This window comes from Mycobacterium sp. 23, assembly GCF_048287075.1.
Classification (GTDB): domain Bacteria; phylum Actinomycetota; class Actinomycetes; order Mycobacteriales; family Mycobacteriaceae; genus Mycobacterium; species Mycobacterium gordonae_B.
The window spans coordinates 622,593-679,681 of the sequence record NZ_JBLVUX010000005.1 but is presented as its reverse complement, the minus strand read 5'-3'; the positions used below and the strand labels follow the sequence as shown (position 1 = coordinate 679,681).

Here is a 57,089-nt window from a genome sequence, read left to right as displayed (position 1 = left end):
GCATTGACCTTCTGCGGGAGCGTCGCCAACTCATCTTCTACGGACCACCGGGGACTGGAAAGACCTACATCGCAAGGGAACTCGCCGGGCATCTGACCAACAAGTCGAACGTGAAGCTGGTCCAGTTCCACCCGGCCTACTCCTACGAAGACTTCTTCGAGGGTTTCCGGCCACAAGGCGAGGCTGGTGGACAGATCGGGTTCACATTGAAGGCCGGCCCGCTGCGGTCACTGGTCGACAAGGCCGCCGACAACCCGTCTGCCGCATACGTTCTGATCATCGACGAGATCAACCGCGGCAACCTGGCCAAAATTTTCGGAGAGCTCTACTTCCTGCTGGAGTACCGAGACCAGGCGATCGACCTGATGTATTCGTCGGACAGTTCCGAGCCTTTCTCACTTCCGAAGAACATCTTCGTGATCGGGACCATGAATACCGCTGACCGTTCCATTGCCCTCGTGGATGGCGCACTGCGGCGCCGATTCGCGTTTCTGCCACTGCACCCGTCCGAGGAACCCACTCGCGGGATTCTGCGGAGTTGGCTGGCCTCCAAAGGTCACCCGAGCACACTGGCCGATCTGCATGAGGAACTGAACTCGCGGATTGCCGACGCTGACTTCAAGATCGGGCCGTCGTACTTCATGCGAGAGCGGATCGCCCACGACCCCACGGGTAAAGCGCTGGAGCTCATGTGGCGCACCGACATACTGCCGCTGCTTGAGGAGCATCATTTCGGCGATCGCAACGTCCACGTCCGCGCCCGATACGGGCTGGACGTGCTCATGAAGAGCATCTCTGCGAATACCGCTGCGGTACTTGAGGTCAATGCCGAATCGAGTGACGATGCCGGAACCGTTGGTTCTGATTGAGGGTGGAGAGGCCCAGACGGTGAGGCTGTCAGTCGCGGAGTTCCGAGCGCTGACGGACCTGGGGATTGCGGTGGTCACCCGGACGTTCGACGACGGTCTGTTCGACGTGGCCGCCGGACGGAAGGTCGGTGCCGTCACCATTGGCGGGCGCCAACTTGTGATTCGGCCGAAGATCACCGACTTGAACCGTCTGTTGTTCTTGCTCGGATACGCACAGAACCCGCAGATTTGGCGCGACGACCCGGTCGCGTTGGAGGCCGCCGACGACCTACTACCCGCTGTCGCTGAGCCCTTCGCGCGTTTTGCCGTCCGTGCCGTCGAGCAAGGACTGCTGCAGGGATACCGGACGATCACCGACACGCTGCCGGTGCTGCGCGGGCGCATCCTGGCTGGCGAGCAGATGAACCGACTGTATGGGCTGCCGGTTCCGGTCGCGGTCGAGTACGACGACTTCACGGTGGACATCGCCGAGAACCAACTCCTGGCGTTAGCCACACTGCGGCTGCTGACCGTCCCGCGCATCAGCGAGCGCGCGCGCAGGCAGTTGCAGCGCCTTCGTCGTGCACTGGCTGATGTCTCGATACCCGCCCGCGGCACCCAAGTTCCGCGATGGCAGCCGAGTCGGCTCAATGCCCGCTATGAGCCGGCCCTGCGTCTGGCTGAGATCGTCGTGGCCGCAGAGTCTTTCGAGCACCACCTCGGCGACGTCACTGTGAGCGGCTACATGTTCGACATGTGGCGCGTCTTCGAGGACTTCGTCACTATTGCCCTGCGCGAATCGCTCACGGCGCGTGGCTGGCACTGCGACATACAAGCCGCACTCCATCTAGACAATGAAGGCCAGGTGGACATGCGGCCTGACCTGCTTTGCCACCGACACGGATCACCGGCGGCCGTGGTCGATGCCAAGTACAAAGCAGAACGCCCGGAAGGCTTTCCGAATGCCGATCTGTATCAGATGCTGGCGTACTGCACGGTTCTCGGACTCGCGGAGGGGCATCTTGTTTACGCGAGGGGCAACGAGCCGGTGAGCATTCATACCGTCCAGAAGGTCGGGGTCACAATCCACTGTCATGCACTGGATTTGACTCTGGAGCCAGACGATCTGCTCCGGCAGATCGACGGCCTTACGCGCACAATGACCCCTGTCAACCTTCTCGAGCTCAACTGATATAGGAGGCACCATTGGCAGAAGGAACTGGCGCTCGACTCGACACCGTCGACATCGCGGATGGCTCGGGGTGGCAGGTCAATTCAATGCGAGAACTAGATGTTTTCACCAAGGGCGCCGTCACCATCGAAGTCCGCTATTCCGGGAGCGATGACGTCGAAAGCGCTGTCAAGCGCAGCGCGAGCGGTGACCTCGACATTGTTGGGGAGCACACGGCCGGGAAGGTCGACCAGCTGCGATCATGGCTGACCGGTCGGAACGACTATCGAGAGCACGCCGCGGCGGTCATCACTCCTGGTCCGGCTATCGAACGATCCCAGCTCTACTCGGAATTCTGGCGACAGTTTCGTAACCGCGTGGCCACCGAACACCCCGACTGGAGGGCGCGTGCAGGCACGTCGAGAACCGCGCCGAATGCCACCCTGCCCGAAGGTACGCCCCGGACCTTTTACTGCTCGGCTTTCAAGCCTGGGCCCTTGCGTTTAGAGCTGGCATTCGGACATCCCGACCCGGCGGTCAACCTCGCCCGCTTTAAAGCCTTGCAGGCAAAGAAGGACCAGTTCGAAAGCGCAGTGGGCGAGCGCGTGGTGTGGGACGAGATGCCTGGCAAGAATGACACTCGCCTGTACGTCGTGTCACCGTTCCACAGCGTCGAGGATCGCGATCAATGGCCAGCGATGATGGATTGGCTCATGGAATGGCACGTACGCTTCAAACGAGCAGTTCAAGCGGTCGGCGGTCTCGATGCCGGGTAAACGACGCGCAGGTCTTGACGATTCCTTCATGCCGGGCCGACGAGTACCCATCAACAGGACAGGAGGGCACACTGTCCGCGGCACTAGCCGCATAGCCCACTATCACGATGGATGACACGAGGACGTCGTATACCGCCTCCGGGGAGGTGACCAGTCCCGGCCCGGACACAACCGACGTATTCGGGCTCGACGAAGACAGGAAGTACCCATTGGCAGAGAAAACGGGCGCTCGACTCGACACCGTCGACATCGCGGATGACTCCGGATGGCAGGTCGATTCAACGCACGAAGCTGACGTGTTCACCAAGGGCGCCGTCACGATCGAAGTCCGCTACTCGGCGGACGACGACATCGAGAACGCCGTGAAGCGCAGTGCGAGCGAGGACTTCGACACAATCGGTGAGCACACGGCCGCCAAGTTCGACCAGTTGCGTTCATGGCTGACCGGCCGCCCGTACATGGGGGCACCGCCACTCCAACCGGCTGACGGATCGCAGGCGGATTTTGCAGCGGCGGCCGGTGGGTGGGCCCGCGAAGAGTTCATCGCGGCGGTGGAGGATCCGGTCGGCTACGCATTTCTCATGAGGCTCCTAGAACTGATCGACATCAACAGCCGATTGCCATCAGACGGCAAACACGCGCGCTTGTACTTCGGGAAGCGACCGGGCGGTGCCGTGTTCTTCTTTCCGTATGGCAGGCATTTCCCGCCTTTCAAACTCGCCGTCAGGGCCGGCGAGCTCTTGATCTCTGGCTGTTGGAAGGGAAATTTTGCGGTCACCGGCCACCCCGGGTTCGCTGCTCTGGCAACGTTGTTGGGCCAGGATGAACGTGGTCCGGCGAGCGCGGTTCCGGTCGCCGGCCTTGATCCGGATGAGTTGTGGGGGGTAGCTGAAGATGTTTCTCGCGCGATCAATTGACTCTGTTCGATACCTGCGCCGGTGACCTAGGGCCGTGAGGCACGATGGATTCGAAGAGATCTGATGTGGTGGCGGTTCATTGCGACGGCCGCATAGTCGACACTTTGTCCGCACGGCCCGTCAGGGTGATGCCAAACGGGCGAGCCGGTGTCGTTTACAACGGTGTGGTTTACCCGTTGTACGAGGGGAATGTAGTCCGACTCGAGGACGAACCGGTAGCCAAGGGCGAGTGCAATCGATTCGTGCCGGCAGATGCGCAGATCCCCTACGCGTCTAATGTTGATCGGGGCAGCGTGGCCGTTGTCGATCACCTCGGTATCGAGGCGTGGTATGTGGAAACGAATCGGCTGGGCCACTACCTTGCCGTCAAATGTTCGCGCACTGCGATTGAGAAGCTTGTCGATGCGGTCAATGAGATCGGCCTTGGTGTTCGGGGTTGGGGCGAGAGCAGACGACGCGCCGATGACGGCGTGTTCTACGACTGGTACATACGGCTGGAATTCACGGGTAGCCGCGAGAAGTGCCTGCAACGGGTTGAGGAACTCCTGGTCGCGGAGGACGACGATATCGACGAGACATTCGAGGACGAGGAGCCTGGCGATCGGGAGGTTCGACGGGGGGAATTGACGGATCTTCTTATGGCACTGGCGAGCACGCCACTCGATGCCGAAGATGTCGCAGTACGCATCGCGACCTTCGGGGAGGATGCCGAGCTTGGTTGTGGCTATCTGGCGTGGCGCTACCGCGAAGTCTGTACGCGGCCCGGCCACGTGGTCGAGGATTCCGCGGAGAGCGAACTCGCGGCGATGGCGACACTGGTGCGTGATGAGAAGGCGCTGTTAGCCCGTCTCTCGTCGCTGGACGGGCCGTTCCTCGCGGGCGGCCCATATCTTGCCGAACGGGCCTTAACCGCCGAGCTTGACCGGGTCGACACTGACGACAGCTGGTGGTCACCCGACGATGCACTTCGCCGTTGTCGAACCAGCCTGCACTATCTGCATACCGCGACGGTTCTGTCTTTCGGAACCGACAATGGCTTCAACCTTCTAAGTCCGACGCTGGAGCAACTGAGGCCGCCAGATGCGGTCCGTCTCGGCAACGTTCCGAGCAGTGTCGCTGCAGCGGCCTCAAACCTCACCAGGTTGATCGAGCTGGTCAACGAACTCATCGGCGTCGACGACCCCGCCGCACTGCGCCGAAGGGGACGGGCAGAACTGTCGGCCCTGCAAGACGGAGAGTTTGACTGTCTCGCCGATCTACCCGAGATGTCTCAGCCACATGATCAACCGCTGCTGGGGGACCTTCCGTTCGAAGTCTTGCCGCCGGGGGAGTTGCTGAGCTCATTCGTCGACGAACTGCGCAGGTCGGGAACGTATCTCGACAGAGAAGTCGACCAGCGCCGCTTGGAGGTCTTGACAAAGTTGCGCAGCGTTTTCCATCCAGGACGTCGATGATGCACCGCGGTGCGTTCAATTCGAGCGGCAGGGACAACGGCTATGTTGTGCTTCGACTGGCCCTGCCCGGCGGCCAGGGTGAAGACGCCGTCGCCATCAGCCCGTGGAAGGGAGAGCACGCGACATTCGTTGTCCGGCATGGGTGCGGCGAGCAGCGCCCGTGGCCGGACGTTCTCTCCAAGACGAAGAGGGAGGCCAAGGAACTCGGTGCCCATCGACTCGTGTTCCGCGTTGGCCTGGACTACCCCATCGAGGTGTATGACGCGATGGTCAGCAGGATTGTGGCGTTGCTGAGATGCACACCTGAGGAGTTCGACAAGGGCGAGCTCTACTTCGACTACGGACTGGGTTACTACCGAGTACGGATTCCCGATGACTATGACGACGGTGGTCAGGTCGCAGGGGCCGCAACTCGACACGAAGCGGACAGTGGAAACAATAACTCGCTCAACCTGATTCAGAGAATCCTGAACTGGTTCTAGACAGCGATAGGTGGCTGGTGCATGGATTGCGCTCGCGACCTAGTCGGCGCCATTCATCGATAGGGCAGCCGACATCACCGAGTCATCCCGCACGAGGAGGTAATCATTGGCAGAGAGAATTGCGCTCGACTCGACACGGTTGATATTGCGGATGGATCCGGATGGCAGGTGTCAATGTAAAGGCTCAGGACATGTTGGACGACAGGAGTTCTGGACATCCTTGACGGGTTCAGCAAATGATTGACGGTCTGGTTTGATGCTGATCTTGAGCGATGAGACGGTTAGGGGTCCGGCCGATTGGGTGACTGAGTACAGGTATCGGGCGGATCTTCAGGTGCTCGACGGGGTCCCAAAGCGGAGGTCGCACGGGAGAGTGGCGCTTCTCGCCAGTCGGTGCATTCGTGGGTCATCCGCTACGAGGCCTTCAGCTTGCCGGGCTTGGCCGATCGATCGCGGCGGCCGTTGACGTCGCCGAATGAGTTGGCGCCGGCGATGGTCGCGATGGTCGGCGAAATGCGAACCTACCTGCGCTAGGGAGCGCAACGCATCGCCCACGAGTTGGCCCTGCGGGAAGTAGCGTCGCCGCCCTCGCGATCGAGTGTGTACCGGATCTTGGTGCGCCACGGGTTGGTGTCCTCCCAGCAGCAGAACCACAAACGCAAGTACCGGCGCTGGCAGCGCGACGCGCCGATGCAGCTGTGGCAGATCGACATCATGGGTGGGGTGTTCTTGGCCGATGGTCGTGAGTGCAAATTGGTCACTGGTATCAGACCCGGTCGCGCGCCGGAAATCCGATCGATGAAGACGCTTAACGACTCGACCTCGTGGGCAACAACATACAGTCGGGAATGTTATCGGAGGGCAGAACGCAGCGGGCCCGCCCGCGGTACGCGGAGGCGCGGCAATGAAACGGTCGGTTTAGGTAGGAGGAGCAGAGCATGAGGAAGCAGATGGCAGCTTTGGCAGCGGCTGTTTTCCTGCTGTTGTTGTCGGTAGGTATCGCTCATGCCGACGGCAACGATGACGCTTTCATTCAGCAGGCGCACAACTTCGGCGTTACGGGGCCTGCCGCTGATCTCATCAATAACGCGCGCCAGGTCTGCAAGGGCCTTGCTTCCGGAAGCAATCCCGATGACCTCGCGGATGCTTTCGTCTCTCAGCTGGGCTTCAGTTCGGGTAACGCGGCTAAATTCGTTGCCGTGTCCGTCACCCACTATTGTCCGCAGTACGGCAACCTGCCGTTCAAAAGGCCCCACTGAGAGCGATTGGCGAAACTCGCCGTGGCCGGCTGGGATGTGGCAGCTGCAGGTAGCGTATCCGCGCTAAAAGGAGCGGGGGGGCGTAACAGCTCCTCAATTCTGGTCGTACCACGCAGTTTCTGCATTCAGATGAATCCATTTGCTGGCACCGTCACATCGTGTTGGCACTTGCTGGAGCGGTTAGTGTCGCGTCATGCCGTGCGCGATGTGCCGGCCGATAGGGCGAGCGCGGTGAACAGTGATAGCGCCTTAACGCTGAAGCGCCTGTTGTGATGGCCGAAGACTCGAGCACGCCGACAGGCGGCGGACGGCATCGCCGGACTGGCTCTCGGCACGGGTCGCTGATTCGCCAAGCTGGTTGTCTGACCCTCACCATCGGGGTGGTGGTCGCTATTAGTGTCGCGGCTGCGCGGACAGACTTGGGGGGCGGACTTCGGGTACTGCCCACGGAAGCCTCGACGAGGCCGACGACGGGGGAGTCCGTCGGGCCGCAGGCTCCAGCGATGCCGCAACGACCGCCCAGTGTTGCGACGGAGAGTCTCAAGGCCGATTTTGCGCGGTTGCGCCAGCGGGTGAGTGGCACAGTCGGAGTGGTCCTCAATGCCGTTGGCACGCATCAGATTCCAGTGATTCTGGGCAGCGCGCCGGCTGGGCCGGCATGGTCGACGATCAAAGTTCCATTAGCAATCGCGGCGCTGCGACACGCAGGAACGGCAACCGTCACACCGAATATCACCGCTGCAATCACAGAGTCCGATAACGATGCCGCAGAAGCACTGTGGGCGAGTCTCGGCGATCCCGCCGTCGCCGCCAGGAAAGTCGAAGATGTCCTGCGCGAAGCGGGTGATCGCACGGTGGTGGAGTCTGAACGGGTGCGTCCTCCGTTCACCGCATTCGGTCAGACCATGTGGGACGTGTCCGAACAGGTCAAATTCCTCTCGTCCGCCGTGTGCGATCAGCGCAACAAACCGGTCTTCGATCTCATGGGACAGATCATCGACGGCCAAAGCTGGGGGTTGGGCCGCATCGCTGACACGCGCTTCAAAGGCGGTTGGGGGCCCTCACCGGCGGGCAACTACCTTGTCCGTCAGATCGGCGTCATCGCGAGTGCGGGCGGAATGACCGCGGTTGCGGTGGCACTCGAACCATCATCAGGAGCTTTCGCTGATGGCGTCGGCGACATCGACGAAGTCACCCGGTGGCTCGCCGAACACATTAGCGCTCTCCCGAAGGGGGTCTGCGGGAGCTGACCCAGCAGCTGCTTCACGACGGGGGAGATAACTGGGTCATTGTTCGCCGCGGAGTCAGTACCCCGGTCGCGGGGCCTGTGCGCGTCGGTAACTCAGGCAGGCAAAGATGCCCAGTGCCGATAGGCCGAATGACAACCCGCAGCCTGCCACCAAACCGAATCCAGGTGCGAAGTGACTGGCGGACAAGCCCGGCGGATCGCCGAAGGTGCCGCTGAGATCGAGCATGTAGCTGATGCACACGATTCCTGCGATGCCGCCAAGACCCGCCAGTACGACGCCGGTGATCACCCGTTGATGGAGCCACAGGAATGTCGTCGCGCCGATTATGGCAATGACGCCCAACAGCAGCGTGATCCATCCAGGGTTGTCCGTATGCAGTGCTCGCAGAGCGGGGGAGTCGACGTCGCCGTTCAACGATGTGCCTCCATCGGACATCTTTATTCTGAAACTGGGGTCGCCGAGGCCGGGGAACGAGATGCTCACCGAACCAAAGACGCCGGTCTCGACCTCACCTGTCGCGGTAATTCGACCCCAGGTCAAGAAAGACACGATGATCAAGGCGAGGCCGATGCCTGCCGCGAGGAAGCCCACAAATCGCTCAGCGCCGGAGTTCATCCTGGCGGTCAACCGCGACACCAGCTGCTGCGGAACGGGGTCCGCGGGAGGGCCATAGGGACCGGCAACTCGGCGGTCCGGAAAGGCTGCGTAGGGATCTGGTTGTGCGTGACTGGCGCCAGCTGCATACGGGTCGGCGGGGGCGTTAGGAGGCGGGCTCCAGGGAAGGCTGCTGGGGGCCGCCGGATACGAAATTGTTGGTGGCACGGGGTTCCAGCTAGCCGGCGAAGCATACGGGTCGGTTTGCGCGCGGCGAGGTGAGGGTGCAGGTTTACGCTTGCGTTGCGGTGTCCAACTTTGTCCGTCGAAGTAGCGCAACGCATTTGGTTCGTCGGGGTCGTCGTGCCAGCCGGGGGAATCAGGTGTCGCCATGGCATTGCCCTCCCAATCCGATTCCGCCTCCCGCTTCAAGGAGAATATCGCGGGGGTCGGTCAAACAGTTAGGGCATGGGCAAGGTCGGCACCTGACCCTGTCACGCCACTTTGTGAAGTAGCCGTCAAACCGGCCAGCTTTGCCGGCAGATCGGCGAATCAAGCGCGACCGTGGTGTCGAGTGTTTGCCAATCCAATAACGGCCACGTTGATTAGGGTGAGTACGGGCCGGTCTGATGTTGAGCCATTCGGCCCCAGCGTGTACGCCGCTGGTGCTAGCCTGACGAAAAGTTGCAGCAGCTGACAGCGAGCCGCCAGCTAAGTCTACGCGCGCGGATCGCGCGCTCGGTCAACAAGCAACAAGGGGGCGAGACGGTTTGGAACCCAAAGGATCGATTCTGCTGGTCTACTTTGTTGCCGACGAGTCGGGCTCGATGGCACGCAACATCGGCGAACTAAACGACGGTCTCATCACATTGCAAGATGAGCTGCAGAAGCAGCCTTTTGCCGCCGCACGAGTCAGGTTTTCGGTGATCGGATTTTCCGACACGGCCTTCACACATCTTGAGGCCGCCGACTTGCGCTCGACGCAGTGGTTGCCGACCCTGACAGCCCAGGGTTTGACGTCCTATGCTGCGGCTTTCGACCAATTGGGCTATCGAATCTCGGTCGACATCCCGCACTTGAAGCATCAGGGATTCTCGGTATTACGTCCTGCGGTGTTCTTTTTGACTGACGGCCTGCCGAGCGCCAATGACAATTGGCGCCCCGCTCGGGCGCACCTGCTGGCTCAGCCGACGAGGCCGAACATCTTGACATTCGGCATCGGCGACGCCGACGCGCAGGTAGTGGCCGAGCTGGCGACCAACGAGCGGTATGCGTTTAAGTCCGCGCGCGGCGTCGACACCGGAGCGGCGTTGTCAGAGTTTCTCACTTCGTTGACGCAGTCGGTCATCAGTTCGGGCCAGGCGGTGGCTAACGGCAATGCTGAACTGCAGTTCGATAAGCCAGAGGGATTCACGCTGGCAGTCGACCTCGTCTAGCACGAATCGATGCCGTCTTTCAAACGAGGTCGACACCGTGGCGCCCCTGCTGCCACGGACGTGCCTAGCCGGGAGGCCTGGGTGTCGGGCGGCCAGTCTGCCACCAGACACGAGCCTGGACCGTCGCTGTCCCCGCCCCCGCGGCGTCGGGCTCAGCGAGGCAGTCGGGATTCTGTCGAGTGGCAAGATAGTGCATCACCGGCCCGGGGGCCCCACACCGTGGCTGATGTCGTTGGGCCGCTGCATATTCCGCAGATCACTGTTGGGCCACCGTCACATGCGGCCGAGCCGGCACCGATCGGCGACGATCACCGCGATTACCCGTTTCGTCCGGATCTGGTCGCCGACGGTTGGTCCACCAAGGCGTTGACGGTCCGCGGCGTTTCACAGCGCGGGCACCTGCACAGGTACAACGGCGCTCCCCGCCAGGACGACTTCGCCGTGCACCACATATCTGGGGGGCGTCTGCTGGTCGCGGTGGCCGACGGCGTGTCGGCGGCCCCGCAGTCCCACCTGGGCGCCAGCGCGGCCGTCAAGCAAGCCATCATGTGGTTGAGGGACAACCTCGATCCTGAGATCGGTCAGACCGACTGGCTGGGCATGATGAAGAATGTTGCGTGGTCCCTTGCCGAGTACACCCAGCAGCTCTTCCGCTTGGCTGAACCAGACCCGGTGCGCGCGGAGATCGAGTTGGCCACCACACTGGTGTGCGGAGTTATCGAACCATTGGCACCAGGAGCACTGCGCGCTCATCTGGTCGGTATCGGCGATTCGGGTGCGTGGTTGATGACCTCGGGGGCATTCACGCAACTTCTCGGTGGAAAGACGTCGTCCGACGGCGGGATCGCATCGTCTGCGGTTACGGGTCTTCCTCGGGTACCAAAAGGCTTGGTACCGGTGGTGGCCGATGTGGGTCCCGGTGATGTGCTGCTGATCGCAACGGACGGTATCGGCGATCCGCTGGGAAACGGCCAGGGTGGAGTCGGAAACCTGTTTCGGGAGGTGCTGTCGACCTCGTCACCGCCGTCTCTGATCGAGTTCGCCCACGCGGTGGACTTCAGCCGCGAGATGTTTGACGACGACCGGACCCTGGTCGCCGTGTGGCCGCGGCCATTCCGTACCTGGTCGAGTTATCAAGGTTCGCCGGAGTAGGTGAGAAATGACGCGAGAACCGATCAGCCGCGGCAACTTGGGCCCCTTAACTAAAATCGGCCAGGGCGGCCAGGGCGTGGTGTACCGGGCGCCGAAGGTCAAAACCAAGTTCGCCAACGCGCTGGTCTACAAGGAATACAAGGCAGCGGTGCGCGGCGACATCGACTTCGACGCCCTGTCTTCGATGCCGGAACTTGTGGAGAATTCGTTGTCGTACGCCGACGGCGAACGCCTGATTTCCGTAGCTGCGTGGCCGTGCGCGATCGTCGAAGACCAAGGCCAGTCAACGGGGTTCGTCATGCCTGAGATTCCCGAACGATTCTTCATATCGCTCACGACATTAAAGGGAGTGTCCAGTAACGCAGCCGAGTTCCAGCACCTGCTCAATCCCGAAACGGTTCTGCACGCTCGCGGCATCGCGATCGATGAGGTGAGGCGTTACGCGCTACTGCTAGAGATCGCGTCGACATTGGCGTTCCTGCACTCACACGGGGTGTGCGTCGGCGACATCTCCCCGAAAAATCTGCTGTTTGCTACGGAGCCGCGCGCGGCAGTCTACTTCATTGACTGCGATGGAATGCGCATCGGCAACGTGTCGGCGCTCCCGCAGGTCGAAACCCCCGGCTGGGAGGTGCCGCCGGGCGAAGAACTCGCGACCGTCTACTCCGACAGTTACAAACTCGGCCTGCTTGCGCTGCGACTGCTCGCAGGGGACCAAGACGTCAAAACGGGGGGAGTATTCCCTCAAACGTCCCGAACCTGATGCGCAGCTTGATCACTGACTCGTTGAGACCCGAACCGCAGAAACGTCCGCTGCCTGCAACGTGGATCTATTTGCTGGGGCAAGCCCTCGAAGAAGCTCAGCATCGCCAGAAAACCGAAGCAGCCCAGAAAAAAGCTGCGACGCCAGCCGCGAAAATCACTCAGGCAGCAACCGTGCCCCCACCTCCGACGACGCCTCGCCGATCGCCGGTGCCCGCGCCAGTACCAGCATCCGCGCCGCCGCCCGTCGCAACAGCTGCGTCGGGGCGCGCCGGTTGGATCGCATTGGCTGGCGTAGTTGTCGCCCTGTTTGTCGTAGGTGCATTGCTAATTGGCGGATTCAGCCAGTCTGATACATCGTCTACCGGTGCAACCACCCGCCAAACCACGTCGGAGATTTCGACGTCTGCGTCCGGCACTTCTTCGGCACCGACCTCGGGCAACGCCTGGAAATCCCCGACCGGGTCGGCTCTGCCGCCGCTAGTGACCGCACCCGATTCCAACAACGCGAGCTGCCCGGACGGATACCATTTTTCAAACCAGTCCGGTTGGGCCACTCACGCCGGGCGAGGATCGACAAAGACGTCTTGTACGTTGGCGTACAACGTGCTGATGGAGTATTGGGGTTACGGGAGCGCTGATCACGGTACCCGCACGATCAGCGTCCGTGGAAGTGTCGACTGCCCTAGTGTTCGCAGCAGATTGAGTTCGGTTGCGTGCAACGGCGACGCGTTCTTAATGACCTGCTCTAGTGTCGCAGGTGAGTCGTGGATCACCTGCACGGGCGGGGACGATGCCCGCGTCTACCTGTACTAACAGACGTAATCCTTCAGGTACGGCCAATGGCGCTGCTGTGGCCGGGCGCTGGTGGCACTGCGGGCCATGTGGCTCCGGCAGCACCCTCCTATCGGTAACAATGCTGACTGCGGTGCTGGCGGCCACGGCGGCGCCGGTGTACCGATCTGATCACAACCGGATTCACCCGTCCTGTCCGGCCAAGCCGTCAGCACCCGTATCACCAGGAGTAGCAGACCCTCCCGGCGATGACCCAGTCCCGGCCGTGCCGGCGCCTCCGCCGCTGACCCCGCTGCCTCCGCCGCCTCCGGTTCCGCCGGGTCCGGCGCTGCCGGCGATGCCGGCCTGGCCGAACCAGCCACCGGCACCGCCAAGGCCCCCGGTGCCGCTGCCGCCGCCGTTGCCGCCGTTGCCGCCGGCTCCACCGGTGCCACCATCGCCGGCGTCACCGCCTTGGGTGAACGTGCTCGGGGCGAAGGAGGCGGCGTCACCGCCATTGCCGCCGCGACCGCCCAGGCCGCCGTCGCCGCCCAGGCCGCCGTGTCCGCCGATGCCGGCGTTGCCCCCGGTGCCGCCGTGCCCGAACAGCAGCCCACCGGCGCCACCGTTGCCACCCGGTCCGCCGGCACCGCCGGCGCCGCCCTGGCCTCCGGAGCCGCCGGCGCCCCCGTGGCCACCCTGACCGCCTTGAGCAACGAGCGCTCCTGTCGCCCCGCCGGCCAAGTTTGACTTGCCGCCGGCGCCACCTGCGCCACCATCGGCTCCAATTCCGCCAGCGCCGCCGGTGCCGCCGATGCCGCCGGCTCCGCCGGTGCCCGCCAGTAGCCCGCCATGACCACCGTTGCCGCCTGCGCCTCCTACGCCACCGGCGCCGCCGGCAATTCCTGTGGCGCCGCCGCCGCCATTACCGCCGAACCCCGAAAAGCCTTGCGACCCAACGTTGTCGGCCAGGGCCCCGCCGCCGCTTCCCCCGTCGCCGCCCGCGCCACCGGGGGCCGATGCGTTAGTCCCGTTACCGCCGTTGCCTCCGAAGGCCAGACCGCTGCCTTGTGCAACGGCACCGCCGCCCGCACCGCCGGCGCCCCCGTTGCCGCCGGAGCCACCGGTGCCTCCGTTTCCGCCGTGTGCGGTACCGCTCAACGGGGCGTACTCCGTGGCACCCGCGCCGCCGGTGCCGCCCGTGGCACCGAGACCACCGTCCGCGCCGTCGCCACCGGTAAAGCCGAAGGCATCGCCGGTACTCGGGTTGAAGGTGCTGCCGCCCGAACTGCCCGTAGCGGCTGTGCCGCTGACCACCGGGTTAACGCCATCGGCGCCGGCCAGACCGGTTCCGCCCTGACCGCCGGTGCCGCCGGCGCCGAAAAGCATCGCGCTGCCGCCATCACCGCCGCGCCCCGGCAGGCCGCCGTTGATGCCCGCCGTGGCGGCGCCGCCGTGGCCCCCCGCGCCGCCATTGCCGCTCAGCCATCCACCGGAACCGCCCCCGCCGCCGAGCGCGCCGGCCCCGCCCGCCCCGCCGAACCCGCCGTTGCCGATTAATCCCGCGCTGCCGCCCTTGCCACCGGCCTGGCCTGGCGCGCCCGACCCGCCGCTGCCGCCGTTGCCCCACAGCAGCCCGCCGTCGCCGCCGTTTGCGCCGCTGCCGGGGGCGCCAGTGGCGCCGTCGCCGATCAGCGGGCGCCCGAGCAACGCCTGGGTCGGCGCATTGATGACATCCAGCAACAATTGCCCGACGTTGGTCGACTCCGCGGCTCCGTAGGCGCCCGCGCCGGCGTTGAGGGCCTGGAAGAACTGGGTATGAAAAGCCTCGGCCTGCGTCCTGACCGCTTGATAGGTCTGCGCGCGAGTACCGAATAACGCTGCGACGGCCGCCGACACCTCGTCAAAGCCGGCAGGCAACACCTCCGTGGTGGCGGCTGCGGCCGCCGTATTGGCCGCCGTCAACGAAGAGCCGATGCCGGCCAGAGTCGTGGCTGTCGCCGACATCGCCTCCGGCGCCGCGAGAAGAAATGACATTTCCGCCGTCCTCCACTGATCAGAGCGAATCGACTCGCACCCGACCACGGGGCGAACCAAGTCAACCCGATATTTCATTTCGCCAGCGGCCGCGGTCGAGGGGGATTTCTACCCATTCCGACGGGCGAGCACGGGGGTGCGCCCAGTCCGGGTCGAGCCTTCTCATGACACTCCCGTGACCAATCCGTGATGGTTCCGTGACCATACTGAAAAGTATGTTACGGTGCCTGGGCGGCAGCCGTTGTGGCCGGGATCACAGAGTCGTGAGGACGGCCGGCAGCCTGCGGTATCGGTGATCGGTCGTGCGATCAGGGAGCTATCTGATGGCGTTTGTACACGTGGGACCGCAGCAGGTGGGGGTTGCGGCAGCGGATTTGGTCAGGTTGGAGACGGTGATCAGCGCGGCCAATGCGACGGCGCGGGCGTCGACGACGCAGCTGCTGGCGGCAGCCGAGGACGAGGTATCGGCGGCGATCGCGTCGTTGTGGGGCGCGCACGGGCTGGCCTATCAGGCAATCAGTGCCCAGGCCGCGAAGTTCCACCAACAGTTTGTTCAGGCAATAAGCGCGGCGGCTGGCGCTTACACAGCCGCGGAGGCGACGAACGCCTCCCTGGTGAAAACCGCTTTGGACGTGATCAACGCACCCACTAACGCGTTGTTGGGCCGGCCGTTGATCGGTGACGGCGCCAACGGGGCAGCGGGGACCGGCCAGGACGGCGGGCCGGGCGGCCTGCTGTGGGGTAACGGCGGTGCCGGCGGATCCGGTGCACCCGGAAAAACCGGCGGCGCCGGTGGGCCGGCGGGGTTGTTCGGTAACGGCGGAACTGGCGGGGCCGGCGGCGCCGGCGTGACCGGCCTGACCGGGGCCGCCGGGCAGCGCGGCGGTATCGGCGGCCCTGGCGGGGCGGGCGGGGTTGGCGGCCATGGCGGGCTGCTGTGGGGCAACGGAGGTGCTGGCGGAAACGGTGGAGTTGGCGGCACGGGTGGATCGGGGGGTCCGGCCAATGCCGCGGGTGTGGTCGGTGGCGGTGGTCCGGGCGGCACCGGTGGCCTCGGGGGCGCGGGTGGTGCAGCCGGACTGTTCGGCAATGCCGGCCCCGCCGGTCTCGACGGCAACCTGGGCGCCACCGGCGCGACCGGCACCGGCGGGGGTGGCGGCGGAGGCATCGTCGTGCCCGGCGGTTTCGCCGAATACTTCGTCAACAACACCGGTTTGAGCGCCGACCAGATCTACGTGACCGAAATCGGCCAGACGTCGCCCGGCCACTGGTCGTGGATCGACCAGAACGGCGTCGCGCACGCAATCGACCACAACGCCGCCAATGCCCCCGGTCACCTCACGAAGAACGGCGTGAATTACGCCAACATGTCATTCACGCTCGCTCAGGCGAACAACCTCGCCTTAATGCCGTCCGAGTTTCAGGGCGGCCGCATCTTTCTGTCGATGAAGCAGCCGCTCTACATCGGCATCAGCCCCGACAACTCGGGCTGGGCGGGCCCCAACCCGACAAATCCTGCCGATCCCAACTACTCCACGGTCTACGACTGGTACGAGATGACCTTCAAGAACGGATCAGTTCCGTTCGGCGGCAACACAACTCAGGTAGACCAGTTCGGATTCCCGTTCTCCTTCAACGTGACCCAGAACTCCACCGGTTTTTCGGCCACCGCCGGCATGACTCTGTCGCGGGATCAGGTCTTCCAACAATTCGCGACCTCGGTCCCAGCCGAATTCCAGGGATTGGTTCTGCACGATGCCACCGGCAATCCGCTGCGCATCGTCGCCCCGCGGACCATGCAGCCTGGAGCGCTGTCCACCTGGCTCGATCCATCGATCAACGACTTCTGGACGACCTACCAGACCAACCAATTCAACTACCAGGGCGCCGGTTACACCGTGCATGGCAGCGTCGATGCCAGCAATCATTTCGTGTACAGCGTGACCACCAGTGCGGGCAACACCACGACGTACTCGATGGCGAAGCCCACCACGGCGCAAACCTTCGCGGCCAATGGCCCGTTTGTCGGCAGTGGCCAACAGGGAGCTTTCCTTGCCGAACTTGATGCGGCGTTCAACCGCGGTGTGGCGACCTCGCCGAGCCAATGGGCCAACGTTGCCGCCTACTACCCGACGGGTGGGCGCTGGAACAACTTCGCGCAGTTCTTCCACGCCAACAGCATCAACCACCTCGCCTACGGCTTTCCCTACGACGACGTGAACAGCCAGAGTTCGGTAGTCATCCTCGGCAATTCGCGGCCACCGACTCAATTGTCGTTCGACCTCAGAAATTGACGTGTTCCGAAACCCGTAGCGCACGAAATAAGGGAGCTGTCTGATGGCGCATGTAGTGGTGGGACCGCAGCGGGTGGGGATAGCGGCAGGGGATCTGGTCAGGTTGGGGTCGGTGATCGGCGCGGCCAATGCGACGGCGCGGGCGTCGACGACGCAGTTGCTGGCGGCCGCCGAGGATGAAGTGTCGGCGGCGGTTGCGGCGTTGTTCGGCGAGCATGGGCAGGCCTACCAGGCGATCAGTACGCAGGCCGCGCGGTTCCACCAGCAGTTTGTGCAGGCGATCAGCGCGGGGGCGGGCGCATATGCGGCCGCGGAAGCAACGAACGCCTCGCTGGCGCAAACCGCTCTGGACGTGATCAATGCCCCCAGCAACGCGTTGCTGGGTCGTCCGCTGATCGGCAATGGCACCAACGGCGCCGCGGGGACCGGCGAAGCCGGCGGCCCGGGCGGGCTGTTGTGGGGTAACGGCGGTGACGGCGGATCCGGGGCGCCGGGGCAGCCCGGTGGCGCCGGTGGAGCGGCCGGACTATTCGGTACCGGGGGAGTCGGGGGCGCCGGGGGAGGCGGGGTGACCGGCAAGACGGGGGCGCCGGGTCAGATCGGCGGTGTCGGCGGCACGGGTGGCTCCGGCGGGGTGGGCGGGCACGGCGGGCTGTTGTGGGGCAATGGGGGCGCCGGAGGTGTCGGCGGTGCCGGGGGCACCGGTGGAACCGGCGGCCCGACGAATCCCGCCGGCATCGTGGGTGCCGGCGGGCCCGGCGGCGCGGGTGGCCTCGGCGGCGCGGGCGGGCCGGCCGGATTGTTCGGCACTGCCGGTCAGACGGGCGCCAACGGCGCTACCGGCGCGACCGGAAGCGGAGGCAGTGGAGGAGGTGGCGGCGGCGGCTTCACCACCATTTGGCGCGACGACTTCACCGGCGCCGCAGGCTCCCCGGTCAACGGCGCGAACTGGCTCTACGACCTGGGCCACGGCTATCCCGGCGGAGCCAACAACTGGGGCACCGGCGAAATCGAGTCGATGACCAACAGCACCAACAACGTCTACCTCGACGGCAACGGCCACCTGGCCATCAAGCCGATCCGAGACACCGCCGGGAACTGGACCTCGGGCCGAATCGAGACGCAGCGCACCGACTTCGCGGCGCCGACGGGCGGCGTGCTCCGCATCGAGGCATCGATTCAGCAGCCCAACGTCGACACCACCAACGGCAAGGGCTACTGGCCTGCCTTCTGGGCGCTCGGAGACGCGGCACGGCCAGTTGGCGCCAGCAACTGGCCGAGCATCGGCGAGCTGGACATCATGGAGAGCATCAACGGCCGCAGTTCGGTGTTCGGCACCGTACACGGCGGCACCGCTCCCGGCGGGCCGTTCAACGAGTTCAACGGAATCGGTTCCGGCGAACGCCCGGTGACGGGCGCGCAGACCAGCTTCCACACCTACGCCATCGAACTGGACCGCAGCACCAGCGTCGAACAGTTGCGCTGGTACCTGGACGGCAACAACTATTTCACCGTCAACGCCAACCAGGTCCCCGCGGCGGACTGGAACAACGCCACCCATCACGGGTTCTTCGTCATCTTGAACGTGGCCATGGGCGGTGGCTTCCCGGCGGCATTCGGCGGCGGCCCAACCGCCGCAACGCTTTCGGGGCAACCGATGCTCGTCGATTACGTCTCGGTGTCCACCAAAGGCTGACCCATCTCCAAGTACGCCGCAGACACGGTCAGCTTGATAGGGCAGCATTGGTTCGGTGACAACTCCGCAAGGGCCGTCCCGCGGGAACCCGCCGGAATGGAACCGCCCCACCGAGCCCGGCCCCGGCCGGAGGCCGCCACCTCCGCCACCCCCGCCGCCTCCGTCGGGATCACCGACCCAACGGATCCCGCAGGGCGGACGGCCCAATCCGCCTCCACCTCCCCCGAACCGGCCGCCACCGCCGGGCCGCCAACAGCCGCCCGCCGCCCGCCCCTATGCGCCGGCAAGCCCGCCCTCCCCGGCGGCGGATCAGCCCGTTTGGGGAGATCAGGCCACGACTCGGCTGCCTACGCCGCCGCCGCCGCCGCCGCCGACGAAGGACGCGCCGGCCGCAAAACCCCGCCGTCGGCGGCCAAAGGCCCTGGTGCTGGGCATCGTGCTGGGGGTTGTCGTGGCACTTGTGATCGGGGCGGAGTTGCTGATCCGTCACCTGGCGGGGAACAAAGTGGCAAGCGCGGTGGCGTGCGAGGTCGAGGACAGTGCCACCGTCTCCTTTGCCGCCATGCCGCCGATGCTGTGGCAGTACGCCAGCGACTCCTACCCGAGCATCTCGGTGCAGACTGGCGGCAATCAAGTGCGCAGCGCGAAGGGCATGAAGGTCAGCATCGACATCAAGGACCTCCGGCTGAGCGACTCCGGCAACTCCAAGGGGACCATCGGCTCGCTGAACGGCACCATCACGTGGTCCTCCGACGGCATCAAGCAATCGGTCCAGGACGCCATTCCGGTCCTGGGCAGCTTTGTGACCAGCAAGGTCACCACCAATCCCGGCGATGGAACCATCGAATTGAAGGGGATGCTCGACAGCGTCACCGTCAAGCCCCATATCGTCAACAACGGGCTGTCTTTGCAGGTGGTCAACCTGACCGCGCTGGGCTCGAAGATGTCGACGGACACGGTGCAGAGCAACCTGGACAGCCTCACGTCTAAGGCGACGCAGAATTATCCGATGGGCATCCACGCCGACACCGTCAAAGTCACCGACGCCGGGCTGGAAGCTACGTTCTCGACCACCAACGCGAGCATCCCGGCATCACCACAGGACGGCCAGGACTGCTTCAGCGGGTTGTGATCCGCCTGCCACCAATCGATGCGGTAGACATGGGCGCGTGAAGATCGATGGATCGGTGGCGGTGGTCACCGGAGCGGGCTCGGGCATCGGCCGGGCCATTGCGGCGGCACTGGCCTCGGCCGGTGCCTCGGTAGTGGCCGGCGACATCGACGCGGATTCGGCCGCCGAGACCGCCGCGATGATCGGTGGCGTCGCGTCGGCGGCAGACGCCGCGAGCACGGACGGAATCGCAACGCTGCTCGACATCGCCCGCCAAACCTACGGTCCGGTGGACATCTACGTCGCCAACGCCGGTATCAGCGGCCAACTCGGCCTCGGCGACGATGAAGCAGCCTGGGACCGGATCATCGACATCAACCTGCGTGCTCATATCCGTGCCGCCAAAGCCGTTGTGCCGCAATGGCTTGACCGTGGCAGCGGACATTTTGTGGCTGTTGCGTCGGCAGCCGGGCTCTTGACCCAGCTCGGCGCCGCCCCCTACAGCGTGACCAAGCACGCCGCCGTCGGGTTCGCCGAGTGGCTGGCCATCAGATACGGCGACCAGGGAATCGGGGTGAGCTGCGTGTGCCCGATGGGTGTGGACACTCCAATGCTGCGCGGCATGTCGGAATCCCCGGACGCGGAGATGCGGATGGCCGGCGCCGCCGTCACCAGTGCCGGTGCGGTGGCTGCCCCGGAGGCCGTTGCGGCACTCGTGGTCCAGGCGATCGTCGAGCGGAAGTTTCTGGTGCTCCCGCACCCTGAGGTGCTGACCATGTATCGGCAGAAGGGCGCCGACTATGAGCGCTGGATCGCCGGCATGCGCCGCTATCAGCGCACCCTCGAGTAATGCCGGCCCCCTGGCGGAAAGTCACGCACCCTGGTGCGACGAACCGCTAGCGGTGATGGGGCGGCTGTTCGTCGCGGAGCCGACTCTCGTCCCACGCCGCGCGTACCTGCTCTTCATCACCGAATCTCTCCAAATCCTCCGGAGTGACGTGTACGCGCGGCCGTTTGGGTGCCGCGGCTGGTGGCTGCGATGGTTCGGCGGGCATGGAGATTCTTTCTTTCCGTAACGGGAGCTACCCGTACATCGTCGCAGGTTCGCGGCGACAGCGGCCACTCACTTGACGATCTCACCGGCGGTACGGCGCGATGACGCTGTGGCGTAATCAGTTTGGCCAATATCGTGGGCGGACCCTTTACTCGATCAGGGATTATTGCCCGTAATGGCAACGTGGTGAGTTTCCAGGCGAGACACTGGGGGCGCATGACTAAGGGCGTCATGGTCAATTGGCTCGAAAACGCAGTTGTCCATCACGCGGCGGTTCTCGTTTGAAGAGGTGGATGAGTGAAGAAATTCGCCATTTTCGGCATTGCGGCAACTGCGTGGCTATGTGTGAGTGTCCCTGTGGCACAGGCGGATATCGGTGGAAACGTACCCGGGCCCGGTTTGTGCGACTATCCCGGGGTCGGCGGGTCTGGCATGGAGATGGGCGCCTATCACTACTGGTGTGACTTCCCGACCGAGGAAAACGGCAGTCGCTGGCACTGCGAGTACGGCGGCGGCGCTGTGCAGGGCGTGGGTGGCGTCAATATTTTCTTCCTCACTGCTCAGGTCATCACACCGCTGGGTGCGCTCGAGGGCTCATGCTCATTCCGCTGCCCGGACGGTTCGCTGTCCGCTGCGCCGAATCCGCCCGGTGCGTGGAAAAACGGGCTCACCCCGAAAAAGTGCGTTCCGCTGGAGGTATCGCCGATTTCGGAACCAAATACGGAGCTGCCGGGCTGGCCGGGGCATCTTCCCGCGGTAACGAATCCGGTGACCCCCAACCCCGTGACAACCGAGAACCCCTGAAACCACTCCTCTAATCAGCGTCTGAGGCGGGACGTTCGCAGCGGGTTCTCGGCGACGCGTTCCTACTGTGGGCCCTCGACGATGCGCGGCAGCAGCATGCCTGCCTGCGAATGTCCCACCAGCACAACATTCCATTCCGGCGGCAACGATCTCCCGGACGAGTTCATCAGCGATGTCGTCGACGTCGAGGCTGGAAGTATCGCGGCCTTGCTTGGTGCCGCAACCGGGTACATCGACCGCGAGGCAGCGAACCCGGCCGGTTCGGGTGGCCAGAACCAAGTTGCTGATCACATCCCTTCAGCCCTCCCGATTTGCGCCGCGCAAACGAGCGGCGGGCCAAACAGCACCGTGGTCAAAGCGATGAAATCATTGCGGGCCGCAATTGCGGTAGTCCCCTGAAATAGCGCACGTGCCGCTGATATCGAGTCATAAAGGAAAAACCTCCCTGAGGCACGAGGCGGCGTGACTCAGGGAGGTGTGCGTTGTTGGCGACGGTTGAAAGTCCGGCCACTCGCGACGGTTGAAAAGTAGGCCACCCAATCAGATTGGATGGGTGATCTCCTTGGAAGACTGGGCGTTGATCCGGCATCTTCACCGCAGCGAGGGTTTGTCGCAGCGGGCTATTGCACGCCAGCTCGGCATCGCGCGTGACACGGTGGCCGGGGCGCTGGCCAGCGATGGTCCACCGAAGTACGAGCGGGCCTCGACGCCGTCGGGGATCAGCGAGGTGGAGCCGCGGATGCGGGCGTTGTTGTCGGCCTACCCGCAGATGCCGGCGACGGTGCTCGCCGAGCGGGTCGGGTGGACGGGTTCGATCTCGTGGTTTCGAGAGCGGGTCCGAGCGATCCGCCCGGAGTATCTGCCTGCCGATCCGGTTGATCGCCTTGACCATCCACCGGGGCGAGGGATTCAGTGTGATCTGTGGTTCCCGGCACCTAGGATCGCGGTCGGGTTCGGTCAAGAGGCGATGCTGCCGGTGCTGGTGATGGTCGCGGCGTTTTCCCGGTTCATCGCCGCGGTGATGCTGCCCTCGCGTTCGACCATGGATCTGGTGGCCGGGATGTGGCAGCTATTGTCGGGCAGCTTCGCAGCGGTGCCGCACGAGTTGTGGTGGGACAACGAGGCTGGGATCGGGCGCCGCGGCCGATTGACCGATCCGGTCACCGCGTTGATGGGCACGCTGGGTGCGCGGCTGGTGCAACTCAAACCCTATGATCCCGAATCCAAGGGGATCGTGGAGCGAGCCAACCGCTATCTGGAGACCTCGTTTCTGCCGGGGCGCAGCTTCACTTCGCCGGCGGACTTCAACAGTCAACTGGGCCAATGGCTTCCGACCGCCAACGCCCGTCGGGTGCGGGTCCTCGATGGTCGTCCGGTCGACTTCCTCGACGCCGATCGAGCCCAGATGCTGACGTTGCCACCGGTGGCGCCGGTCACCGAGACGGTGACCTCGGTGCGGTTGGGGCGCGACTACTACGTGCGGGTGGCCGGCAACGACTACTCCGTAGACCCGCATGCGATCGGCCAACTCGTCGATGTGACCACCACCCTGACCCAGGTGGTGGTGACCCGAGCCGGGCGCGTACTGGCGGCTCATGACCGCTGCTGGGCAGCACGACAAACGCTGACCGATCCCACCCACGTCGCGACTGCCGCAGTGTTGCGTCGACAGTTCCAAACTGGCCCACCAGCGGTGGGCGGTGATCACCTGGTGCGTGATCTGGCCGATTACGACCGCGCGTTCGGTGTCGACTTCGCCAGCACCACAGTCAGTTCCGATGGCGAGGTGGCGTGATCATGGCCGAGGATCCGATCAAATCCGTCCTGCATTACGCCCAGGCCCTCAAGGCGCCGCGTATCCGTGAATCCGCTGCCCGACTGGCTGAGCAAGCCCGCGACGCCAACTGGACTCACGAGGAGTATCTGGCGGCGGTGCTATCCCGGGAGGTCGCCGCCCGCGAGGCCTCCGGTGCGGCGACCCGCATCCGCTCGGCAGGATTTCCGACACGCAAATCGTTGGAGGACTTCAACTTCGATCACCAACCGGCCTTGAACCGGGACATGCTCGCCCACCTAGGCACGGGTGCGTTCCTGACCAAGTCCCGCAACGTGGTGCTGCTCGGCCCACCCGGCACTGGTAAGACCCACCTCGCCATCGGATTGGCCATCAAAGCCGCCCAGGCCGGACATCGCATCGCGTTCGCCACCGCCGTGGACTGGGTCGCTCGCCTTAAGGCCGCCCACAACGCGGGGCGGCTGCCAGCCGAGTTGGTCAAGCTGCGCCGCATCGGTCTGCTCGTCGTCGACGAGGTCGGCTACATCCCCTTCGAACAAGACGCCGCCAACCTGTTCTTTCAACTGGTCTCCAGCCGCTACGAACACGCCTCGCTGATTCTGACCTCGAACCTGCCCTTCGCCCGCTGGGGAGACGTGTTCGGAGACCAAGTCGTCGCTGCGGCGATGATCGACCGCATCGTCCACCACGCCGACGTCCTGACCCTCAAAGGCTCCAGCTACCGACTCAAGGACACCGGAATCGACACCTTGCCCTCCGCCAGAGCCGACAACACGGCACAATAACCACCAACCACGTGGCCTACTTTTCACCGTCGCCCGTGGCCTAGTTTTCGACCGTCGTCAACATGCGTGGGTGTTCAGTTTGCCGGGGCGGGTGTTGCACCTGGCGCCGGACTCGAATTCGGCATGTCGCCGGGCGCAAAAGTGCCAGGAACGTTTGACGTCCAGATCAGAATGTCCCGTAATCCGTCGTTGTAGACCACACCGTTCGGAGCCGCTTCGGTGACATCGAAGTAGAGCATGCCCGTCGATTCGCTGCCTTGCGGAATTGGCGCCGGGTTCAGCCCGTGGGGACCTGCGCCTTGTCGATCAGCTTGTATGTCTGTCCGTTCGGACCACGGGCACTGAAGTCTTTCACCATCGGGCAGTTCCGGCGGCGAATACGCTCCCGGCAATTGCGGCGGCTCCGATGGCTGTCTTCAGAGTTGTCTTTGTGAACCTCACGACGGGCTCCTTCGTTCGAACAATTTCCGTCGTGCGGCGCGCCCGACCCCTCACTAAGACCGCACTTAATCGCCGTACCACGCGACCGGTCGGTCAAAACTCATCCCGATTGGCCCGACGGAATCGGCACGTCTCAGATGTCTTCAGTTCGTGTTAACGCTTCGCGCGCCGATCGCGATAGATCAGAACGTGATCAAGAGGCGGGCGGTCGGAGGTTGCGGCACCGCTTTGTGGCGTCCGCACAACGCGGCTTCGCATCATTGGCAGCCGGTCACGATGTGCGCGCCGCCAGTCGGCCGTAGTTTGCTGTCAACGCATCCGGCAGTCCCGGAAACACTGGGAAATCAAGATTGTTCATCCAGGCCAGCTTGGCCACATTGCGGCGAGTAGGAAGGGAACAAAGTGTTGTCAGAAACGCGATCGACCCCGCGGCAGTTAGGTTTGGCGGCTGCCGACACCAATCCGCGCGCAGTGAACCCCGAGGATCGCACGTGGGTCACGGACGCGTTGTGCCGCAACACAGATCCCGACGACCTCTTCGTGCGTGGGGCGGCCCAACGCAAGGCTGCGACTATCTGCCGGAACTGCCCGGTGAAGCGGGAATGCGGCGCCGACGCACTCGACAACAAGGTGGAATACGGCGTCTGGGGCGGTCTGACCGAGCGCCGGCGCAGGGCACTGCTCAAGCAGCACCCCGAGGTCATGTCGTGGGCGGACTTCTTCAACAAGAAGAACACCCGCTTCGCGGGTTAGCTGCTCAAGGCCGGTCTTCCCGACGGCGGGCGGCAATGGTCGCAGCGAGCTGGATCGCGTCCTGCAGCGGGTCCTCGACGATTCGCTGGACGAGCCCGAGCCGTTGACCCTCTGCCGCTCCCAGCGGCGATCCGACCAGCCCGCTCAGCTCGGGGCTCGTCCGCTACCGCACGCCGTGCTTGCGGCGCCGGCTAGCAGGGGTCGCCGTTGGGCGTGTAATAGGGCACACCCTCGGCGGTGTAGCACGGAGGCTGGCCGTTGGCGGCCTGGCTGGCGGCCTCGACGTCGCTGGCGGTCGCCACCCTCGCCGCCGGGTCGGTGCAGCCACCGACTGAAACGTGTCGGCCCCCGACATCACCGCACACGTCAGCGTGCGCGGCCGGCGCGGGTGCGAGGGCAAAAGAACCGACCGCCACCAGCGCCGCGAACAACATTTTCACCATCGATCGATCGTACTGACTGTCGCAACCGGGCAAACGCAAATACGCGCTTTCGGCCCGGCGGCCGGTCACCAATTCCCGCTGGTCAACTCCGGCAGCAAGGCAGACGTGGCATCGGGTCCGATCATCCCCATCAGGCGCGCGTTGATGCCGGCCTTCTTTTCGGCGTACATCAATTCGTCAGCGCGGGCCAGCAGTTCGTCGACCGAGGCGGTGTCAGCGGCCGGCGCCTGCACCAGGCCGATGCTGGCCGAGAGTTGGTAGGGCCGGTCCCCGGTCTGGTTGAAATTGCGAAACGCCTCGACCAGCCGTTCCTTCAGCCGGCCCGGGTCTCCCTCCTTTTCGGTGGTCAGGACCAGGAATTCGTCGCCACCGATACGCGCGATGATGTCCGACTCGCGCAGCGTGGCGCGCAACACCTGCGCCACATCGCAGATCAGCATGTCGCCGACGTCGTGGCCCTGCTCGTCGTTGACGCGCTTGAGGCCGTCCAGGTCGAGAAAGGCAAGCACGCAATTGCGGCGGTGACGGCGTGCGGCACGCACCGCCTGCTCGGCAAGCAGGTAGAAACCGCGTCGGTTGTTCAGGCCGGTGAGCTCATCGGTGACCGAGAGCCGGCGGATCTCCTCGTTCGCCTTTTCCAGTTCGGCGGTTCGGTCGCGTACCCGTTGCTCCAATTCGGCCGAGACCTGAACGTTCTCCATCGCGATCGAGGTCGAGTCGGCGAGTGCCTGCAGTAGGCGTACTTCCCGGTCGGAGGGGTGGTGCTGTTGGGCCCAGTAGTTGCCGATGGCCCCGATCGGGTCCAGCCGGCGGATGGGAACCATGACCAGGCTCTTGACGAAGGTCGGCCGGTAGATGCCCTGCGGAATACGCGGATCGACGTAGATATCGGGAATCACCGCGGCTTCCCGGTTGAGCATGGCCCAGCCGCTGATGCAGGCCTCGATGGGGAACCGGTTGCCCTTCCACAGCGGGGCGATGGCCTCTTCGTCGGCGTAATAACACTTGTCTTGGTCGCGCAGCACAAAGGTGGCGCCGTCACATCCGGTGAGCTCCCTGGCTGACGTGCGGACGATTCGCTGAATATCGGCCAGGCTACGAGCCAACGACAGTTCCTGAACCGCCCGCAGCAGACGCTCCATGCCGTTGATGTAATCCGAGGCCGCGGGATGGACAGACGTGTGGGAGGGCGCCGGGTCAGACAACTCGGCGTACATACGCACCTCCGTACGAGCCCGGCCGCTGTCAAAACTCGGCCGCCAAGTCAGGGCAGACGTTACACCGCTCGATCGGATTATGGCTCCTGATTTCGCCGACGGCCGGAGTTTTAGCACCCAGTCGCCCAGGCAGCACTATCGGCCAGTTCCCTTCATCTGAGCACCCTTCGACTCACCCGACAGCCGACGCCGTGCCGGTCGCAGATCGGTGCAGAATAACCTCGTGCCGCGGGTCCTGAAGGTCGGATGACATGCATGGTTTCGGCTTTGCCACGTTGGCGTTGGTAACAGCCATCGGGTTCGCCGGTCCCTTGCTGGCTGCCGTACCCCGGCTGCGGATTCCGGTGGTCATCGGTGAGTTGCTCGCCGGGCTCGTCGTCGGTAACACCGGTTTCCGGATCATCGATGTCGGCGACCCTACGCTGCAATTCCTCGCGAACATCGGCTTTGCCCTGGTGATGTTCGTCGTCGGCACCCAGATTCCGGGCCGTGGCCTGCAGATGCGCTCCGCGCTGCCATTGGCCGGGGCGCGCGCCGGCTTGGTGGGCGCCGTCGCGGCGGCTCTCGGATTGTTGCTCGCCTTCGAGTTCCGCAACGGCCATGCGGCGCTCTATGCGGTACTGATGGCCTCGTCCTCAGCGGCCCTGGCATTGCCGATAATCCAGTCTCTGCAGTCACGGGCGTCTGCGGTTCTGCTGGTCTCCGCGCAGATCGCGGTGGCGGACTGTGCGTGCATTCTGCTGCTGCCGTTGGCGATTGAGCCGGATCGGGCGCTGGTAGCGGCGCTCAGCGGGCTCTCGATCGCCGCCTGCGCGGTGGCCATTTTCGTAGTACTGCGGGAATTCGATCGGCGCGGGCTGCTGCAACGACTGCACACCCATTCCAAAAAGGACCGGCTGGCCCTGGAACTGCGGACCAGTCTCCTGTTGCTCTTCGCGCTGGCGGCAGTCGCCGTCACCACCCGCGTGTCGATCATGTTGTCCGGCTTTGCTTTAGGCCTGGCAGTCGCGGCCGTCGGTGAGCCGCGGCGGTTGGCCAGACAACTGTTCGGCATCACCGAAGGGTTCTTCAGCCCGCTGTTTTTCGTATGGCTGGGTGCCTCATTGCAGGTCCGTGAGCTCGTCGCACACCCGAAGTTCGTACTGCTGGGGATCGGCCTCGGAGTGGGAGCGTTGTCAGCCCATTGCGCGGCAAGGGTGTTGGGCCAGCCGCTGACGCTTGCTGTGATCTCGGCGGCACAACTCGGCGTACCGGTGGCGGCGGCGACGATCGGCACCGAACGCCGCCTGTTCGCGGCGGGTGAGGCGGCGGCGTTGATTCTCGGTGCCCTGATCACGATCGGCGGCACTTCGATCGCAGGCCGGTTGGCGGAGCGCAAACGCGCAGTGCCGGGCTAGGGACGTTTGACCCACGCGGGCCCATGACGAAGGGCCTTGTCGCCTGGGACTTCGGCACGCCCAGCGGACGACCGAAGCACTACGGGACGATTCCGTTGGGCCCTATTGGCTGTGCTGCGCTCCTGGTCAGATTGACCCAAGGCTGATCGAGGAGGCCATAATGTCGAACTTTCGGACGAAGTCGAACTTCCGGACGAACTTCTGGTTACTCGCTACCGATCACTTCACGTTGGGCTGGCTGAGTCGGCCCGCCGTTGTGACCCTGAACATCTACCACGTCACCGACCGGCTGCACGACGGCCGCGCGGTCGACGTGCCGGGTCACCAGATCGCACCGACGGTCTCGGCGTGGCTGGCCGAACTGGGCGTCGAAAGCCCGCTGGTGGATGACCTGGCGCGGGCTGCGCAGGCGGGCGACTGGCCGGCGGTCTACGCGGTCGGCGAGCACCTCTCCGTCGAAGTCACGCTCGCCGCTGCTGCGTGAGCACCCGACGGTACAACGCCACCAGAGGCATAAAGTCCCGCCGACAAAGGACGGCATGCCCTCGTATCGGCAGCCGGATCACGCTTTGGTTGAACCAAGACCTACGTGGACAAGACCTACGTGGACAAGACCTAGGTGGAAAGGAACGCAAAGGATGAGCGCACACTCCCCGGACGAAGGCACCATCCGGACAGTCCTCACGCTGGCGTCTCGGGCGCCGTCCGTGCACAACACCCAACCCTGGCGGTGGCGGGTGGACACGTCCAGCCTGCACCTCTACTCCGACACGAGCCGGCAGCTGCCTCATACGGATCCAGACGGGCGTGACCTGATGCTCAGTTGCGGTGCCGCGCTGAATCATTGCGTCGTCGCCCTGGCCGCCGTGGGGTGGCAGGCCAAGGTGTCCCGGCTACCCAACCCGGCCGAGCCCAATCACCTTGCCGCCGTAGAGTTCATTCCGCAGGCACCCGACCAGCTGGACATCATGTTGGCTGCGGCGATGCCCCGGCGGCGAACAGACCGGCGCCACTACAGCTTCTGGCCGGTGCCGGTCGGTGATGTCGCGCTGATGACCGCCCGTGCCGCTCGCATGGGGGTGGCGCTGCATCGGGTGGAATCGATGGGCATGTTGAGCGCCGTTGTCCACCAATCGGTGTCAGCGCACGCGGCGGATCCTGACTACCTGGCCGAACTCACCGCCTGGAGCGGCCGGCACGCGTCGTCCGCGGGTGTTCCGGCGCGCAACGCGCCGACACCGGACCCGGCCGCGGCAATACCCAGCCGCCAGTTCGCCAGTGCCGCCCTGGCCATGACTCCCGATGTCTGTGCGGAGGACGACAACGGCGTGGTCCTCGCGCTCGGCACCCGTAGTGACGACCGCCTGGCGCAGCTGCGCGCCGGTGAGGCCACCAGCGTGGTGCTGCTGACCGCGACGGCGATGGGGTTGGCGAGTTGCCCGGTCACCGAACCGCTGGAGATCGAGGAGACCAGGGCCGCCGTCCGCGCGGACGTGTTCGACAACAGAAGTTATCCCCAGATGCTGTTCCGCGTGGGCTGGGCTCCCATCAATGCGGACCCGCTGCCGGCGACGCCGCGCCGGGCGCTGTCGGACACGGTGGAGTGGTTGGCCGATTCGGAAGCCCGGTAAGTGGCGGCGAATTACGGCTGCCAGCGGTTGACAGCCCCTGCCGACGTGGACGGATGATTGGTTGATGACCGGAGACGGGGGAGACGTCGGCGCTGGACTCCTGGATACCGCTGGATTGCACCGCCTTGTCGAGGTGCTGATCGAACGCGGCTACCGTGTCGTCGGTCCGACGCTGCGGGACAACGCAATTGTGCTCGCGGAATTGCAGTCGGCGAGTGAGCTGCCCCGTGGCTGGGGTGTTGAGGTGAGTCCGGGACACTACAGCCTGCGCCGGCGCGACGACGACGCGGCGTTCGGGCATTCGGCCGGGCCGCAATCGTGGAAACAGTTTTTGCACCCGCCGCGCCAGCGGATATGGGCTGGCGCCCGCGACGGTAGCGCTGTCGAGGAGCCCGAGGAGGCACCGCGTTACGCGTTCCTGGGAGTTCGCGGCTGTGACCTCGCCGCCATCGCGACTCTCGGCCGGGTGCTGGGTGGTGGCGCATATCCCGACACCTCGTTCGTCAGTCGCCGACAACGGATCTTCGTGGTTGCGGTGAACTGCACCGAACCCGGTGGGTTGTGTTTCTGCGCGTCGATGGGCACCGGACCGGCGGTGGGACCGGGATACGACCTGGCGCTCACCGAGCGCACCGACGGTGGGAGCGCGGCCCGCTATGTGGTCGAGGTGGGCACTCCGGAAGGGGCCAAGGTGCTGGCGGAGGTGCCGACGCGGGCGGCCACTGACGACGAAACCGCCGGTGCCCGTGCGGATGTCGCGAATGCCGCCCAGCGGATGGGCCGGCGGATGCCGGAGGGCGATCTGCGTAATCTGCTGCTCGACTCGAGGGAATCGCCGCAGTGGGATGAGGTGGCCAGCCGCTGCCTGACCTGCGGCAACTGCACGATGGTGTGCCCCACCTGCTTCTGCACCAGCACCGAAGACGTCACGGATCTGACCGGCGACCACGCCGAACGGTGGCGGGAATGGGCCTCCTGCTTCGAGTTCGATTTCACTTTCATTCACGGCGGTGGCAGCGTCCGTCAGTCGGGCGCGTCGCGCTACCGGCACTGGCTGACGCACAAGTTGGGCACCTGGCACGATCAGTTCGGTATGTCCGGGTGCGTCGGCTGCGGACGGTGCATCGCCTGGTGCCCCACCGGAATAGACATCACGGCCGAGATGAACAAGATGGCCGGCGATGAGTGACTGGACAACGACACCGCCCATCTCAGCGATGGACCCGTTGCCATACCGGGTCCGCAGTCGCGTTGTGGAGAGCCCGGATTCGGCCACCCTGTGCCTGGAACCCGTCGGCTCGGCGGTGCGGTCGCCGGAGCCCGGAGAGTTCATGATGTTGTACGCATTCGGCGTCGGCGAGGCGGCGATCTCGATCAGTGGTGACCCGACCGTCAAGGACGGATCCATTACGCACACGGTGCGCGCCGTCGGTGCGGTCAGCCGCGCTCTGCACGATGCCCAGCCGGGAACCATTGTCGGAGTGCGGGGTCCGTTCGGCACCAGCTGGGGGCTGGCCGAGGCCGTGGGCCGTGATCTGGTCATGGTCGCCGGCGGGGTGGGCCTATGCCCGCTGCGACCGGCGATCCTGGGCGCGCTGGCCCACCGTGAGCGTTACGGCAAGCTGATGTTGATCGTCGGGGCCCGTTCCCGGGCCGACTTCGTGTTCGTCGAACAGTTGAAGACGTGGGCGGATGACCCACGGATCGAGTTGCACCTGATCGTCGACGCGGCGACCCAGGGTTGGGAAGGGGAAGTCGGCCTGGTGACCGAACCCCTGCGCCGGCTGACCCTGGATGCCGGGCGCACCAGCGCCTTCCTCTGCGGGCCGGAGCCGATGATGCGTTTCGGCGCGGCGGAGCTGATCGCTAAAGGCATGTCCCCGCACGATATCCGGGTGTCACTGGAGCGCAATATGCAATGCGGGATCGGCTGGTGCGGGCACTGCCAGCTCGGTCCACTGCTGCTGTGCCGCGACGGACCCGTCGTGGGCTACGACGTGGCGGGGCCGCTGATGCAGGTGAAGGAGCTGTAGATGAGTCCGGTCAAATTGGCGGTGTGGAAGTTCGCGTCCTGTGACGGCTGCCAGCTGACTCTGCTGGACTGCGAGGACGAGTTGCTGACCCTTGCCGATCACGTGCAGATCGCCAACTTCGCCGAGGCCTCCAGCGCGACAACCGCAGGGCCGTACGATGTCTCGCTGGTCGAGGGCTCGGTCACGACACAACATGACGAAGTTCGGATACGTGAGATCCGGGAACAGTCGAAGATACTGGTCACCATCGGAGCGTGCGCAACTTCGGGGGGAGTGCAGGCCCTGCGCAACTTCGCCGACGTGGCTGAGTTCGCGTCGGTCGTCTACGCCAAGCCGGAATACATTGACACACTGGCGACTTCCACACCTGCCTCCGCCCACGTCAAGGTCGACTATCAGCTACAGGGCTGCCCGATCGACCGCGGCCAGTTGCTCGACACCCTGGCGGCCCTGCTGATCGGCCGCAAGCCGCGGTTGCCGGCGAAGACGGTGTGCACCGAGTGCAAGCTGCGGGGCGTCACATGCGTCATGGTCGCCGACGGCATACCCTGCCTGGGCCCGGTCACGCATGCCGGCTGCGGGGCGCTGTGTCCCCGGCACCACCGCGGGTGTTTCGGCTGCTTCGGTCCCTCCGCCGCACCGAGAACCGCGACGCTGATTCCGTTGCTGCGGCGCGACGGAATGTCGGATGCCGACGTGGACCGGGTGTTCTCGACATTCAACGTGGCACGATTCGCCGCGGAACGGGGCAAGCAGTGACTTCGGCTGACCGCACGCTGCGGGTCGCAACACTGAGCCGCGTGGAAGGTGAAGGGGCGCTTAATGTCACGCTCAAAGATGGCGCGCTGGGATCCGTCGAGCTCAATATCTACGAGCCGCCGAGGTTTTTCGAAGCGTTTCTGCGGGGACGAGCGCATACCGAACCGCCGGACCTGACCGCGCGGATCTGCGGCATCTGCCCGGTGGCCTACCAGCTCAGCGCCTGCAACGCGATCGAAGACGCCTGCGGCGCCGAGATTGACGACGAGATCGTCGCATTGCGGCGGTTGCTGTACTGCGGCGAGTGGATTCACAGCCACGTGCTGCACATCTACCTTCTGCACGCCCCGGACTTCCTCGGCTATCCCGACATCGTCAGCATGGCCCGTGACCACCGCGAGGTGGTCGAACGCGGACTGGCGCTGAAAAAGGCGGGTAATCGCCTCATGGAGTTCGTCGGCGGCAGAGCGATCCACCCGATCAACCTGCGTCTCGGTGGGTTCTATTCGGTGCCGACCAGGTCGGACCTCGAACCCATCGCACAGGAACTGCGCACGGCGCTGGACCACGCGCTGGCCACCGTCGAATGGGTAGCCGGCTTCGAGTTCCCCGACCTCGAACTGGACTATGAGATGTTGGCGCTGAGCGCATCCGGTCAATACGCGATCGAGAACGGCGTCATTGCGCGTAGCCCCGGCCCGCCCTTTCCGGTGGCCGACTTCATGGCGCACGTCGTCGAGGCGCAAGTGCCGCATTCCACTGCGCTGCACGCGACCCTGGATGGGGGTCGTTATCTGACCGGACCGCTGGCACGGTACTCACTGAACTCATCGGCGTTGTCGCCGCTCGCCGCCGAGGCCGCCCGACGCGCCGGGCTGTCAGCGCAGTGCCGAAACCCCTTCCGCAGCATCATCGTCCGAGCCGTGGAAGTCGTGTACGCCATCGACGAGGCGCTGCGGCTCATCGGCGAGTATCAGCGGCCGTCCCGACCGTTCGTCGACGTTCCGGCCCGCCCCGGCGTCGGACACGGCGTCAGCGAAGCTCCCCGCGGCCTGCTCTATCACCGGTACCACATCAGTGCGGACGGGCAGGTCTCCGCGGCGACGATCATTCCACCCACGTCGCAGAACCAGGCGGCTATCGAAGCCGATCTCAGCCGGGTGATCTCCGACAACCTGGACCTCGAGGACGCCGCACTCACCACGCTGTGCGAGAGGGTGATTCGCAACTACGACCCCTGCATTTCGTGCTCGACCCACTTCCTGACGTTGACCGTCCACCGCACGTGACCGGCACCGTTGCCGTGATCGGCCTCGGCAATCGCTACCGGCGTGACGACGGGCTGGGCGTCACTGCCGCCACGGCACTCGGCGATTTGGCGCTTCCGGGCGTTGAAGTCGTGACCGGGATCATGGATCCTCTGACGCTGCTTGATGTTTGGACGGGAGTGCGGTTGGCGGTGATCATCGACGCCGCGGTGACGACCGCCTCGACCGGCGGCCGTATCCGCTGCTGCAGCCTCGACGAACTGCTCAGCTCCGCGAAGTCGCTGAGCTCGCACAGTATCGACGTCGGCCGCACCTATGCGCTCGGCCAAGCACTCGGACGAGTGCCCGAGGCGCTACAGATCTACGCCGTAGACGCCGCCGACACCGGACACGGCGTCGGTTTCACCGCGCAGGTCGAGCAGGCCGTGCCGCAGGTGGTCGCGTTGGCCGCAGCCGAAATCATCCGCGTAACAGGTGTTTCGGGTTAGTCCTGAGACGTCGTGAGGTGACTGGTGAACCAGCCGCGCGCCAGCATCGCCACCTGTTCGAGGGTGCCGGGCTCCTCGAACAGGTGCGTTGCGCCGGGCACGACGGCGATCTTGCACTCGGCGGGGATCGCCGCGCGGGCCCGGCGGTTGAGATCCAGAACCATCTCGTCGCGTCCGCCGACGATCAACAGAGTGGGCGACTGCACGTGGCGTAACGCCGGACCCGCGAGATCGGGCCGGCCGCCACGGGACACGACGGCTGCCACCTTGACACCCGGATGCGCGGCAGCGGCCAACGCAGCCCCGGCTCCGGTACTGGCGCCGAAGTAGCCGATGGCCAGCGCCGCGGTATCGGGCTGGCCGGCGAGCCAGCCGGTGATGTCCACCAGCCGGGACGCCAGCAGTGGAATGTCGAAGACGTTGGCGCGGTCGCGTTCCTCGTCCGGTGTCAGCAGGTCGAAAAGCACTGTCGCGAAACCTGCCTCGTTGAGCATTCGGGCAACATACTGATTGCGCGGGCTGTGCCTGCTGCTTCCACTGCCGTGTGCGAACACCACGACACCCTTCGGGTGCTGAGGGATCGTCAGGTGACCTGTTATCGATACCCGCCCGGCCGGTACCACTATTTCTTCGTCACGCAGCGGTGGTTCGTTGTGCTGCTTCATAAGTCGTTCCCCTCTTTAGCGCCCGCCGAGCGTGAATCGCACGACGCGACACGCCGCCGCGGCGGCGTGTAGGTCACTGTCGCGAATCGGATGTGCTGGCCAGCCGGTCGGTGGCGACGTAACGCAGCAGGGCGGCGACACCGTCGGTGGGTGTGAGCCGGTCGTCCGCCCGAACCAGCCTGGCGCCCACGGCGAGAGCGCTGAAGGGCAGCGCCTCGTCGGCTCTGGCGACCCGCGCCACCGGTTCACCGAATTCGGACAGCGCGTCGGCGTCCGGTGCCACCGCGGTGAGCGCCGCCCCGGTGACTACCGTCGCATCGCCCAGGTCACCGACGATCAACGTCTCGACGTCGCCTTCGCGCAGCGCCGCGCAGACCGCGACGAGACCGTCGGCCGCCAACCCGGAGCCACGGCCGATCTCGGCGTCGAGCCGCTCGGCGATCTCGGCCATCTCCAAGTCGTGACGCCGGGCGAACTCGGGAGCGGTCAGCCGGAAGATCTCCGCGTAATTGACATCACCGCGGTGCCCTTCGGCGTGAAGTTGCGCCACCCGCTCCGCCACCCGTTTCGGTAGTTCGGCCAGCACGCCGGCGCGGGAACGAACCTCGCCACTCAGAAACACCACCTCCGGGTCCGCTTCGTCGACCAGATGAGTCAGGTGGTCGGCGATCGCGCGGCAGTTCATCCGGATGGCTTCCTCGGTGGTGTGCTGCTTGTCGCCGTAGCCGTTCCACCCGGCGGTTGCGGGTTTGTGCACCGGGTAGCCGGATCCCTCGACGATCGTCGAACTCGTCGCGCGGCCCTTGTACAGGGTCACATCGGCGCCGGTGTGGTCAACCGCGGCGAACACGTAAGTCGGTCGCCGCATTTCGCGTTCGACCAACGGCAGCACGTAGGGGTAGTCCGAGAGGCGGATTATCGGGGCCGGGGGAGGGCTGATCAGTTGCTCGTTGATGAGCACCTGAGCCCGCGTGACGATGACCGCCCGGCCGCGTCGTCCCACGGCCGGCTGATGGTGCAGAATCGCTTCCTCCAGCCGCTCGAGGATGCCCGCGGCGGCCCCCAGATTCTCGAGGTGCGCGCGGATATCGCGCCATTTGGCGTCCAGTTGTCCGGCCGCGTCGGCGGCATCGTGGGAGTCGTCGAAATACACCGAGGCAAACGGGCCTGCTGCTTTCGTGAGCCGCCTGAGGTGTTCTGAGAGCATGAGATCCCCTTCTCTGAGCTACTGGTGCGGCCGAGGCGGTTTCACCCGCCGACGCTATGAACGGTATGAAAGGCGAACCGGTCGGGGCAGAGTCGTAAGCCCTCCGATCGGGGTCTTAAGTCCCTGCCGTGACCGGCTCGTAGAGTTCCGCGAGGCGTTCGGCGAACTTGTCGACGACCACCTTGCGACGCAGCTTCATGCTCGGTGTGAGATCGCCCGCTTCAATCGACAGTTCGCGGTCGAGGATGGCGAACTTCTTGATCTGTTCCCATCGATTGAGCTCCGAGTTCAGTTCATCGATATAGCCCGCGATCAGGTCGCGGGTCTTCTCGTCGCGCGCGATCTCGGCGAAGGACATGCCGGACAGGCCCTGCTTCGCGGCCCAGTCGGCGATCGCTTCACCGTCCAGCGTGACCAGTGCCACGCAGTACGGCTTGGCCTCTCCGATGACGATGAGTTCACCCGCGTACGGGCAGAGGCCCTTGAACCGAACTTCGATCGCTGAGGGCGCCACATACTTGCCCTGCGAGGTTTTGAACATGTCCTTCTTGCGGTCCGTGATGCGCAGGAATCCGTCGGGGTCGATCTCACCGATGTCACCGGTGCGGAACCAGCCCTCATCGTCGAGCGCCTCGGCGGTCGCGTCCGGCAGATCGTGGTATGACGTCATCACTCCCGGCCCACGGAGCAGGATCTCGCCGTCGTCGGCGATCTTCACCTCGGTGGCCGGGAAGGGCCAGCCGACCGTGCCGAACCGGTAAGCGTTGGGCCGGTTGATGAATGAGGCCGCCGCCGTCTCGGTCAGGCCGTAGCCCTCGAGAACCACGATGCCGACCGCGTCGAACCACTGGGCGACGTTGCGATCCAGTTTGGCGGCGGCGGAGACGAAGAAACGCACCCGGCCGCCGAACCGCTCCCGAATCGTGGCGAACACCAGGCGATCCGCCAGTCGGTACGCCAGTGAGGATGCCCACGAGGGTTTTTCGCCCGCTTGCCTGGTTTCCGACACCTTCAGCCCGACCGCGATGGCCCAGTCGAAGATCTTCTTTTTCAGACCGCCCTGCTCGCCGACCATACTGACGATGCGGGCATGCGCCTTCTCGAAGATGCGGGGCGCCGCACCCATCACGGTGGGGCGTACGGCAGCGAGGTTGTCCACGATCCGCTCGACTCTGCCGTCGATGGCGGTCGGGAAACCGATCTGCAGGGGCAGTGCCAGCATCACCTTGCCGAAAGAGTGCGCCAACGGCAACCACAGGAAATTGAGATCCTCTGGGCCAAGCACATTCAACGCGTCGATGGCCGCGGCGGTGTAGGTCCAGGCCTCGTGCGTCAGCCGCACACCCTTGGGCCGTCCGGTGGTTCCCGAGGTGTAGATCAGGCTGGCGAGCCGGTTGGGGCCCACGTCCGCGATCCTGGCGTCGACGGCGTCGGGGGAGTCGGCCAGTAATCGGCTGCCCCGCCGCTCCAGTTCGTCGAGGGTCAGGACCCAGTCGCCGTCGCCGTCGCCGTCGATGATCACGACGTTGCTCACGGCCGGCAGCTCATCGCGATGTTCGAGCAGTTTGTCTACCTGCCCCCGGTTTTCGGCGACCACGACGCGGCTGCCCGAGTTGGCAACGATGTATGCCACATCGGTGGCGTTGGTCGTCGGATACACGGTGGTGGTGGCCGCACCCGCACACATCACCGCGAAATCGACGAGCACCCACTCGTAGCGTGTCGAGGAGGCGAGCGCGACGCGATCTTCCGGGGCGATGCCCAGCGCGATCAGCCCTGCGGCGATGTTCTTTACGCGCTCGCCGACCTGCTCCCACGTCACGCTCTCCCACCGGTCGTCGCGTGGGTAGCGAAAGGCTTCGGCGTGCGGGGTAGCGGCGACGCGGTTGCGGAACAAGTGTGCGACCGACGGGGCCCGCCGCTCGATCTTGCTGAGGTCCGGCCTCTCCTGTGAGGCTAGCGGTGTGTTCATAGCGCTCATCCGTGCTTTCCGAGCCGAATACCGTCTTTCGACGCTACGACGCCGGCACCGGGGGCGCGAGTGACTTAAGTCCTTTCCGGCCTGGTCATCCGTCCTCACTCGGGCGACGGACATCTGCTATGCAGGTCAAGGACTTTCGCTCGCCTGGGCGGGGTCCTAGGTCCCTACGCCGCGTCCCGGCACGGTGTTAGCGTGCCGCCATGACGATGCCCACCAGTAGCGACCAGAAGCATCCGGAGCCCTCCGGCTGGGGCGTGCCGGCCGTCGGCGGTCTGGTCGGCGCCGCGACGCCGTTCATGCACACCGGGCAGTACCTCGCCCAATCATGGCGGGACTATCTGGGTCAGACTCCCGACGAGCTCCCCATCGCCCGGCCGACCGTGGCGCTGGCGGCGCAGGCCTTTCGCGACGAGGTCGTTCTGATGGGCCTGAAGGCCCGTCGCCCGGTCAGTCGGCCTGAAGTGTTCGACCGCATCACCCGCGAGGTGCTGGCCGGTCTCGATTTCTACGGCGACAAGGGATGGTTGGACCAGCCCGAAGGCTTCTTCGTCAAGTCGCCGGCGCCCTCGGATGTCACCGTGCGAAAGGTGAAGGGGCGCAGGCGTTCGTTCTACCGCATGTTCTTCACCAGTGGCTACACGCCGCACCCGGGGGAACCTGGTGTGCAGCGATGGCAGGGCTACACGGCAAACGACCGTGAATACGCGCTGCTACTTCGTCACTCGCAACCACGGCCCTGGCTGGTGTGTGTGCACGGGACCGAGATGGGCCGGGCCGCACTGGATCTGGCCCTGTTCCGGGCCTGGAAGCTACACGACGAGCTTGGCCTCAACGTCGTGATGCCCGTTCTGCCCATGCACGGGCCCCGGGCGCGGGGCCTGCCGAAGGGCGCGGTGTTTCCGGGCGAGGATGTGCTCGACGATGTGCACGCGACGGCCCAGGCCGTCTGGGACATCCGCCGGCTGCTGTCGTGGATCCGGCTGCAGGAGCCCGATTCCCGCATCGGCTTGAACAGCCTGTCGCTCGGCGGTTACATCGCATCGCTGGTCGCCAGCCTGGAGGACGGCCTCACGTGTGCGATCCTCGGTGTCCCGGTGGCCGACCTGGTCGACGTGCTGGGTCGGCATTCGGGTCTCAGTGATGATGACCCACGCCGTCGGACGATGCGGCTGGCCGAACCTATCGGACGGATGGTGTCGCCGTTGTCCCTGACCCCGCGCGTGCCGATGCAGGGCCGGTTCATCTATGCCGGTGTCGCCGATCGCCTTGTGCATCCGCGCGAGCAGGTCAATCGCCTCTGGAAGCACTGGGGTAAACCCGAAATCGTCTGGTACCCGGGCGGTCACACCGGATTCTTCCGCTCCCAACCGGTGCAGCGGTTTGTGTGGGAAGCGCTGCAACAGTCGGGTCTGCTGGAAGGGCCCGCAAGGCTGCGTGCCCGGCCCGCCTGATCGTTCGAGTCGAGATGGATCTGCTCAGCCCGCTGGACACCGCGATGATGGCCGGGGAACTGCTGGCCAGCCCGATGCACGTCGGTGTAGTGCTGATCTTGTCGCCTCCGCCGGACGCCGGTCCCGGCTACGTAGACGACGTGTATGCGTCGGCGCTCGCGGGTGCCCAGCCGATCGACCGGCGGCTGCGCCGCTATCCGCACCGTGGTGTGGATACCGGGGGTATGTGGGTCTGGCGTGAGCCGGAATCCGTTGACCTGGAACACCATTGTCAGCGCCGGAGGTTATCCGTCGACGCCGGGGGCTTGTGGGAGTTAATCGGCGAACTGGACGCGGAGCGGCTCGACCGGTCGCGTCCGATGTGGATGTCGTATCTGATCGACGGCCTGGAACTGGGTCGCTTCGCGTTCTATGTCAAGGTGCACCACACCGTCATCGACGGCGTCGCGGGCCTGCGGATGATCACCGATGCGCTCAGCGCGGACCCGGCGGAACATGCGATGCCACCGTTCTACGCCGACCGCTGGACGGGGCCGCCGGACACATCGAGCGGGCTGGTGTCGCGGCTCACGGCGCCGCTGCGGTGGGTAGGCGGCACGGTCGGGTCCGGTGTGAGGTTGGTCGAGGGCGTGATTACCGGAATGCTGGCGACCGTCGTCGACAGTCTGGTCGCACACGTGACGACACTGCCCTTCGAGGCTCCCTATACCCGCTTCAACGGTCGCCTGGGAGCCGGGCGCGCGGTCTGCGCGGGCAGCTGGCCGCGGCATCGTATCCAGGCCGTCCAGCAAGCGGCTGGAGTCTGCGCCAACGATGTGATCATGGCGATGTTGGCGGGCGTGGTGCGGCAATGGTTGCGCGAGCAGGCGGAACTGCCCGACCGGTCCCTGGTCGCAGTGTGTCCCATTACGGTGCGGAGCCGCACCGGGCCCTCTTCGAACCAGTCTTCCGGCAACATGTTCGGCCTCTGGCTGTGCCCGCTGGGCACCGATCTGGATGATCCGGACGCCCGCCTGGAGCTGATTCATAGATCTATGGCGGCAGGAAAACGCTGGGTGGGCAAGCGCGGATCGGCGGCTTCGCTACTGACTAACGCGGGAAGTGTTGCCGCGACGGTGATTCCGCCGCTGCTGCCGGTGACGTGGCAGGGCCGTACCGGATACAACCTGCCGATCTCGCACGTGCCCGGGCCGCGCACCGAGATGTACTTCAATGGCGCCCACGTCGACGAGATCTACCCGGTATCGACTGTCTATGACGGCCAGGGACTCAACGTGACCACCTGTTCGTACGCCGACCGGGTGGGATTCGGCTTCGTCGCGGGAGCTGACGTGGTGCCCGATATCGACAGATTCATCCCGCTGACCGAGGCCTGTCTGACCGAACTCGAAGTGGCCGTGGGCGCCTGCCCCGGCTGAGTGCTCTCAGGCGGCGCGGCGCACTTGCCGAGTCTGGTCTGCGGGCTGGACCGCCGGCCTGGCTGCAGGCATCCATCCGACGAGCGTGAGGTACAGACCGAGCAGTGCCACGGCAACGAAACCCACACGCCACGAAGCGGTTGCGTCGACCGCGGAGTAGGCAAACGACAGGTAGCTCTGCGGCAACGCCATCAACAGAAACCCTTTCAGCACCGTCAACCAACCGAGGACCGACACGATGATCGCGGGCGCGCCGCGCCAATGCCGATGCAGGGTCACCACGACCAATCCCAATAGCAGGACGAATACGCCACTGACCCAGGGCCATACCGCGCTTGCGCGAAACTCCGCCAGCAGCGTCCGCAGGGAGTCGGCCCGCCCGATCGCGGTCGCGGTGACGATGACGACGAAGGGGCCGATGACGCGGGCACACGCGCGTGTGTCGGGCTAGGGCCGGAAGTCCTCAGCGCGGTTCCACCGCCGGCAGATACCTCTCCTCGACCGCTTGGACCAGCTTGTGCCTGATCCGTTCCAGGTCTGCGGCGCGGTGTGCCTCCAGTTCGTCCTCCCACGCAGCCACTTTCGCAGCCAGGTCCTTGTCCGTGATGGTGCCGTCCAGCCACCGCGAGAAGTCGCCCCGTGCCAGATGATATTCAAGCGCTCGCTGGTCGAGATGCGCTATCGCAGTGCAGAAATCGTGCAAGGTCGCCGCGGGGGCGACCGGGATTCCGGCGGCGCTGTGGAAGTAGAACTGTCGCTCCTGTGGCAGGCGGACATCGGCGTACTTGTGGCCGTGCCGCACGTGCGTGGTCAACCGGTCGGCGATGGTGAACAGGCGGGCCGGGCCCGAGCCGAATTGGACGGTCGCCCGCCTCCCGGAATCGATGTCTGCCGGGGTGGCAGGCGGCATCAGGGTCAGGAGGACATCACTGTTGTCGATTTCCTTGGCGGGCAGGGCAGCCGGGGCAAACGATGAAAGCACGTAGCCACCCCGCCGGGTCCAGTGTGCGTGTTCCTCCGCGCCGAGCAGATGCGCCTCGTCGTAGATCACCCAGTGGGGAAATCCGTGCTCCTCGCGATACGCCTCGGCCGTCAGCCGCAACCGGTGCATGTAATCACTCTTGCTCGCCTCGGTCAGCCCGGACATGTCCACCACGATGCTGGTCTGCGGCCGTAGGGTGTTCACCAGGACAGCCGGCTCGGGCAGGTGCTGTCCGGCGTCGACCACCTGCACCTGACCGAGCTGTTGCAGGTGTATGTGGTCTCCCTCGGGATCGAGCAGCAGCACAGAGTAATTGGCGAGGATCCACCGTTCGGCCAGCAGCCCGACCAGGTGGCTCTTGCCGGAGGCGGCGGGCCCGGTGATCACCACCCGGCCCTGGCTTCCCGGCACCCGGGCCGGTGTCAGGTCGTCGAAGGTGCCTACCGTGATCCAGCGCCGTGTCGGGCACCAGCGTTGTGCCCCAGTGAGATAGGGACCCGCCAGCAGCTCGGCCACCCCGGTGCCGTTCGGTTTGTCCATCGTCAGATCGGCGCATCGCCGCACCGAGGACACCGCGTTGCTGACGGCCACGCCGATCTCGGCGACGCCGAAGAGCGCTAAGTCGTTCTCGGCGTCCCCGACAGCTACGGCGTTGTGCGGGGACAGGTTCATCGTTGCCAGCATCGCGGCCAGCCCGGTGCCTTTGGTGATTCCGGCCGGCAGCACCATGAGTGCGGACCGGTTGCGGATGATCTGGTAGTCCAGCCCCAGCACGCCGATCAGGTCGAGGACAGCGGGCGTGTGGTCACCGTCGATAGCGAGGATCACCTCGCCGTGGCGGTAGGGAACGCCCCGGTCGCTGAGGGCCTGTGTCAGGCCCCCGTCCACCGGCGGAGCCAATGCGTGGCTCAGTCCGTCGACGACCGTGACCGCACCGTTTTCCAGCACCATCGCATCCACGTAGTCGGCTATCTGTGGGAAGTCGGCTCGCAGCTCGGCAAAGATGCGGCCGGATACGAGCACGATCGCCAGGCCGTTGCGTCGCGCCTCTTCGATCGCCGCCAGCGCTTCCGGTGCCAGGTGGCCTGCCGTCGTCAGGGTCCCATCCAGATCCAGCGCGACCACCTTGAAGAACGTCACGTCCGTAGCCCCGCTATCGGGAACCCGCCCGGGCCGGTCGCCGAGCACGTTTGGTCCCCGACCGCCGCCGGGCCAGGGCGCGGGCGAGCAGGCGCGCGACCCCGAGCTCGATCCCCCCTGCAATCTCGTCGGCATCCGGGGTCGCGTCGGTGTCGGCGGCGATGCCCAACACCAGTTCGTCGACATAGCTCAGGGTGCTGACGACGGTGCTCAGGGGCGCCGCGGTGGGTGGTATCGGCAACAGCATCTCCACAGGCCGCCCCAGCACCTGCAGGCGCTGCCGGGGGCCTGGCACGAACGCGGCGAGTGTGACGATGCTGCGCTGCGGTAGCCGCATGAGCAGCCGAATGCTCCATGCGCTCAACATGAACGGTAGACGGTCGGCCAGGTTGTCCGCGGTGGTTGAGCCCCCGTCTCCCTCGGGCCGATCCTGCCTGGCGTGGATCAGGCGCAGGCGTTTCACCGGATCCTTCTGCTCGATCGGCAAGAAGGGGAGCATCGCCGTGGATCGAATGTCAATGCGATCCATGGGTTCCGGTGAACCTAGCGACACCGGGATCAGCGTGCGCAGCGAGTTGCGCCGTGGCTGCTGACCGTGGCGCAGCAGCACAGCGCGAAAGCTGTCGGTGATCGCGGCAAGGGTGACGTCGTTGCGCGTGACGCCGAAGACCTCGCACACCGTGTCGACGTCTTTGAGGGGGACACGGACGGCGCTGTAACCCCTGGTGCCCGCCGCGTGTCCCGGCCGCTGCGAGCCACCGGTCGAGCCGAGCAGCCGGGCAACGAATTCGGTTACCTGCCCTGCGGTTTGACCGGCTATCTCGGTCCCGACCATAGACGTTCGCCAGATCCCTCTGGCCCAGGTCACCGGGTTGGCCCGCAATCCTGCGCCCTTGAACGGCGACGCCGGCTCGCCGGCAAGGGTCTCGCACAGTGCGCCAGCGCCCGAGTCGGAGATGCTCGTCAATACCCTTATGGCGGTGACCTCGTCGGCCAGACAATGATGAATTTTCAGCAGCACGACCCATCGACGCTCGGGCAGGCCGTCGATGACCCAGCATTCCCACAGCGGATGGTCGCGATCAAGGCGGCGCTCCATCAGATCGGTCACCGTTCGGAACAACGCGGACTCGTCCGCGGGCTGCGGCACCACCGCCCAGCGCACATGTTGGGTGATGTCGAAGTTGTTGTCGATCACCAACTCCGGCGCGGCAACCTGCAAGGGGCGCTGGTGCACCACCTGCCGTAGCCGGGGCACGCTGCCCAGACGGTCGGACAGCGTGGCGATGAGTTCGTCGCGGCCCGGGCTGGGTCCGTCGATCACGGCCAGCGCCCCGATCGCCATACTCAGGTGCCGGTCAGCATCCTCTGCCTCGAGAAAACTCGCTTCAACGGTTGACAGGCGATCCATATTGCACGCACCTCCGTATGCCCTTACCGGCACCACTATCCGTGCCGTAACTCGCCCTCGGTAGTGCCGTTGGTCCCCAACGGCGCCGGAGGGAGCCGGAGCATTTTGGCGTCTTCGACGAGGACCAATGACCCTCGCCGAGCACCTGCCACCCGGCGCAAACTGACATCATGACCACGATCAGGCGCATCGCGGAGGCGACCGCGTTGCTGGGCGCGCTCTACTGTGCGCGCCGTTATTACCGCAACTGGGGCACCACCAAAGCGGAAACCCAGATGCGGTTACCGGGCGACGCCCTGGTCGGGGACCCGGCCATCCAGGTGACCGAGGCGGTCTACATCGACGCACCGGCGTCCGCGGTCTGGCCGCAACTGCAGAAGAATCCGTTTGGTTTCTCTGCTGATGACGCCGACGAGCTGCAGCCGGACGGAGGCCCGCTCGCGGTCGGCGATCGGCTCCGCCTGGCGCCGGCGGGCTGGATGGGGTTACCCGACGGCGTGACCCTGACCGTTGAAGAAGTCGTGCCCGAGCAATACGTGGTGTTCCGGACCGAACAATCCCGCCCGAGCTGGAGTGCGGTCCTGTCGTTTCACGTCCAGCCGCACTGGGAGGACCGGGTACGACTGCTCGCCCGGGCCAGGATCGCACTACGTCATCCCGGAGAGGTCTTCGCGATGGAGATCGCCAGACCGGTGATCGCGATGGGCACCAGGGGATGGCTGCTCGGCACCAAGCACCGCGCGGAACGCGCAGACTCCACCCCCGTCAGTACGGCGGGCCCGGCCTCTGAAAAGCCCTGACGCCCAACGTAGATCCTGGAGGTCCTACCGTGCGCGACACCATCCCGCTCGGACGGATTGCAGGGTTGCGGGTGAACGCCCACTGGAGCGTCATCGTGATCCTGTGGTTATTCACCTGGAGTCTGGCAACCACCTTGCCCCACGATGTGGCGGGTTATCCGCGTGGGCTGTACTGGGCCGCCGGCGCGTGCGGAGCGCTGGTGCTGTTGAGTTCGCTGCTCGCGCACGAACTCGCACACGCGCTGGTCGCTCGCCGGGTGGGCGTGACGACGGACAGCGTCACGCTGTGGCTGTTCGGCGGTGTTACGACTTTGCAGGGCGAAGCGCCGACCCCCAAGGCCGCTTTCCGGATCGCGGTCGCCGGGCCCGCCACCAGTCTGGCGCTGTCAGTGGCCTTCGCCGGACTGGCAATCACGTTGGAATCAGCCCACATCGCGGTGATCGTGGTGAGCGTCGCGTGGTGGCTGTCTGCGGTCAACCTGCTACTGGGCCTGTTCAATCTGCTGCCGGGGGCTCCGCTGGACGGTGGACGGGTCGTGCGTGCCCTCCTCTGGCAGCGCCACGGTGACAGAGTGCGCGCCGCTGTCGGGGCGGCGCGTGCCGGGCGAATCGTGGCCATCGTGCTGATCACCCTGGGCCTGGCCGAATTTGTGGTGGGCGGTCTGATCAGCGGCGTCTGGCTGGCGTTCATCGGCTGGTTCATTCTCGCGGCCGCACGCGAGGAGGAAGTGCAGGCGACGAACCAACAGATGTTCGGCGGAATGTGCGTGGCTGATGCGATGACACCGAAACCGCACACCGCGCCCGACTGGATCTCCGTTGAGGACTTCATCGAGTGTTACGTGCTCGGAGATCGTCACTCCGCCTACCCGATCACCGATCGAAACGGATCGACCGTCGGCCTGGTCACCCTGCAACAGCTGCGCGATGTCGCGCCCGGTCTGCGCGCGACGACGAGGGTGCGCGACGTTGCCGTGCCGCTGCACAACGTTCCGGTCGCAGCGCCGGGTGAGCCACTGAATGCCCTGCTGCAGAGGATGACACCGGTCGGTCCACGCAGCCGTGCCCTCGTGATGGAGGGCGGCAAAGTGGTCGGCATCGTCACATCAGGGGACGTCGCCCGGCTGATCGATGTGTACCGGATCGCCAGTCCTCAAGCTGTACCAACGCCGGTCGAGTCCAGGGAGATGTGAGATGAAGCCGATCATCGTCGGAATCGACGGATCCGAGGCGGCCATCGCGGCCGCACTGTGGGGTGTCGATGAAGCCATAGGCCGCGGCCGGCAGTTGCACCTCGTCGCCGTGATCAGCCCGACCCACTCGTCGGCGGATGACTACGCCCGAGACCTCGGCCACGCCGAAAAGTCGCTCAAGACAGCACAATTAGCGATCGAGGCAGCTGCGAGGCCCGTCGAGGTCACGACCGACATCGAACGCGGCCCGGCGGCAACGGTTCTGATCGAGGCGTCACGCGATGCCGAGATGATCTGCGTCGGCTCGGTGGGCATCGGGCGTTACGCCCGCGCGCTGTTGGGTTCGACTGCAGCCGATCTCGCGGAAAAGGCCTACTGCCCGGTCGCGGTCCTGCGGACCGACACCGAACAGCCGCCGGTCAATTGGATCATCGTCAGAATGACCGACGACAACGACGCTGTCGTCGAATACGCGGCCTGGGAGGCGAAGCTGCGCAAGGCACCTCTGCTCGTGCTGGGCGGCCGCCCCGAGGAACTGACCGAGCACACCGACGGAGAATTCGAACGGCGGGTGCGCGCCTGGCAGCAGATCAATCCCGAGGTTCGCGTCTACCCCATCACAACACGGTCCGCGATCGCCAAGTTCTTGAGCGCCAACGACGAGCGAGTGCAGTTGGCGGTCATCGGCAGCGACGAGGCCGATCAGCTGGCCCGCCTCGTCGGCCCCTCCGGGCATGCGCTGTTCGCACATCCCCAGTGCTCGGTGCTCGTGGTGCGCGGTTAGCGCGATGTATATGCCCGCCGCCCACCCGTCCATCGTCGTTGGGATCGATGGGTCGCGGGCGGCCATTGACGCCGCGGTGTGGGCGGTGGATGAAGCGGTCGCGCGGGACATCCCGCTGCGGCTGCTCTACGCGATAGAACCTGACGACATTCCGGAGATTCCGCCGGACCGTGCGGCCCGCAAACTGGCCATCGCGGAGAACGCCGTGCGCTATGCGGGCGCGACCGCCGAGGCGGCGGACAAGCCCGTCCGGATCGAGATCGAGATCGCCCAAGAACCGCCGACCGTCGCACTGACGCGAGCATCGGCTTCGGCGGTCATGGTGTGCGTCGGGGCCGTCGGATTGCACCACTTCCGTCCGGAACGGGCCGGCTCGACCGCGGCGAAGGTGGCCCAGGCGGCACACTGCCCGGTAGCCGTTATCCGCCGTCACGGTGACCGGGCCAGGCGCGATGAGCACTGGATCGCCGTGGACTCCCATGCCGCCGCCGACTCCGACGCCGTCATGAGGACCGCCATGGAGGAAGCCCGGCTGCGCGATCTACCGCTTCGCGTAATCAACTATGGACAACGGTCCGGATGCGACCATCCAGACCGCCGACTGGAGCGGTGGCGGCGGCACTATCCAGATGTCGACGTCCAGGCGACGGTTTCCCGCGGGGGATTGGTGGATTATCTGGCCGGTCAAGGCCGACACGTGCGAATGGTGGTGATCGGGCATCGCAACCAGGACGTGGTGACGCAACTGCTGGGGCCGGCCGGCAACGCGGTGCTGCACCACGCGGATTGCTCGCTGCTGGTCGTCGACCGTCCGAATCTGTGAATCGGCGACCGCCCCTGCCGCCCGCCCAGGCCAACGAGGTGACTTCAGACCCTATCCGGGGCGCCGCGATCGCCGTGAAGATGGGTGTGCCGGTTGCTGTCGAGGGGTGTCGGGGCCCGCAGGGGAGTGTGAATGGCTGCCAGAACTGGAGATCGGTCATTGGTGACTGCGTCCAGCGCGGATGAGCTTGCGCGCCAATTCTTGAGATCGGCCTACGCCGACAGCGCGTATATCGACTGGACCCTTGATCGGCGTCTGGAAGGATTTCTGCATCGCCGCGGCCTGGACTGCCTGGTCGAAGACGGTGATGCCTACGACGTGGTGCTGGAGCGGGTGATGGTCCATATCGGTGACGCGGCCCGCGCCGGCACGGCCAAAACGCCGGGTCGACCAGCACCCGCGAATTGAGCGGCGGCCGGCAATGAGGCCGGCCCCTGACGGGTGACCGGCGCGCCGGAAAACGTGTAGGCAGTGCCATTGGATTTAAACTGGCGTTGCGTGAATCATGATGACAGAAGTTGACCTGCTGCTTTCAGCGTGATTTCGCACGGTCAGCCAGGGAGGAATTCGCAATGGTGAAGGTTTTCTTGGTCGACGACCATGAAGTAGTTCGGCGGGGCCTGGTCGACCTTCTCGCCAGCGACCCTGAGCTCGAAGTGATCGGCGAAGCGGGGTCCGTGTCCGAGGCCATGGCCAGGATTCCGGCTTTGAAGCCCGACGTCGCGGTCCTGGACGTGCGACTCCCGGACGGAAACGGCATCGAATTGTGCCGCGACCTGCTGTCCGCCGTACCTGAGCTGCGCTGCCTGATGCTGACGTCGTTCACCTCCGATGAAGCGATGCTGGAGGCGATTTTGGCCGGTGCCAGCGGGTATGTCGTCAAGGACATCAAAGGCCTGGAACTGGCGCGAGCGATCAAAGAGGTCGGAGCGGGCAAGTCCCTACTCGACAATCGGGCCGCCGCAGCCCTGATGGCAAAGCTACGCGGTGGTGGGGAGAAGAAGGATCCGCTGGCCGCGCTGACCGAACAGGAGCGGACGCTCCTAGGTCTGCTGGGCGAGGGTCTGACCAACAGGCAGATCGCGGACCGGATGTATCTCGCCGAAAAGACCGTGAAGAATTACGTATCGCGTTTGCTGGCCAAACTCGGCATGGAGCGGCGCACACAGGCGGCGGTATTCGCATCGCGGTTGGGCACCGAGACCGGTTCCCGAACACCGCCGCACGGCCGATAGGAAATTTTCGTTTTTAGACCTGTAATTGCGTCCATCGGACAAGCGTAAGGGACCCTATCTGACAGGCTGACAGGGTCGGTGGCCGCCTGACGCCGATGTGATTAAGCTGATCAGCGGCATCCGGCGTGCCGCAGACCGCCGGAAGCCAGGGGCCGTCTTGGAGGTACAGCTCGGGTGGGCAAAGACGAGCACGGGTCAGCATTTGCTGGCCTCGGTCAGCCTGGTCTTGTGACCAGGATGCATCAGCAACTCGACGAATTGATGGCGGCCCGCGACCAGATGGAACAGCTGCTCCGGGTGATCGTCGAGATCGGTTCGGACCTCGACCTCGACGCGACGTTGCTCAGAATCATTCACGCGGCCCGGGAGCTGACGTCGGCGCCATACGGCGCGCTTGCCGTCCGGGATCCTGAAGGCACATTGCTCAGGTTCGTCCATTCCGGCATCGACGACGAGAAGGCCCACAAGATCGGCCATCTGCCGGTGGGCAAGGGAGTTCTGGGTGTCTCGCTCGTCGAGACGCCCGCGCTTCGGCTGGAAGACCTGACCCGGCATCCGGCTGCGGTGGGCTTTCCCGAGCACCACCCACCGATGCGCGCATTCCTCGGTGTCCCGATCACGATCCGCGGGGTGGTGTTCGGCAGCCTCTACCTGACCCACGTCGACCCGGGCCGAACGTTCACCGAGTCCGACGAGTTCGCGGGGCGCGCATTGGCGTTCGCCGCGGCGGTGGCCATCGACAACGCGCAGGTCTTTGAGCGCGAGCGGACCTCCGTCAAGTGGATGGAGGCGAGTCGTGAAATCACCACCGCGCTGCTGGCCGGCGACCATGCCCACCGACGTCCCTTGCAGCTGATTGCCGAGCGCGCCCGCACTCTCACCGGATCGGAGCAGGGGATCGTCCTGGTACCCATCGACAGTGATCTGCCGTTGGACGAAGCCGACACACTGGTGGTCTCGGCGGCGGTGGGCAGGCACGCCGACGAGGTGATCGGGCAGCGGGTTCCGGTGGACGGCTCTACCAGCGGTGCCGTGTTTCGCTCGGGCAAGCCGTTGATCACCGAGTCGTTGAGCTATCCGATCCAGGCTTTCACCGACGTCGGTCAGCGCTCTGCGATCGTCATGCCGCTGCGTGCCCACGATCAGACGGCGGGCGTGCTGGCCCTTGCCCGCGACGCCTATCAGCCGCCGTTCGAGGACAGCGACCTTGATCTGGTCGGCCAGTTCGCCACCCACGCCGCGATAGCGCTGATGCTCGCGTCAGGGCGGGAGAACGCGCGGCAGCTGACGATCCTGGCCGAGCGGGAGCGGATCGCCCACGACCTGCATGACCACGTCATCCAACGACTCTTCGCCGCCGGAATGGATCTGCAGGGCACGTTGGCCCGGGCCCGCTCGCCCGAAGTCGCCGACCGGCTCAACCGCACCCTCGATGACTTACAGAAGATCATCGAGGAGATTCGCACCACGATCTTCCAGCTGAAGCTGCCGGTGGGGTCCGACGGGGGCTTCCGGCACCGTCTGCAGCGGATCGTCGCGGATCTCACCGACGACCGCGACATCTACACCACCGTCCACATGGACGGCCCCATGAGCGCGGTCGACGGTGAGCTCGCCGAACACGCGGAAGCCGTTGCGACAGAGGCGATCAGCAACGTGATTCGGCATTCCGGCGCTTCGAGGCTGACCATCGAGGTCAGTGCCGCCGACATGTTCACCATGACGATCAGCGACAACGGCCACGGCGTACCGGCCGACAATCGCCGGCGCAGTGGTCTGGCAAACCTGGAGCATCGCGCTCAACAACTCGGTGGCACTTGTGACGTCACCAGTTCGCCTGCCGACGGGACCCGGGTCCATTGGACGGTGCCGCTGCCCATGGGCTGATCGGTCCGCGGTCAGCGCACCACCAGCACCGAACGTCCGGCGTGCCCGAAATGGGGATCGAGCGGCCCCACCATTTTGGCAACCTTGCCCGCGTCGGCGGCGCCTATCACCGCAAGGTGCACGGGTTCTTGTGTGTCGCCGAGGAATTCGGCGGCACCGTCGCGGGCGGCGGCCGGGCGGACATGCACACCGGGGTACTGCTTCACCCACCGGCCCAGCCGGTGCTCCAGCTGGGAGTAGGGGATCTCGCCAAATCCCCAGAGCCACACGCCGAGCGCCAGGATCGGTGCGGACCGCAGCCCTGCTTCCCGGAAGCCGTGCTCGAGCACCAGGTCGTTGTCCGCGGAATCGTCGACGACGACGGCGATCGAGCCGGAGTCCGGCGCTTCGGCGCCGCGACTCGTCCGGATGACAGCCGCTGGGCACAGCGCGCCCCGCGCAACCTCCTCGGCGGTGGAGCCCAGCACCCGCCGTGCGAAGCGTCCGATGCCCACCGAGCCGACGCAAACCATTGCCGCACTGCGTGATTCGTCAATCAGCACCCGTGCGGGCAACCCGGTCACCAGGTCGGTCTCGATTTTCACCGGCTGCCCGCTCGCGTGCACCGCGGCACAGGCGGCACGCAGTGCGGTCTCACCGTACTCGGTGTCGAGGTTTTCTTCGCCCGGGGGCGCGTCCGGCGGTGGTGGCGTGACGGCATAGACCAGACGCAGTGGGATGTCGAGGGCACCGGCCTCTGGAACGGCCCACCGGGCGGCGTTGATCGCCGCGTCCGACCCGTCGATTCCCACCACCACCGACCGCGGGGACTCTTTGTGGTCCATAGCGCAGACGCTATCCGGCGATATGGGCCTGCCGGCAGGGTCGTTTGGCACCTGACGGCGCGGATTTGGTCCCGTGAGCGGGCTTGGGCCGCAACAACGAAAGGTCTCACGACTTACGCGGTCGAGGACTTAAGGCCCGTGACCAGACACCTCCGGAGCAATAGCGTCATAGTCAGGGCGTCACAGATCAGGCGTCGAAGGAGGACACCATGTCTGACACCGTGACTCGTTATGGCGTCGTCGTCGGCGTCGACGGATCGGCCGCATCCAATGCCGCTGTCTTCTGGGCGGCCCATGAGGCGGCGATGCGACACGTCCCACTGACCCTGGTCCACATGTACAACCCGGTCGTGCCGGCGTATCCGCAGGTGCCGACGGCGGCAGGAGTTACGTTGTGGCAGAAGGACGATGGCCGCGAGCTGCTCGAGCACGCGGTCAAGATCGCCGAAGACGCCCTGTCGACGGACCGGACGATCGGCATAACCAGCGAAGTGAAGGCGTCGGCCCCGGTACCCACGCTGATCGAGATGTCTCGGGACGCCGAAATGGTCGTGGTGGGTTCCACGGGGCGCAGCGCGGTCGAGCGCGTCCTGCTGGGCTCGGTCAGCTCGGGGGTGGCGCACAGTGCGAAGTGCCCGGTCGCCATCATCCGCGAGGAAGCCTCGTGGATGCCGCAGTCCAAGAGCGCGCCGGTAGTGGTAGGCATCGACTGCTCGCCGACTTCTGAGCACGCGTTGGCCCTGGCCCTCGATGAAGCATCACGACGCGGGGTAGAACTCACCGCTGTGCACGCCTGGAGCGACATGGCCGTCTACCAGCTGCCCTGGCTGGAATGGCGCGAGGAAGCCGAGCGCAACCTGGCCGAGTACCTCGCGGGGTGGCAGGAGCGGTATCCGGAAGTCAAGGTCAACCGGGTGATCGTTCTCGACCATCCCGGTCGCGCCCTGATCGAGGAGTCCGAACGCGCGCAGCTCGTCGTCGTCGGCAGCCACGGCCGAGGCGGCCTGTCCGGCATGCTGCTCGGGTCGGTCAGTAACGGCGTGGTGCACGCGGTGCGGGCGCCGGTGATCGTGGCGCACCAGTCCTGACGGCCGGCCTCAACGCCACTTGATGCCGCAGCCGATCGACGGCCGCTGATTCGGGTCGACCGGCCGACCGGCGAGGACCGCTTCCACCGCGCCACGCACGTCTGCCGCCGTTACCGGCAGTTCATTCTTGGGCCGGGAATCGTCGAGCTGACCTCGGTAAACCAGGCGACGGTCGGCGTCGAACACGAATGTGTCGGGAGTGCAGGCGGCCGAGAACGCGCGTGCGACGTCCTGGCTCTCGTCGTAGAGATACGGGAAGGTCCAGCCGTGGCGCTCGGCCTCGGCGACCATCTGATCGGGACCGTCCTGTGGATACGCCACGACGTCGTTGCTGGAAATCGCGACCATCGGCACCCCCCGTTCAACGAGGTCGCGGCCAAGTTCAGCGAGGCCGTCGGCGACGTGCTGGACGTAGGGGCAGTGATTACAGATGAACGTGACGACCAGCGCCGGGCCGGTCAGGTCGTCGAGGCTCAGGGTGGCGCCGGTCGCGGGCTCGGGCAGGGCGAAGTGCGGTGCGGGAGTGCCGAGCTCGAGCATTGTCGATTCGATAGCCATCCCGCCAGCGTACGTCGGCTGCCGGCCCCGACGAGGCGAGCGTCAGCGTCCGACGGTGCGGATGCGGATGGGGCCGCGCCACGCGGTGGCTGGATCAAGCACGTCCCCTCGTTGCGTGATCTCAACGCGGCCGGATTTGGCCAGCTTCCGCGCGATCGCGCGCGCCTCGTCCATCAGCTCACGCCACTGCTCGCCACCGACGGCCCGGGCCGCATCCGACGGGCAGGTGCTGCTGTCCGGGCCACGCAGCTCGGCGAGAGCGAGGATCGCGGACTCCAGTCGTTGCCCCACCGGACCGTCACCCAGGGCCGCTCGGGCATGACCTGCCTGTGGGGTGTCGGCGTCAATGACCCGGTGTAGTTCGGTCCGCCGTTGCTGGGCCACGGTTCCAGTCAAGACGAAACCGGCCACTGTCGCCAGGCGAGCTTCGTGCCTGCGGCCATATACTGCCTCGGCGTCGAGCCCGTGGCTATGCTTGCGGAGCGCCGGCCCGCCCGAGTGCGGCTGGATTGGCCATATCCGAGAAAGATTGTCCGAGAAAGATTCCGGAAGGTGAGGCGAGACAGTTGGCAGCAGTGTCAGCCGTGGTGCTCTCGGGCAAGGGCGGAACAGCCAAGACGTTGTGGCAGATGATGCTGGCGGGGGAGGCCTCGCGGCTGGGGATCTCCACGTTGCTGGTCGACGCGGACCCGGAGCGCAACCTGTCCAACCACTTCGGGGTGTCGCAGCACTCGACCGGGCTGGGCTCTGTGCTCGAGGACGCCGGCATCAATTTCTGGGGCGATCCCGGCACCGCGGCCAAGCGGGTCGATGAGGAGATCATCGACACCAAATGGCCGCACGTCGAACTGCTACCGGCAGGGGCGTCGTTGACCCGGGTCGCCGGGGTCGGCGTCTCGGACACCGGCCTGCTCCGCGGCATCTTCACCGCGGCCGGCGTGTTCGAGCGCTATGAACTCGTTCTGATCGACACCGGGGGCCGCACGGGCTCGCTCGAGGCGCTCGCCATGCACCTGGCCGACGTGGCCTATGCGCCGATCGCGCCGACCGGCGATGCGGTCCGCAAGGCCATCGAAGCGCGCAACAGGGTCGAGCGCATCCAGCGCATTCATCCGCTCAAGTGGTGCGGGGTCGTGCTGTCCGGCTTCGACAGCCGCAACGGCATCGAGCAGTCGATTCGCGAAACGGTGTATCAGGAGTTCGGCGACGAAGTGCGCGCCGAAGTCCCCCGGCGCGCCATCATCAACGAGGTCTTTCAACTGGGAGATCGGCTGGGCGACCGACACGAGTGGGTCGCGCGACAGCTTGCGCCCATCTTTCGCCGATTTCTGGAGGAGGACCTGCTGGGTCGGCGATGAGTCTCGGGTCCTGCCACGGTCGGTAATGACATGCGCTCACTGATCATCACGCAGAACATCACCCTGGACGGCTCGGTAGAGATGCTCGGGGACTGGTTCAATCCGGAGACACACGACGATGAACTGACGGCTGAACTGCGCCGTCAGGACGAAACCGCCGACGCTCTGTTGCTGGGCCGGCAGACATTCCAGGACTTCCGCAGCTACTGGCCGCACCAGACCGACGACCCCACCGGCATCGCGGACTACATCAACGGTGTCACCAAGTACGTGGTGTCCTCGACGATCACCGATGCGCAGTGGAGCAACTCGGTCATTGTGTCCGGCGATCCCGTGGAGCACGTCAGGACGCTCAAGGCCGCCCCGGGCGGCGATATCGTCGCCACCGGCAGCATTACGTTGTGTCACACCCTGATTGCCGCGGGTCTGGTCGATGAATATCGGCTGTTCATCTACCCGTACGTCCAAGGCGGCGGTCGGCGGCTGTTCCCGGACGGCACCACCATTTCGGGATTCGTCCCGGCGGCCGCACCCGTGACGTTTCCCGGCGGCGTCACACTGGCTAGCTGGACCGCCCGGACGTCGGCGGCCCGTCGCTGAGCGTCAGCTCGCCGGCGAGCGCGCTACCGACTGCTCCGGCTCCCAATGCGTTGGGGTGCAAGGGCGCGGCAAGATGTGAGAGCTCGAATCCTTCGATGTACCTGTCGCCGGGGGCTGCGCACATGTCGTGTCCCACCGACACCGGTCGGGTATCGAAGAAGTCGACCTTCAACTTGGTGGCCAATCTCCGCTGCTGATCGTCGATCTCGTCTACTTTGGCCTGGAAGTAGTCGGCGTCCGTGGGATTGATCGGCTGCGCTGCGAAACATCCCCCGGGCCGTATGTACGTCGCGTAACCGACCAGCACGACGCGGGCCCGCGGGGCTTTCGCCCGCACGGCGCCGATCATGGCTTCCCACAACGGTATCTGCGTGCGGATGGCCGCGCTGAACCGGTCACTGCCGCCCGCGACGAAGTCGTTGAAGCAGGGCGGCTGGGTCAAGGAATTCCGGCGACACTGAGCCGCGCTGGCGGCCAGGCCGACGTCGTTGCCGCCGATCGTGATGGTGACCAGTTCGGTGTCCACAGAGACAGCGTCGATCTGCCGGGGCACCTTCCCGCCGCTCGTCGACTGTTCTCGATCAGTGATATCGGCGGCGGTGGCGCCGCTGCAACTGACGTCGACGAAGCTGGCGGCGCCGATGCGGCGGGCCAAGACCGCGGGATAGTCGTTCGTCGACTTGAAGCACCCGGGAGGGTCGGCCGCATCGGGTACCAACGGCGCCGCCGCCGCAGAGTCGCCGAGGGCTACATATTTGACGCCCCGGCGAACGGCTTCGGCGCCTCGCGGTGCCGCGGTTGCG

At 65.5% G+C, this 57,089-nt stretch carries 54 protein-coding genes and 4 pseudogenes (2 of these 58 cut by a window edge); 41 read left to right on the top strand and 17 right to left on the bottom strand.

What is annotated here, in order from left to right:
• The 9 genes and pseudogenes from ACNQS7_RS04460 to ACNQS7_RS04420 all read left to right on the top strand — a co-directional run.
• Positions 1–869, top strand: the final stretch of a protein-coding gene (locus tag ACNQS7_RS04460; protein WP_418011598.1) for an McrB family protein. It extends 1,375 nt beyond the left edge of the window; only the last 869 of its 2,244 coding nucleotides appear in the window; the start codon falls outside the window, past its left edge; its stop codon occupies positions 867–869.
• Positions 844–2,040: an McrC family protein gene (locus ACNQS7_RS04455; protein ID WP_418011597.1), complete on the top strand. Its 1,197-nt coding sequence runs from the start codon at positions 844–846 to the stop codon at positions 2,038–2,040. Before ACNQS7_RS04460 ends, ACNQS7_RS04455 begins: the two co-directional genes overlap by 26 nt.
• A 14-nt stretch (positions 2,041–2,054) precedes the next feature.
• Positions 2,055–2,795 (top strand): DUF4268 domain-containing protein, encoded by a 741-nt coding sequence (locus ACNQS7_RS04450; protein WP_418011596.1) that lies wholly within the window; start codon positions 2,055–2,057, stop codon positions 2,793–2,795.
• Positions 2,796–2,902: 107 nt separating this feature from the next.
• Positions 2,903–3,712 (top strand): hypothetical protein, encoded by an 810-nt coding sequence (locus tag ACNQS7_RS04445; RefSeq protein WP_418011595.1) that lies wholly within the window; start codon positions 2,903–2,905, stop codon positions 3,710–3,712.
• A gap of 242 nt (positions 3,713–3,954) precedes the next feature.
• Complete coding sequence (locus ACNQS7_RS04440) at positions 3,955–5,166, top strand: hypothetical protein (protein WP_418011594.1); 1,212 nt, start codon at positions 3,955–3,957, stop codon at positions 5,164–5,166.
• Complete coding sequence (locus ACNQS7_RS04435) at positions 5,163–5,648, top strand: hypothetical protein (protein WP_418011593.1); 486 nt, start codon at positions 5,163–5,165, stop codon at positions 5,646–5,648. The genes ACNQS7_RS04440 and ACNQS7_RS04435 overlap by 4 nt, the downstream gene beginning before the upstream one ends.
• 256 nt (positions 5,649–5,904) lie before the next feature.
• Positions 5,905–6,416: pseudogene (locus ACNQS7_RS04430) on the top strand (helix-turn-helix domain-containing protein); the annotation flags it as partial.
• A 170-nt stretch (positions 6,417–6,586) separates the two neighbouring features.
• Positions 6,587–6,907, top strand: coding sequence for a DUF732 domain-containing protein (locus tag ACNQS7_RS04425; RefSeq protein WP_418011592.1), 321 nt, complete (start codon positions 6,587–6,589; stop codon positions 6,905–6,907).
• A gap of 503 nt (positions 6,908–7,410) precedes the next feature.
• Complete coding sequence (locus ACNQS7_RS04420) at positions 7,411–8,157, top strand: hypothetical protein (RefSeq protein WP_418011591.1); 747 nt, start codon at positions 7,411–7,413, stop codon at positions 8,155–8,157.
• Positions 8,158–8,211: 54 nt separating this feature from the next.
• Here ACNQS7_RS04420 and ACNQS7_RS04415 read toward each other — a convergent pair whose 3' ends face one another.
• Positions 8,212–8,748: a hypothetical protein gene (locus ACNQS7_RS04415; RefSeq protein WP_418016259.1), complete on the bottom strand. Its 537-nt coding sequence runs from the start codon at positions 8,746–8,748 to the stop codon at positions 8,212–8,214.
• A 291-nt stretch (positions 8,749–9,039) separates the two neighbouring features.
• Positions 9,040–9,144 (bottom strand): annotated as a pseudogene (locus tag ACNQS7_RS04410) (DUF2510 domain-containing protein); the annotation flags it as partial.
• 377 nt (positions 9,145–9,521) lie between these two features.
• Here ACNQS7_RS04410 and ACNQS7_RS04405 point away from each other — a divergent pair.
• The 3 genes from ACNQS7_RS04405 (at position 9,522) to ACNQS7_RS04395 (ending at position 12,102) form a co-directional block, all read left to right on the top strand.
• A complete protein-coding gene (locus tag ACNQS7_RS04405; protein WP_418011590.1) occupies positions 9,522–10,187 on the top strand; it encodes a vWA domain-containing protein in 666 nt (221 codons plus the stop codon).
• A gap of 219 nt (positions 10,188–10,406) precedes the next feature.
• Positions 10,407–11,339: a protein phosphatase 2C domain-containing protein gene (locus ACNQS7_RS04400; RefSeq protein ID WP_418011589.1), complete on the top strand. Its 933-nt coding sequence runs from the start codon at positions 10,407–10,409 to the stop codon at positions 11,337–11,339.
• A 7-nt stretch (positions 11,340–11,346) separates the two neighbouring features.
• Complete coding sequence (locus tag ACNQS7_RS04395; RefSeq protein WP_418011588.1) at positions 11,347–12,102, top strand: hypothetical protein; 756 nt, start codon at positions 11,347–11,349, stop codon at positions 12,100–12,102.
• Positions 12,103–12,258: 156 nt separating this feature from the next.
• On the opposite strand, the gene ACNQS7_RS04390 is transcribed toward ACNQS7_RS04395, so the two are convergent.
• A complete protein-coding gene (locus ACNQS7_RS04390) occupies positions 12,259–12,387 on the bottom strand; it encodes a hypothetical protein (RefSeq protein WP_418011587.1) in 129 nt (42 codons plus the stop codon).
• Positions 12,388–13,079: 692 nt separating this feature from the next.
• On the bottom strand, positions 13,080–14,912 hold the full coding sequence (locus tag ACNQS7_RS04385; RefSeq protein ID WP_418011586.1) for a PE family protein: 1,833 nt from the start codon (positions 14,910–14,912) through the stop codon (positions 13,080–13,082).
• Between the two features lie 323 nt (positions 14,913–15,235).
• On the opposite strand from ACNQS7_RS04385, the gene ACNQS7_RS04380 reads away from it, so the two are divergent.
• The 8 genes from ACNQS7_RS04380 (at position 15,236) to istB (ending at position 24,451) form a co-directional block, all read left to right on the top strand.
• Positions 15,236–17,206: a glycoside hydrolase family 64 protein gene (locus ACNQS7_RS04380; protein ID WP_418011585.1), complete on the top strand. Its 1,971-nt coding sequence runs from the start codon at positions 15,236–15,238 to the stop codon at positions 17,204–17,206.
• Between the two features lie 43 nt (positions 17,207–17,249).
• Positions 17,250–18,902: a PE domain-containing protein gene (locus tag ACNQS7_RS04375; RefSeq protein ID WP_418011584.1), complete on the top strand. Its 1,653-nt coding sequence runs from the start codon at positions 17,250–17,252 to the stop codon at positions 18,900–18,902.
• A gap of 451 nt (positions 18,903–19,353) precedes the next feature.
• Entirely contained in the window at positions 19,354–20,034 is a 681-nt protein-coding gene (locus ACNQS7_RS04370; protein WP_418011583.1) for a DUF2993 domain-containing protein, read from the top strand.
• A 37-nt stretch (positions 20,035–20,071) separates the two neighbouring features.
• Positions 20,072–20,863 (top strand): SDR family oxidoreductase, encoded by a 792-nt coding sequence (locus ACNQS7_RS04365; protein WP_418011582.1) that lies wholly within the window; start codon positions 20,072–20,074, stop codon positions 20,861–20,863.
• Between the two features lie 501 nt (positions 20,864–21,364).
• The gene (locus tag ACNQS7_RS04360; protein WP_418011581.1) at positions 21,365–21,871 is read left to right on the top strand and encodes a hypothetical protein; all 507 of its coding nucleotides are present in this window, start codon (positions 21,365–21,367) and stop codon (positions 21,869–21,871) included.
• Positions 21,872–21,952: 81 nt separating this feature from the next.
• The gene (locus tag ACNQS7_RS04355) at positions 21,953–22,270 is read left to right on the top strand and encodes a hypothetical protein (RefSeq protein WP_418011580.1); all 318 of its coding nucleotides are present in this window, start codon (positions 21,953–21,955) and stop codon (positions 22,268–22,270) included.
• A gap of 154 nt (positions 22,271–22,424) precedes the next feature.
• Positions 22,425–23,666, top strand: a complete 1,242-nt coding sequence (gene istA / locus ACNQS7_RS04350; protein ID WP_418011579.1) for an IS21 family transposase — start codon at positions 22,425–22,427, stop codon at positions 23,664–23,666.
• A gap of 2 nt (positions 23,667–23,668) precedes the next feature.
• Positions 23,669–24,451 (top strand): IS21-like element helper ATPase IstB, encoded by a 783-nt coding sequence (gene istB, locus ACNQS7_RS04345; protein WP_411716700.1) that lies wholly within the window; start codon positions 23,669–23,671, stop codon positions 24,449–24,451.
• 74 nt (positions 24,452–24,525) lie between these two features.
• On the opposite strand, the pseudogene ACNQS7_RS04340 reads toward istB, so the two are convergent.
• Positions 24,526–24,812 (bottom strand): annotated as a pseudogene (locus ACNQS7_RS04340) (DUF1942 domain-containing protein); the annotation flags it as partial.
• Between the two features lie 521 nt (positions 24,813–25,333).
• Between ACNQS7_RS04340 and ACNQS7_RS04335 the strand changes: the two are divergent.
• On the top strand, positions 25,334–25,645 hold the full coding sequence (locus ACNQS7_RS04335; RefSeq protein WP_418015877.1) for a WhiB family transcriptional regulator: 312 nt from the start codon (positions 25,334–25,336) through the stop codon (positions 25,643–25,645).
• 191 nt (positions 25,646–25,836) lie between these two features.
• On the opposite strand, the gene ACNQS7_RS04330 is transcribed toward ACNQS7_RS04335, so the two are convergent.
• A complete protein-coding gene (locus ACNQS7_RS04330; RefSeq protein WP_310786397.1) occupies positions 25,837–26,088 on the bottom strand; it encodes a hypothetical protein in 252 nt (83 codons plus the stop codon).
• 65 nt (positions 26,089–26,153) lie between these two features.
• On the bottom strand, positions 26,154–27,305 hold the full coding sequence (locus ACNQS7_RS04325) for a GGDEF domain-containing protein (protein WP_418011578.1): 1,152 nt from the start codon (positions 27,303–27,305) through the stop codon (positions 26,154–26,156).
• A 251-nt stretch (positions 27,306–27,556) separates the two neighbouring features.
• Between ACNQS7_RS04325 and ACNQS7_RS04320 the strand changes: the two genes are divergently transcribed.
• From ACNQS7_RS04320 to ACNQS7_RS04285, 8 genes are all read left to right on the top strand, one after another.
• Positions 27,557–28,702, top strand: a complete 1,146-nt coding sequence (locus tag ACNQS7_RS04320) for a cation:proton antiporter (RefSeq protein WP_418011577.1) — start codon at positions 27,557–27,559, stop codon at positions 28,700–28,702.
• A gap of 160 nt (positions 28,703–28,862) precedes the next feature.
• Positions 28,863–29,186: a hypothetical protein gene (locus ACNQS7_RS04315; protein WP_418011576.1), complete on the top strand. Its 324-nt coding sequence runs from the start codon at positions 28,863–28,865 to the stop codon at positions 29,184–29,186.
• Positions 29,187–29,340: 154 nt separating this feature from the next.
• Positions 29,341–30,333, top strand: a complete 993-nt coding sequence (locus ACNQS7_RS04310; RefSeq protein WP_418011575.1) for an Acg family FMN-binding oxidoreductase — start codon at positions 29,341–29,343, stop codon at positions 30,331–30,333.
• A gap of 64 nt (positions 30,334–30,397) precedes the next feature.
• Positions 30,398–31,522 carry a 4Fe-4S dicluster domain-containing protein gene (locus ACNQS7_RS04305; RefSeq protein ID WP_418011574.1) on the top strand — a complete coding sequence of 375 codons (1,125 nt, stop codon included), beginning with the start codon at positions 30,398–30,400 and terminating at the stop codon, positions 31,520–31,522.
• Complete coding sequence (locus ACNQS7_RS04300) at positions 31,515–32,366, top strand: FAD/NAD(P)-binding protein (protein ID WP_418011573.1); 852 nt, start codon at positions 31,515–31,517, stop codon at positions 32,364–32,366. Before ACNQS7_RS04305 ends, ACNQS7_RS04300 begins: the two co-directional genes overlap by 8 nt.
• Positions 32,367–33,125: an oxidoreductase gene (locus ACNQS7_RS04295; RefSeq protein WP_418011572.1), complete on the top strand. Its 759-nt coding sequence runs from the start codon at positions 32,367–32,369 to the stop codon at positions 33,123–33,125.
• Complete coding sequence (locus ACNQS7_RS04290; RefSeq protein ID WP_418011571.1) at positions 33,122–34,414, top strand: Ni/Fe hydrogenase subunit alpha; 1,293 nt, start codon at positions 33,122–33,124, stop codon at positions 34,412–34,414. Before ACNQS7_RS04295 ends, ACNQS7_RS04290 begins: the two co-directional genes overlap by 4 nt.
• Positions 34,411–34,881, top strand: a complete 471-nt coding sequence (locus tag ACNQS7_RS04285) for a hydrogenase maturation protease (RefSeq protein WP_418011570.1) — start codon at positions 34,411–34,413, stop codon at positions 34,879–34,881. Before ACNQS7_RS04290 ends, ACNQS7_RS04285 begins: the two co-directional genes overlap by 4 nt.
• On the opposite strand, the pseudogene ACNQS7_RS04280 reads toward ACNQS7_RS04285, so the two are convergent.
• The 3 genes and pseudogenes from ACNQS7_RS04280 to ACNQS7_RS04270 form a co-directional block, all read right to left on the bottom strand.
• A pseudogene (locus tag ACNQS7_RS04280) lies at positions 34,878–35,531 on the bottom strand (dienelactone hydrolase family protein); the annotation flags it as partial. The gene ACNQS7_RS04285 and the pseudogene ACNQS7_RS04280 overlap by 4 nt on opposite strands.
• Positions 35,532–35,619: 88 nt before the next feature.
• Positions 35,620–36,753 (bottom strand): hypothetical protein, encoded by a 1,134-nt coding sequence (locus ACNQS7_RS04275; protein ID WP_418011569.1) that lies wholly within the window; start codon positions 36,751–36,753, stop codon positions 35,620–35,622.
• Positions 36,754–36,868: 115 nt separating this feature from the next.
• Complete coding sequence (locus ACNQS7_RS04270) at positions 36,869–38,725, bottom strand: AMP-dependent synthetase/ligase (RefSeq protein WP_418011568.1); 1,857 nt, start codon at positions 38,723–38,725, stop codon at positions 36,869–36,871.
• A gap of 215 nt (positions 38,726–38,940) precedes the next feature.
• On the opposite strand from ACNQS7_RS04270, the gene ACNQS7_RS04265 reads away from it, so the two are divergent.
• Together ACNQS7_RS04265 and ACNQS7_RS04260 are read left to right on the top strand one after the other, a co-directional pair.
• Positions 38,941–40,185, top strand: coding sequence for an alpha/beta hydrolase family protein (locus tag ACNQS7_RS04265; protein WP_418015876.1), 1,245 nt, complete (start codon positions 38,941–38,943; stop codon positions 40,183–40,185).
• 14 nt (positions 40,186–40,199) lie between these two features.
• Positions 40,200–41,603 carry a wax ester/triacylglycerol synthase family O-acyltransferase gene (locus ACNQS7_RS04260; RefSeq protein ID WP_418011567.1) on the top strand — a complete coding sequence of 468 codons (1,404 nt, stop codon included), beginning with the start codon at positions 40,200–40,202 and terminating at the stop codon, positions 41,601–41,603.
• 6 nt (positions 41,604–41,609) lie between these two features.
• Here ACNQS7_RS04260 and ACNQS7_RS04255 read toward each other — a convergent pair whose 3' ends face one another.
• The 3 genes from ACNQS7_RS04255 to ACNQS7_RS04245 form a co-directional block, all read right to left on the bottom strand.
• On the bottom strand, positions 41,610–41,891 hold the full coding sequence (locus ACNQS7_RS04255; RefSeq protein ID WP_418011566.1) for a hypothetical protein: 282 nt from the start codon (positions 41,889–41,891) through the stop codon (positions 41,610–41,612).
• 175 nt (positions 41,892–42,066) lie between these two features.
• A complete protein-coding gene (locus ACNQS7_RS04250) occupies positions 42,067–43,725 on the bottom strand; it encodes an HAD hydrolase family protein (protein WP_418011565.1) in 1,659 nt (552 codons plus the stop codon).
• A 13-nt stretch (positions 43,726–43,738) separates the two neighbouring features.
• Positions 43,739–45,136 carry a wax ester/triacylglycerol synthase family O-acyltransferase gene (locus ACNQS7_RS04245; protein WP_418011564.1) on the bottom strand — a complete coding sequence of 466 codons (1,398 nt, stop codon included), beginning with the start codon at positions 45,134–45,136 and terminating at the stop codon, positions 43,739–43,741.
• A 167-nt stretch (positions 45,137–45,303) separates the two neighbouring features.
• Here ACNQS7_RS04245 and ACNQS7_RS04240 point away from each other — a divergent pair, with 167 nt between their 5' ends.
• The 7 genes from ACNQS7_RS04240 to ACNQS7_RS04210 all read left to right on the top strand — a co-directional run bounded on the left by ACNQS7_RS04240 (position 45,304) and on the right by ACNQS7_RS04210 (position 51,858).
• Positions 45,304–45,936, top strand: coding sequence for an SRPBCC family protein (locus ACNQS7_RS04240; RefSeq protein WP_418015875.1), 633 nt, complete (start codon positions 45,304–45,306; stop codon positions 45,934–45,936).
• A 29-nt stretch (positions 45,937–45,965) separates the two neighbouring features.
• Positions 45,966–47,129 carry a site-2 protease family protein gene (locus ACNQS7_RS04235; RefSeq protein WP_418011563.1) on the top strand — a complete coding sequence of 388 codons (1,164 nt, stop codon included), beginning with the start codon at positions 45,966–45,968 and terminating at the stop codon, positions 47,127–47,129.
• A 1-nt stretch (position 47,130) separates the two neighbouring features.
• Positions 47,131–47,913: a universal stress protein gene (locus ACNQS7_RS04230; RefSeq protein WP_418011562.1), complete on the top strand. Its 783-nt coding sequence runs from the start codon at positions 47,131–47,133 to the stop codon at positions 47,911–47,913.
• 4 nt (positions 47,914–47,917) lie between these two features.
• Positions 47,918–48,736: a universal stress protein gene (locus ACNQS7_RS04225; protein WP_418011561.1), complete on the top strand. Its 819-nt coding sequence runs from the start codon at positions 47,918–47,920 to the stop codon at positions 48,734–48,736.
• Positions 48,737–48,868: 132 nt separating this feature from the next.
• Positions 48,869–49,144, top strand: a complete 276-nt coding sequence (locus ACNQS7_RS04220; RefSeq protein WP_418011560.1) for a hypothetical protein — start codon at positions 48,869–48,871, stop codon at positions 49,142–49,144.
• Positions 49,145–49,308: 164 nt separating this feature from the next.
• Entirely contained in the window at positions 49,309–49,971 is a 663-nt protein-coding gene (locus ACNQS7_RS04215; protein WP_418011559.1) for a response regulator transcription factor, read from the top strand.
• 237 nt (positions 49,972–50,208) lie between these two features.
• Positions 50,209–51,858, top strand: coding sequence for a GAF domain-containing protein (locus tag ACNQS7_RS04210; protein ID WP_418015874.1), 1,650 nt, complete (start codon positions 50,209–50,211; stop codon positions 51,856–51,858).
• Positions 51,859–51,869: 11 nt separating this feature from the next.
• On the opposite strand, the gene ACNQS7_RS04205 is transcribed toward ACNQS7_RS04210, so the two are convergent.
• Entirely contained in the window at positions 51,870–52,682 is an 813-nt protein-coding gene (locus tag ACNQS7_RS04205) for a universal stress protein (protein WP_418011558.1), read from the bottom strand.
• 209 nt (positions 52,683–52,891) lie between these two features.
• Here ACNQS7_RS04205 and ACNQS7_RS04200 point away from each other — a divergent pair, with 209 nt between their 5' ends.
• On the top strand, positions 52,892–53,770 hold the full coding sequence (locus ACNQS7_RS04200) for a universal stress protein (RefSeq protein ID WP_418011557.1): 879 nt from the start codon (positions 52,892–52,894) through the stop codon (positions 53,768–53,770).
• Between the two features lie 9 nt (positions 53,771–53,779).
• Here ACNQS7_RS04200 and ACNQS7_RS04195 read toward each other — a convergent pair whose 3' ends face one another.
• Both ACNQS7_RS04195 and ACNQS7_RS04190 read right to left on the bottom strand, forming a co-directional pair.
• On the bottom strand, positions 53,780–54,328 hold the full coding sequence (locus tag ACNQS7_RS04195) for a thioredoxin family protein (protein WP_418011556.1): 549 nt from the start codon (positions 54,326–54,328) through the stop codon (positions 53,780–53,782).
• A gap of 42 nt (positions 54,329–54,370) precedes the next feature.
• On the bottom strand, positions 54,371–54,712 hold the full coding sequence (locus ACNQS7_RS04190) for a DUF3253 domain-containing protein (RefSeq protein WP_418011555.1): 342 nt from the start codon (positions 54,710–54,712) through the stop codon (positions 54,371–54,373).
• Positions 54,713–54,903: 191 nt separating this feature from the next.
• On the opposite strand from ACNQS7_RS04190, the gene ACNQS7_RS04185 reads away from it, so the two are divergent.
• Both ACNQS7_RS04185 and ACNQS7_RS04180 read left to right on the top strand, forming a co-directional pair.
• The gene (locus tag ACNQS7_RS04185; RefSeq protein WP_418015873.1) at positions 54,904–55,686 is read left to right on the top strand and encodes a ParA family protein; all 783 of its coding nucleotides are present in this window, start codon (positions 54,904–54,906) and stop codon (positions 55,684–55,686) included.
• Between the two features lie 30 nt (positions 55,687–55,716).
• Positions 55,717–56,286 (top strand): dihydrofolate reductase family protein, encoded by a 570-nt coding sequence (locus tag ACNQS7_RS04180; protein ID WP_418011554.1) that lies wholly within the window; start codon positions 55,717–55,719, stop codon positions 56,284–56,286.
• Here the strand turns inward: ACNQS7_RS04180 and ACNQS7_RS04175 are convergent.
• Positions 56,249–57,089: the 3' portion of an SGNH/GDSL hydrolase family protein gene (locus ACNQS7_RS04175; protein WP_418011553.1), read on the bottom strand. It continues 47 nt past the right edge of the window; 841 of the gene's 888 nt are visible here — the last part of the coding sequence; its start codon lies off the right edge, out of view; its stop codon occupies positions 56,249–56,251. The two genes, ACNQS7_RS04180 and ACNQS7_RS04175, sit on opposite strands and share 38 nt — an antisense overlap.

Excerpts from the sequence above, each read along its gene's own strand:
- ACNQS7_RS04455 (WP_418011597.1), top strand. The coding sequence starts at position 844 with ATGCCGGAACCGTTGGTTCTGATTGAGGGTGGAGAGGCCCAGACGGTG.
- ACNQS7_RS04445 (WP_418011595.1), top strand. The coding sequence starts at position 2,903 with ATGGATGACACGAGGACGTCGTATACCGCCTCCGGGGAGGTGACCAGT.
- ACNQS7_RS04435 (WP_418011593.1), top strand. The coding sequence starts at position 5,163 with ATGATGCACCGCGGTGCGTTCAATTCGAGCGGCAGGGACAACGGCTAT.
- ACNQS7_RS04425 (WP_418011592.1), top strand. The coding sequence starts at position 6,587 with ATGAGGAAGCAGATGGCAGCTTTGGCAGCGGCTGTTTTCCTGCTGTTG.
- ACNQS7_RS04420 (WP_418011591.1), top strand. The coding sequence starts at position 7,411 with ATGCCGCAACGACCGCCCAGTGTTGCGACGGAGAGTCTCAAGGCCGAT.
- ACNQS7_RS04395 (WP_418011588.1), top strand. The coding sequence starts at position 11,347 with ATGACGCGAGAACCGATCAGCCGCGGCAACTTGGGCCCCTTAACTAAA.
- ACNQS7_RS04390 (WP_418011587.1), bottom strand. The coding sequence starts at position 12,387 with ATGCGATCCAACCGGCGCGCCCCGACGCAGCTGTTGCGACGGGCGGCG.
- ACNQS7_RS04385 (WP_418011586.1), bottom strand. The coding sequence starts at position 14,912 with ATGTCATTTCTTCTCGCGGCGCCGGAGGCGATGTCGGCGACAGCCACG.
- ACNQS7_RS04380 (WP_418011585.1), top strand. The coding sequence starts at position 15,236 with ATGGCGTTTGTACACGTGGGACCGCAGCAGGTGGGGGTTGCGGCAGCG.
- ACNQS7_RS04375 (WP_418011584.1), top strand. The coding sequence starts at position 17,250 with ATGGCGCATGTAGTGGTGGGACCGCAGCGGGTGGGGATAGCGGCAGGG.
- ACNQS7_RS04355 (WP_418011580.1), top strand. The coding sequence starts at position 21,953 with ATGCGCGGCAGCAGCATGCCTGCCTGCGAATGTCCCACCAGCACAACA.
- istB (WP_411716700.1), top strand. The coding sequence starts at position 23,669 with ATGGCCGAGGATCCGATCAAATCCGTCCTGCATTACGCCCAGGCCCTC.
- ACNQS7_RS04330 (WP_310786397.1), bottom strand. The coding sequence starts at position 26,088 with ATGGTGAAAATGTTGTTCGCGGCGCTGGTGGCGGTCGGTTCTTTTGCC.
- ACNQS7_RS04325 (WP_418011578.1), bottom strand. The coding sequence starts at position 27,305 with ATGTACGCCGAGTTGTCTGACCCGGCGCCCTCCCACACGTCTGTCCAT.
- ACNQS7_RS04320 (WP_418011577.1), top strand. The coding sequence starts at position 27,557 with ATGCATGGTTTCGGCTTTGCCACGTTGGCGTTGGTAACAGCCATCGGG.
- ACNQS7_RS04315 (WP_418011576.1), top strand. The coding sequence starts at position 28,863 with ATGTCGAACTTTCGGACGAAGTCGAACTTCCGGACGAACTTCTGGTTA.
- ACNQS7_RS04310 (WP_418011575.1), top strand. The coding sequence starts at position 29,341 with ATGAGCGCACACTCCCCGGACGAAGGCACCATCCGGACAGTCCTCACG.
- ACNQS7_RS04305 (WP_418011574.1), top strand. The coding sequence starts at position 30,398 with ATGACCGGAGACGGGGGAGACGTCGGCGCTGGACTCCTGGATACCGCT.
- ACNQS7_RS04300 (WP_418011573.1), top strand. The coding sequence starts at position 31,515 with ATGAGTGACTGGACAACGACACCGCCCATCTCAGCGATGGACCCGTTG.
- ACNQS7_RS04295 (WP_418011572.1), top strand. The coding sequence starts at position 32,367 with ATGAGTCCGGTCAAATTGGCGGTGTGGAAGTTCGCGTCCTGTGACGGC.
- ACNQS7_RS04275 (WP_418011569.1), bottom strand. The coding sequence starts at position 36,753 with ATGCTCTCAGAACACCTCAGGCGGCTCACGAAAGCAGCAGGCCCGTTT.
- ACNQS7_RS04270 (WP_418011568.1), bottom strand. The coding sequence starts at position 38,725 with ATGAACACACCGCTAGCCTCACAGGAGAGGCCGGACCTCAGCAAGATC.
- ACNQS7_RS04265 (WP_418015876.1), top strand. The coding sequence starts at position 38,941 with ATGCCCACCAGTAGCGACCAGAAGCATCCGGAGCCCTCCGGCTGGGGC.
- ACNQS7_RS04260 (WP_418011567.1), top strand. The coding sequence starts at position 40,200 with ATGGATCTGCTCAGCCCGCTGGACACCGCGATGATGGCCGGGGAACTG.
- ACNQS7_RS04245 (WP_418011564.1), bottom strand. The coding sequence starts at position 45,136 with ATGGATCGCCTGTCAACCGTTGAAGCGAGTTTTCTCGAGGCAGAGGAT.
- ACNQS7_RS04230 (WP_418011562.1), top strand. The coding sequence starts at position 47,131 with ATGAAGCCGATCATCGTCGGAATCGACGGATCCGAGGCGGCCATCGCG.
- ACNQS7_RS04225 (WP_418011561.1), top strand. The coding sequence starts at position 47,918 with ATGTATATGCCCGCCGCCCACCCGTCCATCGTCGTTGGGATCGATGGG.
- ACNQS7_RS04220 (WP_418011560.1), top strand. The coding sequence starts at position 48,869 with ATGGCTGCCAGAACTGGAGATCGGTCATTGGTGACTGCGTCCAGCGCG.
- ACNQS7_RS04215 (WP_418011559.1), top strand. The coding sequence starts at position 49,309 with ATGGTGAAGGTTTTCTTGGTCGACGACCATGAAGTAGTTCGGCGGGGC.
- ACNQS7_RS04210 (WP_418015874.1), top strand. The coding sequence starts at position 50,209 with ATGCATCAGCAACTCGACGAATTGATGGCGGCCCGCGACCAGATGGAA.
- ACNQS7_RS04205 (WP_418011558.1), bottom strand. The coding sequence starts at position 52,682 with ATGGACCACAAAGAGTCCCCGCGGTCGGTGGTGGTGGGAATCGACGGG.
- ACNQS7_RS04200 (WP_418011557.1), top strand. The coding sequence starts at position 52,892 with ATGTCTGACACCGTGACTCGTTATGGCGTCGTCGTCGGCGTCGACGGA.
- ACNQS7_RS04195 (WP_418011556.1), bottom strand. The coding sequence starts at position 54,328 with ATGGCTATCGAATCGACAATGCTCGAGCTCGGCACTCCCGCACCGCAC.
- ACNQS7_RS04180 (WP_418011554.1), top strand. The coding sequence starts at position 55,717 with ATGCGCTCACTGATCATCACGCAGAACATCACCCTGGACGGCTCGGTA.